The organism is Streptomyces sp. NPDC050997 (genome assembly GCF_040660135.1).
Lineage (GTDB): Bacteria > Actinomycetota > Actinomycetes > Streptomycetales > Streptomycetaceae > Streptomyces.
Map to the genome: position 1 here is coordinate 505469 of NZ_JBFAGK010000001.1, position 57671 is coordinate 563139.

The 57671-nt window shown below is 68.9% G+C and carries 38 protein-coding genes and 1 pseudogene (2 of these 39 running past the window's edge); 12 read left to right on the forward strand and 27 right to left on the reverse strand.

Annotation, left to right across the window (positions count from 1 at the left end; translation table 11 throughout):
- The 5 genes from AB0H86_RS02205 to AB0H86_RS02225 all read left to right on the forward strand — a co-directional run.
- Positions 1–828, forward strand: the 3' portion of a protein-coding gene (locus tag AB0H86_RS02205) for a LacI family DNA-binding transcriptional regulator (RefSeq protein WP_362431850.1). Its footprint begins 210 nt before the window's first position; 828 of the gene's 1038 nt are visible here — the last part of the coding sequence; the start codon falls outside the window, past its left edge; it ends in the stop codon at positions 826–828.
- Positions 829–947: 119 nt separating this feature from the next.
- Positions 948–2174, forward strand: coding sequence for an acetyl-CoA C-acyltransferase (locus AB0H86_RS02210; RefSeq protein WP_362431852.1), 1227 nt, complete (start codon positions 948–950; stop codon positions 2172–2174).
- Entirely contained in the window at positions 2171–4297 is a 2127-nt protein-coding gene (locus AB0H86_RS02215; protein ID WP_362431854.1) for a 3-hydroxyacyl-CoA dehydrogenase NAD-binding domain-containing protein, read from the forward strand. Before AB0H86_RS02210 ends, AB0H86_RS02215 begins: the two co-directional genes overlap by 4 nt.
- A 161-nt stretch (positions 4298–4458) precedes the next feature.
- Positions 4459–5892 (forward strand): cellulose binding domain-containing protein, encoded by a 1434-nt coding sequence (locus tag AB0H86_RS02220; protein ID WP_362431857.1) that lies wholly within the window; start codon positions 4459–4461, stop codon positions 5890–5892.
- Positions 5889–7352 (forward strand): polysaccharide deacetylase family protein, encoded by a 1464-nt coding sequence (locus AB0H86_RS02225; RefSeq protein ID WP_362431860.1) that lies wholly within the window; start codon positions 5889–5891, stop codon positions 7350–7352. The genes AB0H86_RS02220 and AB0H86_RS02225 overlap by 4 nt, the downstream gene beginning before the upstream one ends.
- Before the next feature lie 89 nt (positions 7353–7441).
- Here AB0H86_RS02225 and AB0H86_RS02230 read toward each other — a convergent pair whose 3' ends face one another.
- The 3 genes from AB0H86_RS02230 to AB0H86_RS02240 all read right to left on the reverse strand — a co-directional run bounded on the left by AB0H86_RS02230 (position 7442) and on the right by AB0H86_RS02240 (position 11733).
- A complete protein-coding gene (locus AB0H86_RS02230) occupies positions 7442–9169 on the reverse strand; it encodes a glycosyltransferase (RefSeq protein ID WP_362431863.1) in 1728 nt (575 codons plus the stop codon).
- Complete coding sequence (locus AB0H86_RS02235; protein ID WP_362431865.1) at positions 9166–10437, reverse strand: nucleotide sugar dehydrogenase; 1272 nt, start codon at positions 10435–10437, stop codon at positions 9166–9168. Before AB0H86_RS02235 ends, AB0H86_RS02230 begins: the two co-directional genes overlap by 4 nt.
- Positions 10438–10716: 279 nt before the next feature.
- Positions 10717–11733, reverse strand: coding sequence for a hypothetical protein (locus AB0H86_RS02240; protein WP_362431867.1), 1017 nt, complete (start codon positions 11731–11733; stop codon positions 10717–10719).
- A gap of 138 nt (positions 11734–11871) precedes the next feature.
- Between AB0H86_RS02240 and AB0H86_RS02245 the strand changes: the two genes are divergently transcribed.
- The gene (locus AB0H86_RS02245) at positions 11872–12762 is read left to right on the forward strand and encodes an NAD(P)-dependent oxidoreductase (protein WP_362431869.1); all 891 of its coding nucleotides are present in this window, start codon (positions 11872–11874) and stop codon (positions 12760–12762) included.
- 92 nt (positions 12763–12854) lie between these two features.
- Positions 12855–13229, forward strand: coding sequence for an NTP pyrophosphohydrolase (locus AB0H86_RS02250; RefSeq protein WP_362431871.1), 375 nt, complete (start codon positions 12855–12857; stop codon positions 13227–13229).
- Between the two features lie 60 nt (positions 13230–13289).
- On the opposite strand, the gene AB0H86_RS02255 is transcribed toward AB0H86_RS02250, so the two are convergent.
- From AB0H86_RS02255 to ngcE, 9 genes are all read right to left on the reverse strand, one after another.
- Complete coding sequence (locus AB0H86_RS02255) at positions 13290–14813, reverse strand: amino acid permease (protein WP_362431874.1); 1524 nt, start codon at positions 14811–14813, stop codon at positions 13290–13292.
- 136 nt (positions 14814–14949) lie between these two features.
- On the reverse strand, positions 14950–16914 hold the full coding sequence (gene dxs / locus AB0H86_RS02260) for a 1-deoxy-D-xylulose-5-phosphate synthase (RefSeq protein WP_362431876.1): 1965 nt from the start codon (positions 16912–16914) through the stop codon (positions 14950–14952).
- Positions 16915–17102: 188 nt separating this feature from the next.
- Positions 17103–18398, reverse strand: coding sequence for a sugar ABC transporter permease (locus AB0H86_RS02265; protein ID WP_362431879.1), 1296 nt, complete (start codon positions 18396–18398; stop codon positions 17103–17105).
- On the reverse strand, positions 18395–19195 hold the full coding sequence (locus tag AB0H86_RS02270) for an ATP-binding cassette domain-containing protein (protein WP_362431881.1): 801 nt from the start codon (positions 19193–19195) through the stop codon (positions 18395–18397). The genes AB0H86_RS02265 and AB0H86_RS02270 overlap by 4 nt, the downstream gene beginning before the upstream one ends.
- Positions 19196–19400: 205 nt before the next feature.
- On the reverse strand, positions 19401–20501 hold the full coding sequence (locus AB0H86_RS02275) for a substrate-binding domain-containing protein (protein WP_362432251.1): 1101 nt from the start codon (positions 20499–20501) through the stop codon (positions 19401–19403).
- Positions 20502–20634: 133 nt separating this feature from the next.
- Entirely contained in the window at positions 20635–21834 is a 1200-nt protein-coding gene (locus tag AB0H86_RS02280; protein WP_362432253.1) for an ROK family transcriptional regulator, read from the reverse strand.
- A 183-nt stretch (positions 21835–22017) separates the two neighbouring features.
- On the reverse strand, positions 22018–22941 hold the full coding sequence (locus tag AB0H86_RS02285) for a carbohydrate ABC transporter permease (RefSeq protein WP_362431884.1): 924 nt from the start codon (positions 22939–22941) through the stop codon (positions 22018–22020).
- A gap of 5 nt (positions 22942–22946) precedes the next feature.
- A complete protein-coding gene (locus AB0H86_RS02290) occupies positions 22947–23873 on the reverse strand; it encodes a sugar ABC transporter permease (protein WP_362431887.1) in 927 nt (308 codons plus the stop codon).
- Positions 23874–23889: 16 nt separating this feature from the next.
- Positions 23890–25344 (reverse strand): N-acetylglucosamine/diacetylchitobiose ABC transporter substrate-binding protein, encoded by a 1455-nt coding sequence (ngcE, locus tag AB0H86_RS02295; RefSeq protein ID WP_362431889.1) that lies wholly within the window; start codon positions 25342–25344, stop codon positions 23890–23892.
- A gap of 462 nt (positions 25345–25806) precedes the next feature.
- On the opposite strand from ngcE, the gene AB0H86_RS02300 reads away from it, so the two are divergent.
- Both AB0H86_RS02300 and AB0H86_RS02305 read left to right on the forward strand, forming a co-directional pair.
- Entirely contained in the window at positions 25807–29559 is a 3753-nt protein-coding gene (locus AB0H86_RS02300; protein WP_362432255.1) for a GH92 family glycosyl hydrolase, read from the forward strand.
- A 20-nt stretch (positions 29560–29579) separates the two neighbouring features.
- Positions 29580–31634: an alpha-glucuronidase gene (locus AB0H86_RS02305; RefSeq protein WP_362431891.1), complete on the forward strand. Its 2055-nt coding sequence runs from the start codon at positions 29580–29582 to the stop codon at positions 31632–31634.
- Here AB0H86_RS02305 and AB0H86_RS02310 read toward each other — a convergent pair.
- From AB0H86_RS02310 to AB0H86_RS02330, 5 genes are read right to left on the reverse strand one after another with little or no spacing between them, the layout of a single operon-like run.
- Positions 31628–33646 carry a beta-galactosidase gene (locus AB0H86_RS02310; protein WP_362431893.1) on the reverse strand — a complete coding sequence of 673 codons (2019 nt, stop codon included), beginning with the start codon at positions 33644–33646 and terminating at the stop codon, positions 31628–31630. The genes AB0H86_RS02305 and AB0H86_RS02310 overlap by 7 nt on opposite strands.
- The gene (locus AB0H86_RS02315; protein WP_362431895.1) at positions 33643–34326 is read right to left on the reverse strand and encodes a hypothetical protein; all 684 of its coding nucleotides are present in this window, start codon (positions 34324–34326) and stop codon (positions 33643–33645) included. The genes AB0H86_RS02310 and AB0H86_RS02315 overlap by 4 nt, the downstream gene beginning before the upstream one ends.
- A gap of 40 nt (positions 34327–34366) precedes the next feature.
- Positions 34367–36037: an extracellular solute-binding protein gene (locus AB0H86_RS02320; protein WP_362431898.1), complete on the reverse strand. Its 1671-nt coding sequence runs from the start codon at positions 36035–36037 to the stop codon at positions 34367–34369.
- A 57-nt stretch (positions 36038–36094) separates the two neighbouring features.
- On the reverse strand, positions 36095–36976 hold the full coding sequence (locus AB0H86_RS02325) for a carbohydrate ABC transporter permease (protein WP_362431901.1): 882 nt from the start codon (positions 36974–36976) through the stop codon (positions 36095–36097).
- Complete coding sequence (locus AB0H86_RS02330) at positions 36970–37965, reverse strand: ABC transporter permease subunit (protein WP_362431903.1); 996 nt, start codon at positions 37963–37965, stop codon at positions 36970–36972. Before AB0H86_RS02330 ends, AB0H86_RS02325 begins: the two co-directional genes overlap by 7 nt.
- Before the next feature lie 267 nt (positions 37966–38232).
- On the opposite strand from AB0H86_RS02330, the gene AB0H86_RS02335 reads away from it, so the two are divergent.
- A complete protein-coding gene (locus AB0H86_RS02335; protein ID WP_362431905.1) occupies positions 38233–39321 on the forward strand; it encodes an acetylxylan esterase in 1089 nt (362 codons plus the stop codon).
- Here the strand turns inward: AB0H86_RS02335 and AB0H86_RS02340 are convergent.
- The 3 genes from AB0H86_RS02340 to AB0H86_RS02350 all read right to left on the reverse strand — a co-directional run bounded on the left by AB0H86_RS02340 (position 39302) and on the right by AB0H86_RS02350 (position 46556).
- Positions 39302–42559, reverse strand: a complete 3258-nt coding sequence (locus tag AB0H86_RS02340) for a GH92 family glycosyl hydrolase (RefSeq protein ID WP_362431908.1) — start codon at positions 42557–42559, stop codon at positions 39302–39304. The two genes, AB0H86_RS02335 and AB0H86_RS02340, sit on opposite strands and share 20 nt — an antisense overlap.
- A 372-nt stretch (positions 42560–42931) precedes the next feature.
- Complete coding sequence (locus tag AB0H86_RS02345; RefSeq protein ID WP_362431911.1) at positions 42932–44047, reverse strand: lytic polysaccharide monooxygenase; 1116 nt, start codon at positions 44045–44047, stop codon at positions 42932–42934.
- A 268-nt stretch (positions 44048–44315) separates the two neighbouring features.
- Complete coding sequence (locus AB0H86_RS02350) at positions 44316–46556, reverse strand: PQQ-binding-like beta-propeller repeat protein (RefSeq protein ID WP_362431915.1); 2241 nt, start codon at positions 46554–46556, stop codon at positions 44316–44318.
- 294 nt (positions 46557–46850) lie between these two features.
- Here AB0H86_RS02350 and AB0H86_RS02355 point away from each other — a divergent pair, with 294 nt between their 5' ends.
- A complete protein-coding gene (locus AB0H86_RS02355) occupies positions 46851–47546 on the forward strand; it encodes a hypothetical protein (RefSeq protein ID WP_362431917.1) in 696 nt (231 codons plus the stop codon).
- Here the strand turns inward: AB0H86_RS02355 and AB0H86_RS02360 are convergent.
- The 4 genes and pseudogenes from AB0H86_RS02360 to AB0H86_RS02375 form a co-directional block, all read right to left on the reverse strand.
- A pseudogene (locus AB0H86_RS02360) lies at positions 47476–48180 on the reverse strand (beta-1,3-glucanase family protein); the annotation flags it as partial. The gene AB0H86_RS02355 and the pseudogene AB0H86_RS02360 sit on opposite strands and share 71 nt — an antisense overlap.
- A gap of 108 nt (positions 48181–48288) precedes the next feature.
- On the reverse strand, positions 48289–49887 hold the full coding sequence (locus tag AB0H86_RS02365; protein ID WP_362431919.1) for an FG-GAP-like repeat-containing protein: 1599 nt from the start codon (positions 49885–49887) through the stop codon (positions 48289–48291).
- Between the two features lie 43 nt (positions 49888–49930).
- Positions 49931–51409 carry a glycoside hydrolase family 76 protein gene (locus tag AB0H86_RS02370; protein WP_362431922.1) on the reverse strand — a complete coding sequence of 493 codons (1479 nt, stop codon included), beginning with the start codon at positions 51407–51409 and terminating at the stop codon, positions 49931–49933.
- 20 nt (positions 51410–51429) lie between these two features.
- Positions 51430–53043 (reverse strand): alpha-galactosidase, encoded by a 1614-nt coding sequence (locus AB0H86_RS02375; RefSeq protein ID WP_362431924.1) that lies wholly within the window; start codon positions 53041–53043, stop codon positions 51430–51432.
- A gap of 241 nt (positions 53044–53284) precedes the next feature.
- Here AB0H86_RS02375 and AB0H86_RS02380 point away from each other — a divergent pair, with 241 nt between their 5' ends.
- Positions 53285–54454: a glycoside hydrolase family 76 protein gene (locus AB0H86_RS02380; RefSeq protein ID WP_362431927.1), complete on the forward strand. Its 1170-nt coding sequence runs from the start codon at positions 53285–53287 to the stop codon at positions 54452–54454.
- On the opposite strand, the gene AB0H86_RS02385 is transcribed toward AB0H86_RS02380, so the two are convergent.
- The 3 genes from AB0H86_RS02385 to AB0H86_RS02395 all read right to left on the reverse strand — a co-directional run.
- Positions 54455–55486, reverse strand: a complete 1032-nt coding sequence (locus AB0H86_RS02385) for a LacI family DNA-binding transcriptional regulator (RefSeq protein WP_362431929.1) — start codon at positions 55484–55486, stop codon at positions 54455–54457. It lies immediately after the preceding gene.
- Positions 55487–55578: 92 nt separating this feature from the next.
- Positions 55579–56874: an extracellular solute-binding protein gene (locus AB0H86_RS02390; RefSeq protein ID WP_362431932.1), complete on the reverse strand. Its 1296-nt coding sequence runs from the start codon at positions 56872–56874 to the stop codon at positions 55579–55581.
- A 110-nt stretch (positions 56875–56984) separates the two neighbouring features.
- Positions 56985–57671: the 3' portion of a carbohydrate ABC transporter permease gene (locus tag AB0H86_RS02395; protein ID WP_362431935.1), read on the reverse strand. It continues 225 nt past the right edge of the window; only the last 687 of its 912 coding nucleotides appear in the window; its start codon lies off the right edge, out of view; its stop codon occupies positions 56985–56987.

The following is a 57671-nucleotide window of genomic DNA, read 5'->3' on the forward strand; positions in this document are numbered from 1 at the left end:
CTGGCGATCTGCCGGCCCGCCCGGCTGCTCGGCCTGGAGCCCTTCTACATGGACTTCGTCTCGGGGGTGGAGAGCGTCCTGATCGAGCGTTCCTGCTCGTTGCTGCTGCGGCTGGTGCGCAGCGTGGAGGAGGAGGTCGGGCTCCAGGAGACCTGGTGGCGGGGGCGGCAGATCGGCGGGTCCATCCTCGTCGACTTCCGCGCGGACGATCCACGGGTGGCCGCGGTCGAGCGGCTCGGGATGCCGGCGGTCGCCGTCGGGCACCCCTCGCTGACCGGTGGCCTCACCTCCGTGTGGACCGAGGACGCCACCGCCGTGACGGAGGCGGTGCGCTATCTCGCCGCGCTCGGGCACCGGCGGATCGCCCGGGTCGGGGGCGCGCCTGCCCTCGGGCACACCTCCATGCGTACCGCCGCCTTCGACGAGGCGGCCCGCGCGCTGGCGCTGGCCGGGGCGCGGCAGGTGGCCACGGACTACTCCGGGGAGGCGGGGGCGCGGGCGACACGGTCGCTGCTGACGGCGGCGCCCCCGGACCGGCCGACCGCCATCGTGTACGACAACGACATCATGGCCGTGGCGGGGCTCTCGGTGGCCGCCGAGATGGGGCTGAGCGTGCCGGACGACGTCTCCCTGCTCGCCTGGGACGACTCCCAGCTGTGCCGGCTCACGCATCCGACGCTCTCCGCGATGAGCCATGACGTGCACGGCTTCGGGGCGGAAGCGGCCCGGACGCTGTTCGGGGTGATCACGGGAGAGGGCCCGGGGTCCCATCCCGTGCCCACTCCGGTACTGACTCCGCGGGGCTCGACGGCTCCTCCGAAGGTGTGACCTTCGCCGCTTGGGGCGGGGGGACTGTGCAGCTACGTTACCCATAAGTAGCATGGGTACTGAGCGCGCGCTCAGCGCATCGCAGCAGTGCAGATCCCGCACCCTGGAGGAGAGCCATCGTGCCTCGTACCGTCAAGGACGTCGTCTTCGTCGACGGCGTCCGCACCCCGTTCGGCAAGGCGGGCCCGAAGGGCATCTACCACGAGACCCGGGCCGACGACCTCGTCGTGAAGGCGATCCGGGAGCTGCTGCGCCGCAACCCCGGTCTCGACCCGAAGAAGATCGACGAGGTCGCCATCGCCGCGACCACACAGATCGGCGACCAGGGCCTGACGCTGGGCCGCACGGCCGGCATCCTCGCCGGTCTCCCCCAGTCGGTCCCCGGCTACTCGATCGACCGCATGTGCGCCGGTGCGCTCACGGCCGTCACCAGCACCGCGGGCTCCATCGCCTTCGGCGCCTACGACGCCGTCATCGCCGGTGGTGTCGAGCACATGGGCCGCCACCCCATGGGCGAGGGCGTGGACCCGAACCCGCGCTTCGTGAGCGAGAAGCTGGTCGACGAGTCCGCCCTGTTCATGGGCATGACCGCCGAGAACCTGCACGACCGCTACCCGACGATCACCAAGCAGCGCGCCGACGAGTACGCGGTGCGTTCGCAGGAGAAGGCCGCGAAGGCGTACGCCAACGGCAAGATCCAGGCGGACCTGGTGCCGATCTCGGTGCGCCGCACCAATGCCGAGGCCGGGGAGACGGGCTGGGGCCTGGTCACCGCCGACGAGCCGATGCGGCCGGGCACCACCCTGGAGAACCTCTCCGGTCTCAAGACCCCGTTCCGTGTGCACGGGCGGGTCACCGCCGGTAACGCGGCCGGTCTGAACGACGGCGCCACCGCGTCGATCATCGCGAGCGAGGACTTCGCCCGCGAGCACAACCTGCCGGTCAAGATGCGCCTGGTCTCGTACGCCTTCGTCGGTGTCGAGCCGGAGGTCATGGGCTACGGCCCGATCCCGGCCACCGAGAAGGCCCTCGCCCAGGCCGGTCTGTCGATCGAGGACATCAACCTCTTCGAGATCAACGAGGCCTTCGCGGTCCAGGTCCTGGCCTTCCTGGAGCACTACGGCATCGCCGACGACGACGCCCGCGTCAACCAGTACGGCGGCGCCATCGCGTACGGCCACCCGCTGGCCTCATCCGGCGTCCGTCTGATGACGCAGCTGGCCCGCCAGTTCGAGGAGCAGCCGGAGGTCCGTTACGGCCTCACCACCATGTGCGTCGGCTTCGGCATGGGCGCGACGGTCATCTGGGAGAACCCGCACCACAAGGACGCCGGAGGCGACAAGTGAGCACCACTGAACTCCTGAAGGGCGCGGCCGAGCTGTTCCCCGACGAGGTCGTGACCTCGGCGCACGTACGCCACCTCGACCTTCCCTCCGGCGCCGGGCGCTTCGCGCTCATCACGCTGGACAACGGCTTCGACCACACCAAGCCGACCACCTTCGGCCCGGCGTCGCTGGCGAACCTGAACACCGCCATCGACCAGGTCGAGAAGGAGGCCGCGGCCGACGAGATCGTCGGTGTCGGCATCACCGGCAAGCCGTTCATCTTCGCCGTCGGCGCCGACCTCAAGGGCGTCGAACTGCTGAAGGAGCACAAGGACGCGCTGGCCATCGGCAAGGGCGGCCACGAGGTCTTCAAGCGCCTCGCCGGCATCGCGGTGCCGACCTTCGCGTACTACAACGGCGCGGCGATGGGCGGCGGTGTCGAGGTTGGTCTGCACTGCGAGTACCGGACCGTCTCCAAGGCGCTCCCGGCGTTCTCCCTCCCCGAGGTCTTCCTCGGTCTGGTCCCCGGCTGGGGCGGCTGCACCCTGCTGCCGAACCTGATCGGCGCCGACAAGGCCGTCTCGGTGATCATCGAGAACTCGCTCAACCAGAACAAGCAGCTCAAGGGCCAGCAGGTCTTCGACCTCGGGATCGCCGACGCGATCTTCGAGGGCGCCGACTTCCTGGAGCAGTCGCTGATCTGGACCGCCCAGGTCCTCAAGGGCGACGTCACGGTCGAGCGCCCGGTGATCGACCGCGGTGAGGCCTGGGACCAGGCCGTCGCCAAGGGCCGCTTCATCGCGGACGGCAAGGTGCACGGGGCCGCTCCGGCCGCCTACCGCGCCCTCGACATCATCGCCGCCGCCAAGAACGGCGACCTCCAGCAGGGGTACGACGCCGAGGACCAGGCTCTCGCCGACCTGATCATGGGTGGCGAACTGCGGTCCGGCATCTACGCGTTCAACCTGGTGCAGAAGCGCGGCAAGCGTCCCGCCGGCGCCCCGGACAAGAACCTGGCCCGCCCGGTCACCAAGGTGGGTGTCGTCGGCGCCGGTCTGATGGCCTCGCAGCTCGCGCTGCTGTTCCTGCGTCGCCTCGAGGTGCCGGTCGTGCTGACCGACATCGACCAGGAGCGCGTCGACAAGGGTGTGGGCTACGTCCAGGCCGAGATCGACAAGCTGCTCGGCAAGGGCCGTATCAACCAGGATAAGGCCAACCGCCTCAAGGCCCTGGTCTCCGGTGTGCTGGACAAGGCCGAGGGCTTCGCGGACGCGGACTTCATCATCGAGGCCGTGTTCGAGGAGATCGGCGTCAAGCAGCAGGTGTTCGCGGAGGTCGAGGCGGTCGCCCCGGCGCACGCCATCCTCGCCACCAACACCTCCTCGCTGTCGGTCACCGAGATGGCGTCGAAGCTGAAGAACCCCGAGCGGGTCGTGGGCTTCCACTTCTTCAACCCGGTCGCGATCCTCCCGCTCCTTGAGATCGTCCGCGGCGAGCAGACCGACGACGCCTCGCTGGCCACCGCGTTCGGTGTCGCCAAGAAGCTGAAGAAGACGGCGGTTCTGGTGAAGGACGCCCCGGCGTTCGTCGTCAACCGCATCCTGACCCGCTTCATGGGCGAGATCCAGAACGTCATCGACGAGGGCACCCCGGTCGAGGTCGCCGAGAAGGCCGTCGAGCCGCTCGGTCTGCCGATGTCCCCGCTGGTGCTCCTGGAGCTGGTCGGCCCGGCGATCGGTCTGCATGTGTCCGAGACCCTCAACGGCGCCTTCCCGGACCGCTTCAAGGTCTCCCCGAACCTCGCGGCCGTCGTCAAGGCGGGCAAGCGCGGCTTCTACGTCTACGACAGCGGCAAGCCGGAGCTGGACCCGGAGGTCGCCGCGCTGCTGAAGCAGGGCGACACCGTCCTCACCGAGGAGCAGGTCCGCGAGCGTGTCCTGGACGCGGTGGCGCAGGAGATCGGGCTCATGCTCGACGAGGGCGTCGTCGCCGAGGCCCAGGACATCGACCTCTGTCTGATCACGGGTGCCGGCTGGCCCTTCCACCTGGGCGGCATCACGCCGTACCTGGACCGCGAGGGTGTCTCCGAGCGCGTGAACGGCAAGACCTTCCTGGCCCCTGGCCTGGCGAGCGTCCCGGCGTAACGCGGTACCCCTGAGGGGGGTGGGGCGCGTGGTAACGATCCATGCGTTCCACCCCCTTTGACATGCCCCGACGGATAGGATCCTCACATAATCTGACCATTGTTTACATTGCTCTGACGGTTTAGACCCACGACCGCTCAGTGCCGTGCAAAGGAGTTCTCGTGGCGTCCACCCGCCGCCGCCCACCCCGACGACGGGTCTGGCCCAAGATCAGGCTGCTCCTCCTGGTCTGTGTGGTCGCCGGGGGTGCCACGGCGCTGTATCCCGTGTGGAAGGCGGCGAACCCCGATCCGCCGGAGCTCGTCGTCCGCTACCGCACCGACACCCCGGCCACCGCCGCGGCGGCCAAGCCGTCGCTGGAGGTGTTCAACGACGCGGAGAAGCCGCTGCCGCTCACCGATCTGACGCTGCGGTACTACTTCACCGCGGACGGGGACTCCACGTACGTCTACAACTGCGTCCAGGCCGCCGTCGGCTGTTCGAACATCGCCGGGACCGTGACGAAGCTCGACGACCCCACCGAGGACGCCGACCACTACCTGGAGCTGCGGTTCACCAAGGACGCGGGCACGCTGAAGCCCGGCGCCAACAGCAAGGGCATCGACGTCCAGTTGTTCCGCGCCGACCACAAGAAGCTGACGCAGTCCAACGACCGCTCCTTCGACGCGGAGAAGACCACCTACAAGGAGTCGAAGACGGTCACCGCCTACAAGCGGGGCGTCCTCGCCTGGGGTGACGAGCCGGACGGCGGCGGCGAGAAGGGGGCGTCGGCGAAGGCGTCCGCGCCCGCCCCGGTGCCGGCCGCCCCGGACGGGGTGCTGTTCGACAACTTCCACTACGCCGGCTCCAAGGACCCCGCGCTGTTCAAGCACGGCTGGCTGGTCCGCAGCAGCAAGGGCGGGCCGGGCATCGACGACACCTGGTCGGCGGACGGCGTCACCTTCCCCGCCGAGAAGGACGCGCTGGGCGACGGTCAGGTGCTGAACCTGCGCGCCGCCACCGACGGCACGAAGTCGGGCACCTCACAGGCCAGCCTCGGCACCGCGAGGCGTGAGTTCCGCGACGGCACCTACGCCGCCCGGATCCACTTCAGCGACGACCCGGCCGAGGGCAAGAGCGGCGACCACGTCAACCAGACCTTCTACACCATCGGCGGCAGCGGAAAGACGTACAGCGAACTCGACAACGAGTACATGCCGAACGGCGGTTGGGGCCGGCTCGGTCCGAAGCTCGACACCGTGTCCTGGTACGACCACGAGCAGAACGACCGCGTCTACACCACCACCAACAAGAGCCTGGCCGGCTGGCACACCATGATGATCACGGTCGAGGACGACGTGGTCACATACCGCCTGGACGGCAAGAAGCTCTTCTCCAGCGACGGCAAGTACGCCCCGCGCGCGGGCATGTCGATCAACTTCAATCACTGGTTCGTGGACCTGCCGTTCAAGGGCGACCGCGCCTGGGACATGCAGGTCGACTGGCTGTACTACAACGCCGACGACGTGCTCTCCGCCAAGGAGGTCGACGCGGCGGTCAAGGAGTACAGCGGCAACGGCATGAACTACTTCGACACCGTTCAGGAGAAGCGTTGAGCAAGGACCATTCCCGTACCTCGGCCCGCTCACTGAGCCGGCGCGCCGCGCTGCTCATGGGCGGCACGGGAGGTGTCGCTCTGGCGGGCGGCGGCGGTGCGTGGCTGGGGACCGTGGCGGCCCAGCCCGCGGCCGCCTCGGCCGCCGAGGCGGCCATCGGAGGCCTCACCACACCTCCGGCCTACGCCCCGTCGGGGCGCCGCCCCAAGTTCCGCCGGGCCACCTGGTCCCAGCAGTTCCAGGCCTCCCACGGCTGGACTCCGGCGGGCGTGGGCACCGCGTCGGCCGAGGCGAACGACACGTCCGTCTTCGTGCGCGGTACGCAGTCGGTGCGGGTCACCACCAACGGCACCGGCAAGCAGTCGTACGTCCGCAAGACCGGTATGACGGCTCAGAACCTGACGGGCAAGATGATCAGGCTCGTCTTCCGGGTCGACGACGTGACCAACCTGTCCAAAATCGTCTTCTATCTGGGCAGCGGCTCGCTCGCGAACTACTTCTCCTGGACCCTGCACGCCCATTCGACGACATCGGCCAACTACGTGCAGTCCGGGGAGTGGGTGACCGTCCACCTGCAGTGGGCCGACGTCGCCGGCGCGGCCGGAACGTACTCGGTCTCCGCCTCGGGCACACCGTCCACCAAGACCGGTTTCACCGACATGTCGTTCGCCGTGTACGACAACGCGGGCGGGCCGGTGACCTACCGGCTGCAGGCCGTCGAGCTGATACCGGACACCGTCTCGGTCTTCCCGAAGGGCGTCGTCTCCCTCACCTTCGACGACTCCCACAAGTCGATCCATGACCTGGCCCGGCCGGTGATGGACCAGTACGGCTTCTCGGGCACGGTCTACAACATCGCCGACGCGATCGGTACGGGCAGCTTTCTGACGGTCGATCAGATGCGCTCGATGCAGGACTTCTCGGGCTGGGAGATGGCCGGGCACTCCTACGCGAACGCCACCCACACCGCCAGCTACCCCAAGCTCACCGCGGAAGCGGCGGACGAGGACTTCCGGAAGCTGCGCGAGTGGCTGGTGGGCAACGGCTTCTCCAGTGAGCATTTCGCCTACCCGCACGGGGCGTTCCAGAAGACGACCGACGGTGTTCCGGTGGACCAGATCGCGAGCCGGCACTTCACCACGGCCCGGTCGATCATCTCCGAGACGATCGAGTCCTTCGCCCCGGCCATGCCGTATCGCCTCAAGGCGCTGACGGGCGTCAACGACGGCACGGGCATCGGCGGTACGGCCCTGTCGAAGGTGACAGGGGCGGGCGGCCGGCTCGACCGCTGCGCCAACAACGGTGACTGGCTCATCCTGTGCCTCCACAAGATCGTCGAGGGCACTCCGGCGACCAGCACGGAGATCGGCAAGGCCGGCCTCGCCGAACTGATGAAGGCGATCGCGGACCGGGGCATCCCGGTGCTCACGGTCGAGGAGGCGATGGCCTCCTACACGTAGGGCACGTGAGGCCCGTGAGGGCACGTGAGGCCCGGCAACGACAAGGAGGGGCGGCCATGCGGCCGCCCCTCCTTCTGCTCGTCCGGGGCCTACCAGCCCTGGCCGTGCCCCTGGCCGTTGCCCTGCTGCCAGGACGGGTCCGGATAGCCGCCCTGTTGCTGAGGGTCGTACCCCTGCTGGTACGGGTCGTACTGTCCGCCGCCCTGCCACTGCTGCTGTCCGCCCGGTTCCGGCGTCCCCCAGGTCACGGGCTGCTGGGGGACGTGCGCGTGCTGCTCGTCGTAACCGGGCAGCGGCTGCGGCTGGGTGGGGATGGCGCCGGCCGGGCGGGGCCGGGTGCGCAGGGCCACGCCCTCCAGGCGCATCAACTGGAGCGTCTCGGTGACCTTCTTGTCCGAGTACGGGTCCTCTTCCTCGAAGATCTCCATCACGTCGGCCTCGTGGTCGCCGGCCACGGACACCTCGACGCCGCCCTGGCGGGTGCCCCAACTGCCCTTGTGGAGGGTGAAGAGGGCGTAGAAGCGCAGCGGGGTGAGCAGGGTCAGCTGGATCACGCCGTAGATCGGCGCGAGCAGGAACATGCCGAACCGCTTGATGAAGCCCATGCCGCGGCGCGGGAAGTCGAGGTACCGCACGTTGCGGAGGTACCCCATGAGCACCATGAAGACCAGGTAGTCACCGATGTGGTCGACGAACTGGGCGGGCTTCATGATGGGCAGGATGACCATCGAGTAGAACATCGCCGAGCCGAAGACCAGCCACAGGGCCAGTTCCATACAGGTCAGCCAGAAGGCGGGCCGGTACTTCTTCTGGTGGCGGAAGGCCCACAGGGACTCGCGGAAGAAGGACTTGTTCCAGCGGACCTGCTGGCGCAGGAAGTGCGGCAGCTTCTCGGGGACGGCCGTGTAGCCCACGGCGGTCTCCTGGAAGACGACCTGACCTTCCATCAGGCAGTAGTTGGTCATACGGCGGTCGTCGCCGAAGACCGCCGGCTTGCCCAGGAACTGCTGGTTGAGGAAGTCGTCGAGGTACTTGCGCACCAGCGTGCCGCGGTAGGCGGAGAGCGCGCCGCAGCAGCACAGGACCGACTTCAGGCGCGAGTACGCGGCCCGTTCGAAGAGGAAGGAGTTGCCGTAGCGCAGGTCCTGCAGGCGCGTGAAGATGTTGCTGTCGTGGTTGAGCGCCAGCACCATGCCGGTGGAGGCCATGATCTTCTCGTCGGCCAGCGGCAGCAGCAGCTCACGGACGGTGTCCCGGGACAGGACGGTGTCCGAGTCGACACAGAGGAAGATGTCCGAGTAGGGCGCCGCCTGGAACCCCAGGGCGAGGGCCTCGCGCTTGCCCTTGTTCTCGGGCTGCACGCTGACCGTGTACTTGACGCCCCTGGCCTCGAACTCGCGGCGTATCTTCTTCGCCGTCCGGATCCCGGAGTCGTTGGCGCTGGCGTCGTCGATGATGTGGATCTCGTTGGGCAGCCGGCTCTGCGCGAGGAGGCTGCGCATGCCCTGCTCGAACATCACCGGGTCCTCGTTGTAGATCGGGATGACCGCGGTGACCCAGGCGTCCTCCAGGTACTCCAGCTCCTCCCGCCCGGCCTTGGCCGGACGGTAGAAGAGGGCGCCGAACATCTTCAGGGCGAGCAGGCCCATCGCGCCCATCGAGTACAGGTGCAGGGAGCCCGCGTCCAGCCGGGTCGCGATCAGCGCGGCGAGGCCGAGGAAGACGATGTACGAGACCTTCAGGTGCCGGCGTTTGCGGTGCCCCCGCTCGCCACCGGAGTCGACGGCTCCGGCTATGTACGTGTCTTCGGAGGTCACAGCTTGACCACCCGCGGGTGGTCCGCGGACTTGCCCCGGGTGTCGAAGAGCGCCCGGGCGCGGTCGGCGAGGTCGGCGAGGTCGATCTCGCGGTGCGGCTGGAGCAGGATGGTGAGGTCGGCGGAAGCGGCCTCGGCACGGTAGTCGTCCGTCCGCTCGACGCTCTGGCCCGCGACCTTCCAGTCGTCGACGCGCGGGTCGAAGTAGACGAGTTCGGCGCCGCGCGCGAGGAGGTTCTCCGCCACCGCGAGGGCCGGGCTCTCCCGCTGGTCGGAGATGTCCGGCTTGTAGGTCACTCCGAGCAGCAGCACGCGGGAGCCGCGGACGGCCTTGCCCTGGTCGTTGAGCAGGTCGGCGGCGCGGTTGACCACGTGCACGGGCATGCGCTGGTTGATCTCCTGCGCGAGCTCCACGAACCGGAACGGGATGCCGAGCGAACGCACCTTGTACGACAGGTAGTTGGGGTCGATCGGGATGCAGTGGCCGCCGACGCCCGGGCCCGGGTAGAAGGGGGCGAAGCCGAACGGCTTGGTGGAGGCGCAGCGGATCGCGTCCCACAGGTCGACGCCGATCTCGCGGCAGAACATCGACATCTCGTTGACGAGGGCGATGTTGACGTGCCGGTAGGTGTTCTCCAGCAGCTTGGCCATCTCGGCCTCGCGGGTGCCCTTGGCCTCGACGACCCGGTTCACGAAGCGCTCGTAGAGGGCGCGGGCGGCCTTGGTGCAGTCCGCGGTGATGCCGCCGACGACCTTCGGGGTGTTCTCCAGGCCGAAGGAGGGGTTGCCCGGGTCGATGCGCTCCGGGGAGAAGGCGAGGTGGAAGTCCGTGCCGACCCGCAGGCCGCCGGCCTCCAGGCGCGGGCGGACGACCTCGTCGGTGGTGCCCGGGTACGTCGTCGACTCCAGCACCACGAGCGTGCCGGGCCTGAGGTGGGCGGCGATGTCGTCCACGGCGGCGTGCACCGCGCCGAGGTCGGGGGCACCGTGGTCGGTGAGCGGGGTCGGGACGCACACGACGACGGCGGCGGCATCGGCGATGACCTCGGCCCGGTCGACCGCCTGGAAGCCCTGGTCGAGCATCGCGCCGACCTCGGCGTCGGTGATGTCGTCCACGTGCGAACGGCCGGCGTTCAGTCCGTCGACCACGCGCCGGCTGCGGTCGAGACCGATCACCTTCAGGCCCGCGTCGGCGGCGGAACGGGCCAGCGGCAGCCCCACGTAACCGAGTCCGACAACGACAAGATCCACCGTGGAGGATCTGCTCACAACAACATTCCCAACCCCGTTGTACCGACCTCTCGGTCGGCTGCGGTGATACGTCGGTCTCCCGATAAATTCGAACAAACGCAGGGAGGCTAGCAAGGATTTTCACCCTTTAACCACAGGTTCTTGACGTTGCCCTTGTCACGCGCACATCCATACAACCCTCTGTGCGTTTCATGTGTCTCAGCTCTCTGACGCCTCAGCTCTCGGCGTGACGCGTCTCGGCGTCATGTGTCCCGGAGTCATGTGTCCCGGCGTCATGCCGCCCGGGAACCGGGGACTTCACACCGGCCGCCAGGCCTCCAGAGCCAGGCCGGGCTCGTCCTTGCGGCGGGTCAGCAACAGGTGTCCGGTGGACGGGGAGAGGGTGGCCGCGACCACCCGGTCGTCCTCGTCCACGGCCAGCGACACCTCGGCGTCCAGGGGGAGTTGGGGCCCCGACTCGGTCCACCAGGCGCCGGCCGACTCCTGCTCGGTCGGGTACGCGGCGAAGGCGACCCGGCCGCTCGCGGAGCGCTGGGCGAGCAACGTGCAGTCGTGGCCGTCGAGTTCGCAGCGCACGGCGGCGACCGGGCCGGGACCGACGGAGGCGAGCAGGGTGACCGGCTTGGCGCCCGGACGCCAGGCGCACAGGTCACCGGAGGCGTCGGTGAAGAAGAGCGTGGTGCTGTCCGGGGAGGTGGCGAGGGCGCGCAGGGTACCGGGACGGACCGAGGCCTCGATCTCCTCCTCCAGAACCGGCTGGGCGCCCGCCTCCTCCTGCCGCCAGTGCAGGATCCCGCCGGACGTGGCCGCGTACAGCTCGACGAGTCCGGGCTCCCCCGTCACGGCCGCCAACTCGTCCTGTGTGTCACGCCCCTTGAGGTCGCGCCAGGGGCTCCAGCCGCCCTTCTCCTTCTGCGCGGCCATGCTCACCCCGCCGCCCTTGTTGCGGACGAAGACATGGGCGCGGCCCTGGGCGTCGACCGCGACGGCGGGCGCGCCGGTGCGCTCGCCCGTCTTGTCGGGGTGCCCGACGGGACTCCAGTCGAGTGCCGCCAGCCGGGGCCGGAAGTGGGTGGAGTGCACCAGGGCGGACTCGCCGGACTTGGTGGGCCGCCAGGCGGCCAGATGGGCGTAGCCGTCGCCGCCCTGCCCGACCGCGAGCACGGTCTGCAGTCGCTGGGGGCCGCCCACTCGGCGGGGAGCGTCCCACGGGCCGCCCGGGCCCCGCTCGGCCCGGCACAGGACGGCGTCATCCGTGGGCAGATACACACTGAGCCGGCCGTCGCGGCCGCGTATGAGCCAGTCGCCGTTCACCGGTTCACTCTAAGCGGAGGCGGCTGCCGGGCGCGTTCCGCCCCCTGGCCGGCATCGCCCCCCGTGGGCTGTCCTCGCCCAGAACGGGCAGGCTGGTCCACAACGAGGACCGCCGTACCAGAACAGAAAGCCGACGTCATGACCGACAAGCTCACCGTAAGCGTCCTGGGCACCGGGATCATGGGGGCCGCGATGGCCCGCAACCTGGCCCGCGCGGGACACTCCGTCCGGGCCTGGAACCGCACCCGCGACAAGGCCGAACCGCTCGGCGCCGACGGCATCACGGTCACCGACACCCCGGCCGAGGCCGTCCGGGACGCCGATGTCGTCCTCACCATGCTGTACGACGGTCCCACCGCCGTCGACGTGATGCGCCAGGCGGCGTCCGGCCTGCGTCCGGGGGCCGCCTGGGTCCAGTCGACGACCGCGGGCATCGAGGTGATCGAGGAGCTGGCGGACTTCGCCCGCGGGCACCGGCTGGTCTTCTTCGACGCGCCGGTGCTGGGCACCCGCGGCCCCGCCGAGGCCGGACAGCTGCTCGTCCTGGCCGCCGGGCCCGCCGGGAGCCGCGAGGCGGTGGCTCCCGTCCTGGACGCGGTCGGCGCCCGCACCGTGTGGACCGGCGAGGACGGTGCGCTGGGCAGCGCGACCCGGCTGAAGCTGGTGGCCAACAGCTGGGTCATCGGCGTCACCGCGGCCGCCGGTGAGGTGCTGGCCCTGTCCAAGGCCCTCGGAGTGGACCCGCAGAACTTCTTCGACGCCATCGCCGGCGGCCCGCTCGACATGGGCTATCTGCGGGCCAAGGCCGAGCTCCTGCTCGAGGACCGGCTCACGCCCGCCCAGTTCGCGGTGGCCACGGCCGCCAAGGACGCCCGGCTCATCGTCCGGGCGGGCGAGCTGAGCGGCGTACGGCTCGACGTGGCCGTCGCGAGCGCGGAGCGGCTGGAGCGGGCCGCCGGGCAGGGGCACGCCGACGAGGACATGATCGCCGCCTACTTCGCCAGCTTCGACGAGAAGCCCCGGCCCTGACGAGAGGGACGTGGGGCGGGAGGGGGCGTGGGGCGGGAGGCACCTGGGGCGAGAGGGACGTGGGGCGGGAGGGGGCGTGGCACCCTGGCCGCATGGACGACAACGCCCCGCTGCTGGTGATCGTGGACGCCGCGAACGTCGTCGGGTCGGTGCCCGACGGCTGGTGGCGGGACCGGCGCGGGGCCGCGGAACGGCTGCGGGACCGTCTGGCGGCGGACGGCGTGCCGGGGCGTTCCGGCCCCGTGGAGATCGTTCTGGTGGTCGAGGGCACGGCGCGTGGCGTGGAGCCGGTGCCGGGCGTGCGGGTCGAGTCGGCGCCCGGCAGCGGGGACGACCACATGGTCGAGTTGGTGGCGCGGGCAGCCGGCCGTCCCGTACTGGTCGTCACGGCGGATCGTGAACTCAGGCGCAGGGTGGGTGAGTTGGGGGCGGAGGTGGCCGGGCCGCGGACGGTCAGGCCGTCCTGACCGGGCACGCCGGCACCGCCGCCCCCTTGGGCCGTCGGCTCCTTGGCCGGAGCCGGCCGGTTACTCCGCGGTGCCGCGCGGCGGCTTCGCCGTCTGGCCGGCGGCGGCCCGCTGTTCCACTCCGAGACGGCTGTGGCCGCGGCCGTAGAGGAAGTACACGACGAAGCCGACGGCCATCCAGATGCCGAAGCGCAGCCAGGTCTCGGCCGGCAGGTTGATCATCAGCCACAGCGAGGCGAGCACCGAAAGGATCGGCAGGACGGGCACCAGCGGGGTGCGGAAGGAGCGGGGCAGGTCGGGGCGGGTGTTGCGGAGGATGATCACGCCGACGGCGACGACGATGAACGCGAACAGCGTGCCGATGTTCACCAGCTCGGCGAGCTCACTCAGGCTGGTGAAGCCGGCGAGGATCGCGATGATCACGCCGAGCAGGATGGTCGGCCGGTGCGGGGTCTTGAACCGCGGGTGGACGTGGGAGAAGAAGCGGGGCAGCAGCCCGTCACGGCTCATCGCGAAGAAGACCCGGGTCTGGCCGAGCAGCAGGATCATGCAGACCGTCGTCAGGCCGACGGCGGCGCCGAAGCTGATGAAGCCCGCGAACCAGGGATGCCCGGTGGCCTTGAACGCGTCGGCGAGCGGGGCGTCCACGGACAGCTTGGAGTAGTGCTGCATGCCGGTCACCACGATCGACACCAGGACGTACAGGGTGGTGCAGATGAGGAGCGAGGCGAGGATGCCGCGGGGCATGTCGCGCTGCGGGTTGCGGGTCTCCTCGGCGGCCGTGGCCACGACGTCGAAGCCGATGAAGGCGAAGAAGACGACGGAGGCGGCGGTGAAGATGCCCATCACGCCGAAGTTGGAGGGCGCCCAGCCGAACATCAGCTGGATGAGCGGGGAGTCGAGGCTGCTGCCCGCGTCCACGGTCTGCGCCTTGGGGATGAACGGGTCGTAGTTGTCGCCCTTGATGAAGAAGGCGCCCGCGATGATCACGGTCAGGACGACGGTCACCTTGATGGCGACCACGACGGCGGTGACCCGTGCGGAGAGCTTCGTGCCGACCACGAGGATGGCGGTGAGCACCAGGACGAGGGCGGCGGCGAGGATGTCGAAGCCGAAGCCGTCGGCTCCCTCTCTGCCGCTGAGCGCCGCCGGCAGGTGCCAGCCCGCGTTGTCCAGCAGCGAGGCGATGTAGCCGGACCAGCCGACCGCGACCACCGCGGTGCCGAGCGCGAACTCCAGGACCAGGTCCCAGCCGATGATCCAGGCGGGCAGTTCACCGAGGGAGGCGTACGAGAAGGTGTACGCGGAGCCGGCCACCGGGACGGTGGAGGCGAACTCGGCGTAGCAGAGCGCGGCGAGCGCGCAGACGACACCGGCCACGACGAAGGCCAGGGCCGTGGCGGGACCGGCGTTGTCCTTGGCCACCGTGCCGGTCAGGACGAAGATGCCGGTGCCGATGATGACACCGACACCGAAGACGGTCAGATCCAGCGCGGAGAGGGATTTCTTCAGCGCGTGCTCTGGTTCCTCGGTATCGAGGATGGACTGCTCGACCTTCTTCGTCCGGAAGAGGGTGCTGCTCATGGGTACCTCCCACGCTTTCTCGTCCTCGACATGATCGAGAGGGGGCGTAGTGCGTATGCCCCGGCGCGGGCGTATTCACGCGAACGGGCCGGCCATACCACTGTCAAGAGTGGGATGACCGGCCCGTTCGGGCATGTCAGTCGCGGGCGGACTCCACCGGTTCGGCCTCGGCCGCCGTGCTGCCGATGGGGGTCCCCCCGCTCGGGCGCAGCCGGGAGTGGGGGATGCCGTCCAGCTTCGAGACCAGGCCGGTGACCTGGCGGGCGATGTCGGGCGCGGTCAGCCCGATCTCCGCCAGGACCTCGGCGCGGGAGGCGTGGTCGAGGAAGCGGGGCGGGATGCCGAAGTCGCGCAGCGGTACGTCGACGCCCGCGTCCCGCAGGGCCTGCGCGATCGTCGAGCCGACGCCGCCGACGCGGGAGTTGTCCTCGACGGTGACGACCACACGGTGCCGCTCGGCGAGCGGGGCCATGGCCTCGTCGACGGGTTTGACCCAGCGCGGGTCGACGACGGTGGTGGAGATCCCCTGCTTGTCGAGCAGGTTCGCGATCTCCAGGCACATCGGCGCGAGGGCGCCCACCGAGACGAGAAGCACATCCGGTGTGCCGGTGCCCGGCTCGCGCAGCACGTCCATGCCGCCGACGCGTCCCACGGCCGGTACGGCGGGGCCGACGGCGCCCTTGGAGAAGCGGACCACGGTCGGCGCGTCGTCGACGGCGACGGCCTCACGGAGCTGGGCGCGGACCTGGTCGGCGTCGCGCGGGGCGGCCAGTCTGAGGCCGGGCACGACCTGGAGGATCGACATGTCCCACATGCCGTTGTGGGAGGCGCCGTCGGTGCCGGTGACACCGGCCCGGTCCAGTACGAACGTCACCCCGCACTTGTGGAGGGCGACGTCCATCAGGACCTGGTCGAAGGCACGGTTGAGGAAGGTGGCGTACACCGCGAACACCGGATGCACCCCGCCCGCCGCCAGGCCCGCGGCGGAGACGGCGGCGTGCTGCTCCGCGATGCCGACGTCGTAGATGCGGTTCGGGAAGGTGTCCGCGAACTTCTTCAGGCCGACCGGCTGCAGCATCGCCGCCGTGATCGCGACGATGTCCTCGCGCTCCTTGCCGAGTTCGACCATCTCGTCGCCGAAGACGGAGGTCCAGTCGGCGCCCGAGACCTTGACCGGCAGACCGGTGTCGGGGTGGATGGGCCCGATGCCGTGGAAGCGGTCGGCCTCGTCCTGGAGGGCGGGCTGGTAGCCACGGCCCTTCTCGGTGAGGCAGTGCACGATGACGGGTCCGCCGAAGCGCTTGGCACGGGCCAGCGCCGACTCCAGGGCCTCGATGTCGTGGCCGTCGATCGGGCCGACGTACTTCAGGCCGAGGTCCTCGAACATGCCCTGGGGCGCGATGAAGTCCTTGAGGCCCTTCTTGGCGCCGTGGAGGGTCTCGTAGAGGGGCCTGCCGACGACCGGAGTGCGCTCCAGGAGGTCCTTGCCGCGGGCCAGGAAGCGCTCGTACCCGTCGGTGGTCCGCAGGGTCGCGAGGTGGTTGGCGAGGCCGCCGATGGTCGGCGCGTACGACCGCTCGTTGTCGTTGACGACGATGACCAGCGGGCGGTCCTTGGCGTCGGCGATGTTGTTGAGCGCCTCCCAGGCCATACCGCCGGTGAGAGCGCCGTCGCCGATCACGGCGACCACGTGGTCCTCGCGTTCGAGGATCTGGTTGGCCTTGGCGATGCCGTCGGCCCAGCCGAGGACCGTGGAGGCGTGGCTGTTCTCGATGACGTCGTGCTCGGACTCGGCCTGCGAGGGGTAGCCGGACAGACCGCCCTTCATCTTCAGCCTGGCGAAGTCCTGACGGCCGGTGAGCAGCTTGTGCACGTAGGACTGGTGGCCGGTGTCCCAGAGCACCTTGTCCTTGGGTGATTCGAACACCCGGTGCAGGGCGATGGTGAGCTCGACCACACCGAGGTTGGGGCCGAGGTGGCCGCCGGTCTTGGAGACGGCGTCGACGAGGAAGGTCCGGATCTCCTCGGCCAGCTGGTCCAGCTGCTCCAGGCTGAGCCGGTCCAGATCGCGCGGTCCCCTGATGCGGGTCAGCAGCGGCACCCGTGCCTCCTTGCAGTAGAGCTGATCGAGCTGTTTCCGGGCTCGTCGAGTCTAATTGTCCGCCCATGCGGCCGACGCCGGGGCGGTGCGTGATGCGTCACGCGATCGGCTGTACCCATGATGTGCCGTTCCTACGACATGACTGTGCCCGGCACCACCATGGGTGCCGGGCACAGGGGTTCGTACGGTTAGGCGCGACCCGCGGTCTTCTGTGTCTTACGGGTGACCGAGTCGATCACGACCGTCGTCAGCAGAACCGCCGCGGTGATCATGTACTTGACCGGCTCGGCGATGGACTCCAGCTGGAGACCGTACTGGATCGAGACGATGACCAGCACACCGAGGAGCGCGTTCCAGGTCCGGCCACGGCCACCGAACAGCGAGGTGCCGCCGATGACGGCCGCGGCGATCGCGTTCATCAGCAGGTCACCGGTGCCGGCGCTCTGGTTGGCCGACGCGATCTTCGACGCCAGGAACAGACCGCCGACCGCCGCGAGACCGCCCGAGATCGCGAAGACCGAGACCCGGACCGCGGTGACGTTGATACCCGCACGCCGGGACGCCTCAACGCTGCCGCCGAGCGCGAAGATCTTGCGACCGTAGGCGGTGCGACGCAGCACGAAGTCGGTCGCGATCAGGAACGCCAGGAAGATCACCGTGGCCAACGGCAGGCCCTTGTACTGGTTGTACATGTACCCCGCCGCGAAGGCGACCACGGCCAGCAGGACCGTCCGCATGAGGGTGTCGCTGAGCGGCCGGGACGGGATGCCCGCGGCCTCCCGGCGCCGGTTGCCCAGGAACGAGGTGAGGAAGAACACCACGACCACGACCGCTGCCAGCACGTACGCGGCGGCCACGTCCGTGAAGAAGTACGTGGTCAGCTTGCCGATCAGCCCTTCGCTGTCGAGGTTGATCGTGCCGTTCTCGCCCAGGATCTTGAGCATGAAGCCCAGCCAGAACAGCAGGCCGGCCAGGGTCACGGCGAAGGCGGGAGCGCCGAGCACCGCGAAGAAGAAACCGTGTGCCGCGCCGATGGCCGCACCCGCGGCGACGGCGGCGAGCACCGCCAACCACTCGGGCCAGCCCTGGTTGACCGCCAGGACGGCCGCGATGGCGCTGGCCGCGCCACTGACCGAGCCGACCGACAGGTCGATCTCGCCGAGCAGCAGCACGAAGACGATGCCGACGGAGATCATGCCCGTGCCGACCATGGTGACGGTGATGTCACTCAGGTTCTGCGCGGACAGGAAGTTGGAGTTCAGGCTCTGGAAGACGACGCAGATGACGATCAGGCCGATGACGACCGGGATCGAGCCGAGCTCGCCGGTCCTCATCTTGCGCTTGAACTCACCGACGTAGCCCTTGAGTCCCTGCTCGCGTACGAGGAGCCGGGGATCGACCGCGGTCACCGCGGCAGCGGCGGCCTCTTGGGTGTCGACGGCGACGCCGCCCTGCGAGGTCGCGGAGGTCTTGTCGAAGCTCACTTGGAAACCTCCCCGTTCGTGCTGGTCGTGCGGGCCGCACGACGGGTCACGGCATTTTCGGTGGCACCGGTGATGGCGGAGATGATCTCCTCCTGCGAGGTCGTCTTGACCTCGAAGACACCGTTGTTGCGGCCCAGACGCAGCACGGCGACCTTGTCGGCCACCGCCTTGACGTCGGCCATGTTGTGGCTGATGAGGATCACCGCGTGGCCGCGCTCGCGCAGCCTCTCGACGAGGTCGAGGACCTGCGCGGTCTGCTCGACACCGAGGGCGGCGGTGGGCTCGTCCAGGATGACCAGCTTGGGCTCGCCGAGCATGGAGCGGGCGATGGCCACCGTCTGGCGTTGACCGCCGGAGAGCGAGGCGATCGGGATACGGACGCTCGGGATACGGATGGACAGCGTCCGCAGCAACTCCTGCGAACGTCGCTCCATCTCGACCTCGTCCAGCACGCCCCACTTCCTCACCTCGCGGCCGAGGAAGAGGTTGCCGACGACATCGATGTTGTCGCACAGCGCGAGGTCCTGGTAGACCGTCGCGATGCCCAGGGCCTGGGCGTCGTGCGGTCGGTTGATCTGGACGGACTTGCCGTCCCACTCGATGACGCCCTCATCGATGGGGTGCACGCCGGCGATCGTCTTGACCAGCGTGGACTTTCCGGCGCCGTTGTCGCCCACCAGGGCGACCACTTCACCGGCATGGACCTCAAGCTCTACGTCGGTGAGCGCCTGAACGGCACCGAACCGCTTGGAGACCCCGCGCAACGCCAGCACGGGCGTAGCGGACACGTTAACCATCTCCTTCGCCGCCTGACCCGGCGGGAGGTTGTGCAGAAAGAAAGTCTGGGGGATGTTCCGTCCGGCGCCCCGCGACGAGCTTGCGGGGCTGTCTGATGTACGGGGCGCCGGCGGAGACTGGGGAGCAGTCATGTCCCTACGGGAGCTTCCGGGTACGGGGATTCACGGTCGAACTCCCGTACCCGGACAGGGGACTTGAGGCTGCTTACTTGATGCCGAGCTCGTCGCAGGCGGCCTTGTACTTGCCGGTGCAGATCTCGGCGGGCGTGTAGTAGCCCTCCTTGATGACCGTGTCGTTGATGTTGTCCTTGGTCAGCGAGACGACCGGGACCAGCACGGACGGGACGTCCTTCGCACTGCCGCTGGAGACCTTGTCCTTGGCGATGGAGCCCAGGCTCTCGCCCTTGGCCAGCGCGACGGCCATCTCGCCGGCGACGCTCGCCTCCGACGGGTAGGACTTGAACACGCTCATGTACTGGTCGCCGACGATGACCCGCTGCACGGCGGAGAGTTCGGCGTCCTGGCCGGTGACGGGGACCTTGAGACCGGCGGCCTTGAGGGCGGTGATGATACCGCCGGCCATGCCGTCGTTCGCGGAGTAGACACCCGCGATGTTCTTCCCGCCGACCGCGGAGATCGCCGCCTCCATCTCGGAGTTGGCGTTGTCCGGCGACCACTCCTTGGTGTCGTACTCCTTGGCGACGGTGACCTTGCCGTCCAGCGCGGAGTGCGCGCCCGCCTTGAACTGGGCGGCGTTCGGGTCGGTGACCGAACCGTTGATCATGACGATCTTGGAGGACTTGGTGGCCTTGGAACCCAGGGCCTTCAGCAGGGCGGCGCCCTGGGTCTTGCCGACCTCCTCGTTGTCGAACGAGGTGTAGGCGCTGATCGGGCCCTCGGCGAGGCGGTCGTAGGCGACGACCTTGATGCCCTGGTCCACGGCCTTCTGGACCGAGTTCTTGATGGCCTTCGCGTCCACGGCGTCCACGATGAGGACGTCCACCTTGTTGGTGATCATCGTGTCGACCTGCTGGGACTGCAGGCTCGCGTCCTGCCGCGCGTTGTTGTACAGGACTTCGGCCTTGTTGTCCGTGAGCTCCTTGATCTTCTTCTCGATCAGGGGCTTGTCGAACTTCTCGTACCGGGCGGTCTTGTTCTCCGGAAGGAGCAGACCGACCTTGATGTTGTCGCTCTTCGATGCGGAGCCCGAGGCCTCGGCCTTGTCTCCGGACTCCTTGGCGCTGCCACAGGCGGCCAGCGAAACCGCCATGGCACTGGCGGCGACGGCAACAGCGGCACGACGCATACGCGTATTCACTTCAGAAACCTCCCTGACGAGGCCGCGTCGTTGCGGCCGAGGTGGCTGGAAGTCAACTCGGCCACACGTGCGACGTCAAGAAGTAAATCCTTAACGGGTTGGCAACGGTGCCATCCGTTCTCTAAGTGAAGGCGGGTGTCGCCGCATGCAGCGTGCCGTCCAAAAGGGTTGAATCACCCATCTCGCTGAGCGCGAGAGCGAGCGCTCCAAGCACTTCCGCACGGCCACCAAGGGCCCCCGGGAGAACGGAGAGCTGGCGTGCCGCACTGGGGATCGCATAGCGGCCCACGGACTCCCTGATCGGCCCGAGCACCAGCTCACCGGCCTCGGCGAGATCACCGCCCAGGACCACCCGGCTCGGGTTCAGCAGATTGCAGAGATTGGCGACTCCACTGCCGATATGGCGGCCGACGTCGGCGATCACCCGACGACAGCCAGGGTCTCCGTCCCGCGCCAGTCGCACCACGCCTTCCATCGTCAGATCGGTGCCGTGACTGGACTGGAGCAGCGGAAGCACATAGCGCGCGGCCGCGAAGGTCTCCAGGCAGCCCCGGTTTCCGCAACGGCAGACCGGGCCGGACTCATCAAGTGTAATATGTCCTATTTCTCCCGCGGTGCCACCTGGGCCGCGGTAGATCTTCCCGCTGATCACCAGGCCCGCTCCGACCCCGCTCGCCACCTTGATGTAGGCCAGGTCGCGCACCCCCCGGCCACTCCCCCAGACCAGCTCGCCCAGGGCGCCGAGATTGGCGTCGTTGTCCACGTGAACAGGCACGCCGAGCCGGCCGTGCAGCTCCTCGGCGGGCCTGGTGCCGGCCCAGCCGGGAAGGATGGCGCTCGAGCCGAGGGTGCCGGACTCCACGTCGATCGGGCCGGGGACGCCGAGCCCCACGCCGGCGATCTTGGAGCGATCCACTCCGGTGGCCTCGATCAACCGGGTGACCAGCTGTTCCGCCCGATCGAAGCCCTGCGCCGCGGAGGCGTCCACATCCAGCGGCTCGGACTCCTCGGCCAGCACCTGATGGGCCAGGTTCCCGACCGCCACCCGCAGATGGGTGTGCCCGAAATCGACCCCTATGACGATGCCGGCGTCGCCGCTCAGGGAGACGCTGCGGGCCCTTCGGCCGCCCGCCGAGGTGGGCGTGACCTCGACGGTTCCGCTGCCCTTGAGCTCGCGCACGATGTTGGAGACGGTCGCCGCGGACAGGCCCGTCGTCCGCGCGATCTCCGCCTGCGTGAGGGACCCGGCCAGCCGCACGGCTCGTACGACACGTTCCAGGTTGGCTCGGTGCAGCGACGACTGCGAACCCGGAGTCTCCACGACGACCTCCTGCGCGCGGGACCGCTTCAATGAGGCCCCGTCTATGTCCAACTAGTGAACTCTAAGCTGAGCCGTTCGGGTTGCCTCCCGTCAAGAGGTTGAGCCGCATCCGGGTGCGCGGACACACGCGCGAACGCCGCCCCCGAGAAACCGGGAGCGGCGCCGCGCACCGTGGTCGAGCGGTTACTTCAGGGCACCGGCGGTCAGCCCCTGCACCACCTGACGCTGGAAGACGATGTACGCCGCGAGCACCGGCAGCATCGCCATGACCAGGCCCGCGAACAGACCTGACCAGTCGCCCTTGTACCCCTGGCTCACCGCCAGCTGGACCAGACCCTGGGTGAGGACGCGTTTGTCCGGGTCGGTGTTCAGCACGGTCGGCAGCATGTACTGGTTCCACTGCCCCAGGAAGTTGAAGATCCCCACGCTGATCAGGCCGGGCTTGGCCATCGGCAGCATGATCTGGAAGAACGTCCTGGAGTGCGAGGCCCCGTCCACGAACGCCGCCTCCGCGATGGAGGTCGGCAGGGTGCGGAAGAACGCGGTCAGGAAGAACACCGTGAACGGCAGCGAGTAGGCGATGTAGACCAGGATCAGCCCGTGGATCGTGTTCAGCAGACCCATGTTGTTCACGACGTAGAACAGCGGGACCAGCGCCAGCATGATCGGGAAGCTCATGCCGCCGATGAACAGGAAGTAGATGAACCGGTTGCCCGGGAAGTCGAAGCGGGCCAGCACGTACGCCGCCATCGAGCCGAGCACCAGGGTGCCGATGAGCGAACCCCCCACCACCAGGATGGTGTTGAGGAAGTAGTCGCTCATGTTGGCCTCGGTCCAGGCCCGCGACCAGTTGTCGAAGTGCAGCTTGTCCGGCAGCGACCAGGGCGAGCCGAAAATGGCGCTGTCGCTCTTGAAGGACGTCATGAACGCCCACACCAGCGGCAGCACGACCATGATCGCCCAGAGGACCAGGATCCCGTGCGAGAAGGCGTTGAGGACGCCGCCCTCCTTCTTCTCCTTCCGGGAGGGGCCGGCCGGGACGTCGACCTTGGCGACGGGCACACCGGACTCGGCCGGCAGGGGGGCGGGGGGCTCGGTCGTCTTCATTCTGATCAGTACTCCAGCCGCTCGCGCCGTCCGAGCCGCATCACGAGGGCGGCGAAGGCCAGCGTGACGACGAGCAGGGCGACGCCGATGGTGGTGGCATAGGCGGCCTGCCCGTCGCGGAACGCCTTCTGGTACACGTACAGGACCATGACGGTGGTCGAGTAGTCGGGACCGCCCGGCCCGGTCGTCATGATCTGTACGACCGCGAACGACTCGGCGCCCAGGGCGAGGATGCCCATGTAGACCCAGCCGGACTGCACGGTGTCCCACAGCAGCGGCAGGGTGATCCGGAAGAACGTGGCGGCACGGCCGGCCCCGTCGAGCAGCGCGGCCTCGTAGAGGTCCGCCGGGATGGAGGCCATCCCGGCGGAGAAGAGGACCACGAAGAAGCCGACCGTGGACCAGACGAGCACCGCCATCACGCACCACAGGGCCAGGCTCGGGTCGCCCAGCCAGAGCGGCTGGACGCTGTCGAGGCCGATCCCGCGCAGCAGTGAGTTGATGGCGCCACTGTCCGGGTTGTACGCGAAAGCGAACAGCAGAGCGACGATCGCGATCGAGAGCACCTGCGGGAAGAAGTAGACGATCTTGTAGAAGGAAGAGCCCCGGACACCGGAAATGACCGGCCCGCCCCTCCTTCTGCGCCCACCGACATTGATCATGAAGGCGAAGAACAGCGCCAGGCTGATCGTCACGATGGGCAGCACGACCGCGAACATCAAGCTGTGCTGCAAGGACTTCCAGAAGATCTCGTCGTCCAGCATCCTCCGGTAATTGTCCAGGCCGACCATCTTGAATTCGGGGCTCAGGCCGGTCCAGTCCGTGAACGAGTAGTAGATGGACTGGATGAACGGCCAGACCACGAAGAGCGCGTACAGTCCGAGGGGCAGCGCCAGAAACCCCACGATGAACCGGTACTTGCCGTGCTGCATCGATTCTCCGGTTCGTCTACTGGTGCTTGTAGTGCTTGATCGAGCTGTCCTTGGCGGTCTCGTCGGCGTAAGCCTGGATCTTCTTGATGGCCTCGGCCGGAGTAAGGCGGCCGGCCATCATCTCGCCGAGGCCGGAGACCCCGATCTTCTCCTTCTGGAGTTGCACGTACCAGTCCTGCATCCGCGGATTCACCACATTGCTGCCGGCCTTCTCCAGCGCCGCGACGCCGGACTTGAGGCCCGGGGTGAGGGTGATGCCCTCGGTGCCGCCGTTGAACGCGGTCAGCGACTTGACCTTGCTGGTGAAGTTCTTCGAGGACGCCTCGCTGAGCATGATGCGCAGCTGCTCCATGCCGCCCGCGCCGTTCTTCGCCTTGGCGGGGACGATGAAGGGCTCGCCGCCGGAGGCCCAGATGGTGCCGAAGGGCAGCTTGTCGGAGGAGTCGATACCGGTGGGCGCGGAGACCGCCAGGTCGAAGTCCTTCGGGATGACGTTCGCCGACTCGTTCTCCACCCAGGAGCCGTTCGGGATGAACAGCGCCTTGCCCTTGGCCCACGCGGTCTGCGACTGGATGTGGTCCAGACCGGGCGTGCCCTTGAGGATGTAGCCCTTCTTGTAGAGCTCGTAGTAGGCGTCGAAACACGCCTTGACCGCCGGGTGCTTCCAGGCGTTCGGCTCCAGGTTGTCGATGGCGTCGAGCACCTCGACACCGCCCACCTTGCCGATCATCGCGTAGAGCGAGAAGGGGAGGTAGTACGGGTACTTGCCCGCGTACGTCCAGCCGGCCATGCCCTTCTTCTTGGCCTTCTCGCACACCGCGAGCATCTGGTCCCAGGTCTCGGGATATGTGGCGTCGAGGGAGTCCAGCGCCTTCTGCGAGTACCAGACGCCGTACACCGTGTAGGCGTAGTACATGATCCAGACCGGGTCGCCGTCGAGCTGGCCCATCTCCACGATGCCGGGACGCAGCGTGTCACGGACCTTCTTGTTCGGGTCGTCGTAGGACGCGGCGTCCAGCAGCGGGGTGAGGTCGGCGAGCTGGTTCTTTCCGGCCAGGACGCCCATGTCCATCTGCTCTGCGCCGGAGTTGTCGATGAGGTCCGGCGGGGTGCCCTGGTTGAAGCGGGGCTGGAGGGTGGACTGGATCTTCTGGGTGGCGGCGAACTTCACCTTGGCCTTGGGGAAGTCCTTCTGGTAGATCTTCACGGCGTCCTGGGCGTACTCCTTGCCGAAGCCGCCGTCGAACAGGACGAATTCCATTCCCGCGGTCTCGTTCACGGCCAGCGGGTTCTTCGCGGTCTTCTTGCCGGCCTTGGCCTTGTCGCCACTGTCGTCGCCGCCACTGCTGGCGCACGCCGAAAGGAAGCTCATCGTGGGGACTGCGATCAGGCCCAATGCGGCGGACCGCTTGATCAGATCGCGGCGGCCGACGCCACCGGTGCCGTTGTTCTCGGCGGAAGTGGATCCCATGCTCAAGTCCTCGCCTTCTCCAGGACTCAGGCGGTGAACCGGATCCTCCCGGGCACCGCGGTCAGGTCAAGCAGGGTCGTGCGGGAAGTGCGGATCGTGCGAGTTCGATCATGCCGTGCGGATCGTGTGAATCGCCGACAGGTATAGTCCACTTCCTGCCAACGGAGCAAGATCGTACGCAAGGTTGACCATCGGTCTTTTCCGAGTTGAGACCTCGCGGAAATATGAGCGCCCTGTGCGCCGCTTGCCGGAAAAATCCCTGACATAGGCCTCGAATGCCACAGTCAACACCCTTGACAACACTGCCCACTTGAGCAACTACTGGTCCTTGCGCAGAGAAGTTGACAACGTTGTCCGCAGCGCAGGAGGGGTTGCTCGCGTATGCAGCAGCACAGGGTTCGGCACAGACGTGTTTCAACGGGTGGGCGGGGTTCGGCGGTCGCGTTGACGGCCGCCTTCGCATTGGCGGTGGGGTCCCAGGGGGCGGCGGTCGCCTTTCCGCAGGCGCCCGCGGCCGCCGACCGGGGGTTCGCGTCCTCCTTCGAGGCGGACGATCCGGCACCCGACTGGCTCAACACCGTCGACACGGCACCGGACGGCGGCAAACGCGCCTCCGGCGTCGACGGCGGCTACAGCACCGGCATCCCCGGCAATGTGACCGACCACGTCACCGACGTCCGGGCGAGCGCCGAGAACACCGGCGGCGGCGAGGTGAAGGACAACCTCGTCGACGGCGAACCCGGCACCAAGTGGCTGGCCTTCGAGTCCACCGGCTGGGCCGAGTTCGACCTGGACAAACCGGTGAAGGTGGTCCGGTACGCGCTGACCTCGGCGAACGACGCCGAGGAGCGCGACCCGAAGGACTGGACCCTCAAGGGCTCCACCGACGGCAAGGACTGGAAGACCCTCGACACCCGCTCGGACCAATCCTTCTCCGAGCGATTCCAGACGAAGACGTACGACATCCCGGAGGCGGCCGCCGCCGAGTACCAGCACTTCCGGCTGGACATCACCCGCAACAACGGCGCCGACGGCATCCTGCAACTCGCCGACGTGCAGTTCTCCACCGGCGGCGACGACGGCCCGGTTCCGCAGGACATGCTGTCGCTGGTCGACCGCGGCCCGAGCGGATCGCCCACCGCGAAGTCGGGCGCCGGCTTCACCGGAAAGAGGGCCCTGCGTTACGCCGGACGGCATACGGCGGACGGGCGGGCCTACTCGTACAACAAGGTCTTCGACGTGAACGTGCCGGTCGGCCGGGACACCCGGCTCTCCTACCGGATCTTCCCGTCGATGGCGGACGGGGACCGGGACTACGACGCCACGAACGTGTCCGTGGACCTGGCCTTCACCGACGGCACCTATCTGAGCGGCCTCAAAGCCACCGACCAGCACGGATTCGCACTCTCACCGCAGGGGCAGGGCGCCTCCAAGGTGCTCTACGTCAACCAGTGGAACAACGTCGCCTCACGGATCGGGTCGGTCGCGGCCGGTAAGACCGTCGACCGGATCCTGCTGGCGTACGACTCCCCGAAGGGTCCGGCGAAGTTCCGGGGCTGGCTGGACGACGTGACGATCGAGCGGGCCGCTCCCGAGAAGCCGAAGGCCCATCTGTCGGACTACGCGCTGACCACCCGGGGCACCAACTCCAGCGGCGGTTTCTCGCGGGGCAACAACTTCCCGGCGACGGCGGTGCCGCATGGCTTCAACTTCTGGACGCCGGTGACCAACGCGTCATCGCTGAGCTGGCTGTACGACTACGCACGGGCCAACAACGCGGACAACCTACCGACCGTCCAGGCGTTCAGCGCGAGCCATGAGCCGAGCCCCTGGATGGGCGACCGGCAGACCTTCCAGGTGATGCCGTCGGCCGCGTCCGGCACCCCGGACACCGGGCGTGAGGCGCGCGAGCTGGCCTTCCGGCACGAGAACGAGACCGCGCGGCCGTACTACTACGGGGTGCGGTTCGAGAACGGGCTGAAGGCGGAGATGACGCCGACCGACCACGCGGCGGCGCTCCGGTTCACCTACCCCGGTGACGACGCGAGCGTGCTCTTCGACAACGTGACCGACCAGGCGGGGCTGACACTCGACAAGGAGAACGGGACCGTCACCGGGTACTCGGACGTGAAGTCCGGGCTGTCGACCGGTGCCACCCGGCTCTTCGTGTACGGCGTGTTCGACAAGCCCGTGAGCGACGGGTCCGCCGCCGGGGTCAAGGGGTATCTGCGCTTCGACGCCGGTGCCGACCGGACCGTCACCCTGCGCCTGGCGACCTCGCTCATCAGCCTCGACCAGGCGAAGGACAACCTGCGTCAGGAGATCCCGGACGGCACCTCCTTCGAGAAGGTGAAGTCGCGCGCCCAGCAGCAGTGGGACAGGATCCTCGGCAAGGTCGAGGTGGAGGGGGCGACGCCGGACCAGCTGACCACGCTGTACTCCAGCCTGTACCGGCTCTATCTGTACCCCAACTCCGGTTTCGAGAAGGTGGGTTCGAAGTACCAGTACGCCTCCCCGTTCTCGCCGATGCCCGGCCCGGACACTCCGACGCACACCGGCGCGAAGATCGTGGACGGCAAGGTGTACGTCAACAACGGCTTCTGGGACACCTACCGGACCACCTGGCCGGCCTACTCACTCCTGACGCCCGGTCAGGCCGGGGAGATGGTCGACGGGTTCGTCCAGCAGTACAAGGACGGCGGCTGGACCTCGCGCTGGTCCTCACCCGGGTACGCGGACCTGATGACCGGCACCTCGTCGGACGTGGCCTTCGCGGACGCGTACGTCAAGGGCGTCGACTTCGACGCGAAGTCGGCGTACGACGCGGCCCTGAAGAACGCGACCGTCGTACCCCCCTCCCCCGGTGTCGGCCGCAAGGGCATGGCGACCTCGCCCTTCCTCGGCTACACGAGCAGCGACACGCACGAGGGCCTGTCGTGGGCGCTCGAGGGCTACCTCAACGACTACGGCATAGCGAGGATGGGCCAGGCCCTGTACAAGAAGACCGGCGAGAAGCGCTACAAGGAGGAGTCGGACTACTTCCTCAACCGGGCCCAGGACTATGTGAACCTCTTCGACTCCAAGGCCGGCTTCTTCCAGGGCCGGGACACGAAGGGCGACTGGCGCGTCGAGTCCTCTACGTACGACCCGCGGGTGTGGGGCTACGACTACACCGAGACCAACGGCTGGGGGTACGCCTTCACCGCGCCGCAGGACAGCCGGGGCCTCGCCAATCTCTACGGCGGCCGCGGCGGCCTCGCCGAGAAGCTCGACGAGTACTTCGCCACCCCGGAGACCGCCTCACCGGACTTCGTCGGCTCCTACGGCGGCGTCATCCACGAGATGACGGAGGCGCGGGACGTCCGGATGGGCATGTACGGCCACTCCAACCAGGTCGCGCACCACGTCAACTACATGTACGACGCGGCCGGGCAGCCCTGGAAGGCCCAGCGGAACGTGCGTGAGGTGCTGTCGCGGCTGTACACCGGCAGCGAGATCGGGCAGGGCTATCACGGTGACGAGGACAACGGCGAGCAGTCGGCCTGGTTCCTGTTCTCCGCGCTCGGCTTCTACCCGCTGGTGATGGGCAGCGGCGAATACGCCGTCGGCTCCCCGCTGTTCACCAAGGCGACGGTCCATCTGGAGAACGGCCGGGACCTGGTCGTCAGGGCGCCGAAGAACAGCGCGAAGAACGTGTACGTGCAGGGGCTGAAGGTCAACGGCCGTTCATGGACGTCGACTTCACTGCCGCACTCGCTGCTGGCGAAGGGCGGGGTCCTCGACTTCGACATGGGATCGAAGCCGTCGTCGTGGGGCACCGGCAAGAACGCGGCTCCGGTGTCGATCACCCAGGACGACAAGGCGCCCGCCCCGCGTGCGGACGTACTGAAGGGTGAGGGCGCCCTGTTCGACAACACGTCGGCGACGGACGCGAGTGTGACGTCGGCCGTGGACCTGCCGGTCTCCGCGCGGGTCAAGGCGCTCCAGTACACGCTGACCTCGTCGGCGGACCACACGAAGGCACCGGCCGGCTGGACGCTCCAGGGCTCCGCCGACGGGACCACGTGGAAGACCCTGGACAAGCGCTCCGGGCAGTCCTTCGCGTGGGACAGACAGACACGTGCGTTCTCGGTGGGAACCCCGGGTAGCTACGAGAAGTACCGTCTGGTCGTCGATGGCGAGGCGGTGGTGTCGGAGGTGGAACTGCTCGTCTGAGCAGTCGAGTTGGGGGTCCCGTGCCGTTTTCCGTGCCCGTCCTGCCCGAGGGTGTCGACCCGGCCTGGCTGCCACCGGAGGCCTTTCGGCCGCTCGGTGGCAGGCGGACCCTGATCCGCGGATCGGGGCCGCTGGTGGAGACGGTGCACGGGGAGGTGGCCGAGGCCTGCGCCCGGTTCGGTGGTCGTGTCGTACGCGACGTCGAGCCGGGCGCTCCCGGGTACGACCTGGTGCTGGAACTGACCGGTGCCGAGGACTCCGAGGACCCCGAGGACTCTGAAAACTCTGAGGACTCCGAGGCCTTCACGTTCGTGCGTGAGCGCGGCCGGACGACCGTGACCGCGTCCGGGCCGGCCGGGCTGCTGTACGGCCTGTTCCACGTCGTCCGGCTCGGCGAGGACGCCTTCGCCGGGGAGCCGGCTCGACAGACCCACCGTCCGGCGGTGGCGCTGCGGATGGTGGACCACTGGGACAACGTGGCCGTGCACCCGGTCATGGGCCAGGTGGAGCGCGGCTACGCGGGCGGGTCGCTGTTCTGGGCGGACGGCCGGGCGCGCGGGGAGCAGGCCCGGGTGCGGGCCTACGGCCGGCTGCTGGCCGCCTGCGGGATCAACGCTGTGGCGGTGAACAACGTCAACGTGCACGAGACCGAGGCACACCTGCTCACGGACCGGATCGGTGAAGTCGCCGACATCGCGGGCGCGTTGCGGCCGTACGGGATCAGGACCCATCTCTCGGTCGGCTTCGCCGCGCCCATGGTGCTCGGCGGACTCCCGACGGCGGACCCGCTGGACGAGGCGGTGCGCGGCTGGTGGGCCGAGGCGACCGAGCGGGTGTACGAGGCGATACCGGACTTCGGCGGATACGTGGTGAAGGCCGACTCGGAGGGGCAGCCGGGTCCCTTCGCGTACGGGCGCAGCCACGCGGACGGCGCGAACATGCTGGCCGCCGCGCTCGCCGCAGCTGACAGCGGCTCCGCCGCGGGGTACGGCGGGACCGTGCACTGGCGGGCCTTCGTCTACGACCACCGGCAGGACTGGCGGGACCGGACGACGGACCGGGCGCGGGCCGCGTACGACCATTTCACGCCGCTGGACGGGGAGTTCGCCGCCAACGCGGTCCTCCAGGTGAAGCACGGCCCGCTGGACTTCCAGGTACGCGAACCGGTGTCACCGCTGATCGGCGCGATGCCGCGGACCCGGCTGGCAGTGGAGGTGCAGGCCACCCAGGAGTACACCGGGCAGCAGCGGCACGTGTGCTGGCTCGGGCCGATGTGGAGCGAGGTGCTGCGGTTCCGGCCGGACGGCCAGGACCCGGTCGGGGCGCTGGCGCGGGGCGGGCTGGTGGCGGTGTCCAATGTCGGCGACGACCCGTTCTGGACCGGGCATCCCCTCGCCCAGGCGAACCTGTACACCTTCGGACGGCTGGCCTGGCGGCCGGACGCGGATCCCGGTGCCGTCCTCGACGAGTGGATCCGGCTCACCTTCACGCCCGGCGCGACCTCCGACCCCGCCCGGTTGGAGGCAGGGCTCCACGCGGTTCTCGACGGTTCGTGGCGGACGTACGAGAAGTACACCGCGCCGCTCGGGGTGGGCTTCATGGTGCAGCCCGGCCATCACTACGGCCCGAGCGTCGACGGCTACGAGTACAGCCCCTGGGGGACCTACCACTTCGCCGACCGGGACGGCATCGGTGTCGACCGGAGTGCGGCGACCGGGACGGGCTACGCGGGGCAGTACGCCAAGCCCTGGGCCGAGGTGTACGAGTCGCCGGACACCTGCCCCGACGAACTGCTGCTGTTCTTCCACCACATGGCGTACGAGCAGATGTTGAAGAGCGGGAAGACAGTGATCCAGCACATCTACGACACGCACTTCGAGGGCGTGGAGGAGGTGGCGGAGGCGCGGGAGGTGTGGGCCTCGCTGGCGGGTCTGGTCGATCCGGCACGCCACGCGCGGGTCGCGGAGCGGTACGAGGAGCAGCTCCGGAGTGCCCGCGAGTGGCGCGATCAGATCAACAGTTACTTCTTCCGCAAGTCGCATGTGCCCGACGCACATGGGCGTCGCATCTACTGAAACCGCAGGATCACTGTGCCGAGCGGGTCGAGGGTGAGTGGCTCGCCCTGGTCGACCCGTTTGCCGGTGAGCAGGTCGGTGGCGGTGGCGTGGGCGGTCAGGCGGGCCGGTTCGGGGGCGTGGTTGAGGAGGAAGAGGAGGCGGGTCCCGTCGGGGGCGACACGGGTCGCGGACTCGACGGTCGGGTGGTCGGAGTACGGGCCGATCAGGTCGTGGCGGGCGAGGATCTCCCGGACGACCTGGTCGACGCCCGGCTGGTCGAGGGCGGTGGCGACGTACCAGCCCTCGCCCTCGCCGAACCGGTTCCGGGTCACGGCGGGGGTGCCCGCGTAGAAGTCGGCGCCGTAGGTGCCGACCGGCTCGGCGCCGCGCGGCTGCACGATCTCGAAGACCAGCCGCGCCGAGTAGCTCGACTCCCCCAGCTCGACGGGCTGTACGACGTCCTGGGGGCGGGAGTCCCATTCGTCGACGCGGATACCCATCAGGGGGGCGAGCGGACCGGGGACATCGGTGAGGAAGGCCAGGTCGTGTTCGTCGACGCGGCCGGAGAGGAAGGTCGACAGGACCGTGCCGCCGCGTGCGGCGACCGTTTCGAGGCGGGCGGCCAGATCGCCCTTGACCATGTGCAGGACGGGCGCGAGCACCACGTCGTACGGGGTGAGGTCGGCGGTCTGCGGGATCACGTCCACGTCGGCGCCGGCCTCGCGGGCGGCCCGGTAGTAGGCGTGGACGGTGTCCTGGTAGCGGACCGGTCGGGACGGGCCGTCGGAGATCTCCAGGGCCCACCAGCTGTCCCAGTCGAAGAGCAGGGCGGTGCGGGCGGGGGTGCGGGCGCCCAGGGTCGCGCTGCCCAGCAGCTCCAACTCCCGCCCCAGGTCCGTCACTTCACGGAAGACTCGGGTGTCGTCGCGGCCCGCGTGGCCGATCACCGCCCCGATGTACTTCTCGCAGGCGCCGCGCGAGGCGCGCATCTGGAAGTAGAGGGCCGCGTCGGCGCCGTGGGCGACGGCCTGGAAGGTGGCGAGACGGAGTTCGCCCGGTCGCCGCAGCGGGTTGACGTCCCGGCAGGCGGTGGTGGAGGGGGTCTGTTCCATCAGCCAGAAGGGGGCGCCGTCCTTGAGGCCGCGCATCAGGTCGTGGGCGAGGGCGGGCCAGGTGGGCGGCGCGTCGAGGGGCGGGTAGCTGTCCCAGGACGCGAAGTCGAGGTGGGGCGCCCAGCGGTGGTAGTCGAGGGGGCGAAACATGCCCATGAAGTTGGTGGTGACGGGGGTGTCCTGGTCATGGGCGCGGATCACCTCCTTCTCGGCGAGGAAGCAGCCGAGCAGGGCGTCGGTGGTGAAGCGGAAGTAGTCGAGGGTGGTGCCCTGGAAGGCGGTGTGGTCGGGGCCGCGCCAGTGTTCGGTGAGGGCGTTCGGGGGCTCGATCTCGTCCCAGTCGGTGTAGCGGTGCGACCAGAAGGTCGTGTACCAGGCGTCGTTGAGGGCGTCGAGGGTCGCGTACCTCTCGCGGAGCCAACTCCTGAACGCGTCGGCGCACAGCTCGCAGTAACAGGTGCCGCCGTACTCGTTGTTGATGTGCCAGGCCAGCAACGCCGGGTGGTCCGCGTACCGTTCGGCCAGCCGTGCGGCCAGCGAGGTGGACAGTCGGCGGTACGCCGGTGAGCTGGGGCAGAAGTTGTGGCGCTGGCCGTAGCGGTGCCGACGGCCCTCGAAGTCGGTGCGGTTGACCTCCGGGTACTTCTTGGCGAGCCACGGCGGGAGGGCCGCCGTGCCGGTGGCCAGGCAGACCTGCCGTCCCTCAGCGGCCGCCCGGTCGAGGACCCGGTCGAGGACCGTGAAGTCGTAGGTGTCCTCGGCCGGTTGGGTCAGCGACCAGGAGAAGACGCCGACGGTGAGGGTGTCGATGCCGGCCCGGGTGAACAGGCGGTGGTCCTCGTCCCACACCTCCTGTGGCCACTGCTCGGGGTTGTAGTCGCCGCCGTAGGGGATCTTCGGGGTGCGGGGCGGGGTCATACGGTGAAGTCCTCCTGGGTCTCGGCGATCACCGGCCTGCCGCTGTGCAGCAGGGACAGCAGCAGCGGGGCGGCCAGCAGGGCGGGCAGGGCCTCGGTCAGCAGGGCGGTCATGGCGCCCGTGAGGACGAGCAGCGAGGCGGCGCGGAGGGTGACACCGCCGCGGCGGATCAGGAAGTACCCGGCGAGGCGGGCGGTGTCCCGGGCGCGGAACGCGAACAGCGAGGTGAGCACGAGCGCGTGCGCGCCCCACAGGAGCGAGCCGAAGCCGATGACCGCGAGCAGGACGGCCCACCAGCCGGGCAGTGCGGTGGCGGAGAAGTGGGTCAGGGTGAAGGCGATCACGGTGAGCCAGGCGAGCAGCGGCGTCCACAGCTTCAGGGCCGGGAGCGCGTTGAGGCGCCAGCCGCGCCAGTAGGTGCGGGCCGGGTGGAGGTCGGTGAGGTCGCGGTCGCGGTGGTGGAGTGCGTACAGGGCGGCGGACAGGGCCGGGCCGAGGGGCAGCAGGCATACGGCGGCCAGCGGCAGGTTGGCCGGGTCGGTGCCCACGACCAGCAGCCCGGCCAGGCCCGGTGCGGCCGCGCCGAGCAGCAGGGCCTCGACGGTGACCAGGGTGTGGATCAGCGCGGCGGCGCGGGAGAGGGGGCCGTCACCGAAGGCGGTGGCCTGAGGTGTGCTCACCGCGTGTGATCCCTTCCGCTCGGCTCGGCGGGCACGCGGATCACCCGTTGTCCTTCTGGAAGCGGTCGTACGCCTTGTTGTGCGTGTCGACGAGCTGCTGCATGTTCTTGGCCTTCAACTCGGCGACGTACGCGTCCCATTCGGACAGCGGGCGCTTGCCGAGGACGAACTTGAGGGTGTTCTGGATGGCGTGGTCCTTGAGAGGCGTCTCCCAGAGCGTCGCCTGTTCCTGCTCCACGGACTGCAGCGGGTGGGCCGGATCGATCGGCAGCTCCTTGCGCTGGGCCATGGCGTCCTGGAACTTCTTCTCGTCCGGGCTGAACGAGGAGGAGACCAGGTCCCAGCTGCCGCCGTAGGTGAAGACGCCGTTGAAGAAGCCGTAGTCCTTCTGCAGGTCCTTCGGGGCGTCCGGGTCGGAGCCCATGAGGGAGATGCCGGGCTCCAGCTTGTACTGACCGCCGGACTCGGTGTAAGTGGTGCCCTTGACACCCCACTTGCACAGCTTCTGTCCTTCGTCCGAGTACCAGAGCCAGTCGACGAACTGCATCATCGCGACGAAGGTGTCGCTCTTGAGGGCCTTGCTGGAGATCATGACGCCGTTCTCCAGGCGGTTGCCGCCGATCACCACCGGGCCCGCCGGACCGAGCGGCACCGGCACCATCTCGATCTTCGCGCCCTCGACCTGCTTCTCCAGGTTGTAGCGGTAGTTCTGCACCAGTTCCTGCGGGTTGGCGCTGATCACGTAGGACTTCTCGGCCAGCAGCTTCTGTACCGCCTGGTCGTCCTGCTGGGTGAAGCTCTCCGGGTCGAGAAGCTTCTCGGCGACGATCTTTCTCAGGTACTCGACCATCTGGCGCCAGGTGTCCGTCGCCGCGGTGAAGACGAACTTCTTCGCCTCGGTGTCGAAGCCGATGTTGTCGTACGACCAGCCCGCCTTGACCCCGTACGCCTGGCCGAGGTAGCTGAACAACGCGCCGCACGGGAAGGGGGTGTTGGTGCTCCAGCGGTCGGTCCAGGGGTACTTGTCGGGATACTCCGCCTTGAGCGCCTTGAGAACCTCGTACACCTCGTCCCAGGTGGTGGGCAGGGTCAGGCCATGCTTGTCGAGGACGTCCGTGCGGAAGGACAGCGAGTAGCCGGACTTGACTTTCTCGTGCAGTCCGGGCAACAGGTAGTACTTCCCGTCGGACTGGCGTATGGAGTCGAGCTCGGGTTCGAGCTTCCACTTCCGCACCTTGTCCTGGAAGTTGGGCATCAGGTGGACGTAGTCGCTGACCGGGAGGATCGCGCCCGAGGACACGAACGCGGCCTCGGAGGGGTGGTACGTCTTGGGGATCAGGAAGGGGGCGTCGCCCGCGCCGATGAGGACGCTGCGCTTCTTCTCGTAGTCCGCCAGCGGGACGTCGAGGGGCTTCAGGGTGATCCCGGTGCGCTGGGTGACCTCCTTCCAGAACAGCCAGCCGCTCTTCAACGGGTAGACCGGGTTGTTGTTGTGCAGGAGCGAGAAGGACAGCGGCTTGGCCGCCTTGAACTGCTGGCCGGCGCGGTAGTTCTTCATCGCGCCGTTCTGCTTCTTGGACAGGTCCTTGCTGTCCCCGCCGTCGTCGCCGCTGCCGCAGCCGGTGAGGGCGGCGAGGCCGACGAAGCCCGCGGCGGAGAGGATCTGCCGACGGGACAGTTGGCCGGTGTTCTTCTGCCCTGCGTTCTTCACGGAGATACTCCCTTGTACCGTAAGTGAATTGACGTAGCGTCAGATCTGTCTTGGCCCTCAGCCCTTGACCGCGCCGAGCATCACGCCCGAGACGAAGTAGCGCTGGACGAACGGATACACGCAGAGGATCGGCAGCGCGGTGAGCACGATGGTGACCGCCTGGATGTTCGCCCCGACCTGACTGAGCTGCTCCGTGCCGGCACCGGCGTTGCCGCCGCCGGTGGCACCCTGGATGAGATTGCGCAGATAGACGGTGACCGGCATCAGGTCCGTCTGGTCCATGTAGAGGAACGCGCTGAACCAGGAGTTCCAGAAGGAGACCGTGTAGAAGAGCAGCATCGTCGCGACGACCGCCTTGGACAGCGGCAGCACGATCCTGAGCAGGATGCCGTAGGTGCTCAGACCGTCGAGCTGCGCGGCCTCCTCCAGGTCGGTCGGCAGGTTCTCGAAGAAGGCCTTCATCACCAGCAGGTTGAAGACGCTGATCGCGTTGGGCAGCGCGATGGCCCAGACGCCGTTCTTCAGGCCGAGGGTGGTGACCAGGACATAGTTGGGGATCAGTCCGCCGGTGAAGAACATGGTGAACACGGCGACGCCGACGAGCGCGGTGCGGCCCTTGAGGTGCTTCTTCGACAGGACGTAGGCGTAACAGGTCGTCAGCACCATGGCGACGGCGGTCGACACGACCGTGTAGAGCACGGTGTTGCCGTAGTTCCGCCAGAACATCGTGTCCTGGAACACGATCTTGTACGTGGTGAGGTTGAACCCCTTGGGCCACAAGGTGACTTCACCGGCCCGGATCTGACGCTCCCCGCTGAAGGACCTCGCGACGATGTTGACGAAGGGGTACAGGGTCACGACCACCACGAGAGTGAGGATCACCCCGTTGACGCCCTGGAAGACGCGATAGCCGCGCGTGGGCCGGTTGACACTCACCACAGGCTGGTCCCCACTGTGCGGCGCGAGAGCGTGTTGGCGGACGTGATCAGGACCAGGCCGATGACCGCCTCGAACAGACCGATGGCGGCGGCGTAGCTGAAGCTGTTGGACTCGACACCGGTCCGGTAGACGTACGTGGAGATCACGTCGGAGGTCTGGTAGGTCAGCGGGTTGTACAGCAGCAGGACCTTCTCGAAGCCGACCGCCATGAACGTGCCGATGTTGAGGATCAGCAGCGTGACCATGGTGGGGCGGATGCCGGGCAGGGTGACGTGCCAGATCTGCTGCCAGCGGTTGGCGCCATCGATGCGCGCGGCCTCGTACAGGTCCTCGTCGATCGTGGTGAGCGCGGCGAGGTAGAGGATCGTGCCCCAGCCGGCGGTCTGCCAGATCTCCGAGCCGACGTAGATCGTGCGGAACCACTCCGGTTCCTGGATGAACCGGATCGGGTCGTGGCCGAACCAGCCGAGGACGAGGTTGACCGGGCCGTCCGTGGCGAGCATCTGCATCGTGACGCCCGCGACGATCACGATCGACAGAAAGTGCGGAAGGTACGACACCGACTGCACGAACCGCTTCAGCGACCGTCTGCGCACCTCGTTGAGCAGCAGCGCCAGCACGATCGGGATCGGGAAGCAGAAGACGAGCGTCAGCCCGCCGAGCCACAGGGTGTTGCGGAAGACCTGCCAGAAGGTGGGATCGCTGAGGAACATCTCGACATAACGCAGACCCACCCACTGCTCGCCGAACATCGAACCGCCCGGCTCGAAGCGCCGGAAGGCGATCACGTTGCCGATCATCGGCAGATAGCGGAAGACGAGGAAGAACAGCAGGGGCAGTACGGCGAGCGAGTACAGCTGCCAGTCCCGGCGCAGTGCCCGCCGCCAGCCGGGGCGCGCGGGTGTCCGTGCGCGGCGACGGGGTGCTGCTCTGGCCGGTGGCGGGTCCTGGGTGCCCGGCGGTGGGGCCGATGTGGTGGACGTGCTCATGCTCGGGCCTCCCGTGGCATGGGACGCGGAACCGAAACTTTCGAGCTCTTACCGGTAACTTCGCGGCAACTTAGGGGCAGCAGAAAGCGCTGTCAATGGGGGCTGCAGAAGGGAAGGTTGGGCGGTGAGACGGTTGTGCCGCCCTGGATTCACCACGGGGCGAGGGTGGAAGGGATGAAGGGATCGGCGTGGTGACGTCGGAACTTTCTGACTTCTGACCGCAACGATCGGACCGAGCCGTCCTGTTGACGCCTGTGAGGTGCCGCTGTGCCAGCGTTCGACCTGCCGCTGACGGAACTCGAGCACTACCGACCGGAGCCCGAGGAGCCCGCCGACTTCGACGAGTTCTGGCTGAGCACGCTCAAGGAGGCCGGGCAGACTGACCCGGTGGTCTCGGCGCGGCGGGTGGCGACCGGTCTACGGCTGACGGAGACCTGGGACGTGACCTTCCGCGGCTTCGCCGGCGAGTCGGTGCGGGCCTGGTTCAGCAGACCGGCCAACGTGCCCCAGCCGCTGCCGGCCGTCGTCGAGTACGCCGGCTACGGCCGTGGTCGAGGCCTCCCCCACGAGCGGCTGACCTGGGTGAACGCCGGGTACGCGCATCTGCTGATGGACAACCGGGGCCAGGGTGACCAGTACGGCTGCGGCGGCGACACCCCGGACCCGTACGCGGGCGCGCCGGGCGGCCCGGGCCCGGCGGTACGCGGTCTGCTCGCCCCCCGGGACCACCACTACCGCCGCCTGATCACGGACGCGGTCCGCGCGGTGGCCGCGGTCCGGGCGCTGCCGGGGGTGGACGCGTCCCGGACCGTCGCCGTCGGCAACAGCCAGGGCGGCGGACTCGCCCTCGCCGTCGCCGGACTGGTCCCGGATCTCGCGGCGGTCCTGGTCACCGCGCCCTTCCTGTGCGGGATCCGGCGGGCACTGGACCTCACCGACGCGGCCCCCTACGGCGAGATCACCGCGTACCTGTCCGTGCACCGGGGCGCCGAGCGGGCCGCGTACCGCACGCTCTCCTACCTGGAGGGCATCTCCTTCGCCCGGCGCGCGCAGGCCCCGGCCCACTTCGGGGTGGGCCTGCGCGACACGGTGTGCCCGCCGAGCGGGGCGTACGCCGCGTTCAACCGATACGGGGAGTCGAGGGGCGTGGATCCCCGCGAGGAGGCCCCCGGCGAGAGGACGGTCCGCACGGAGCCCGGCCGCGAGGGGACTGGCAGCCGGAAGACCGTCCGCAAGGAGATCCACGCCTATCCGTACAACGGTCACGAAGGCGGCGACGCCGTGCACGTCCGCCGCCAACTCGACTGGCTGGCGGACGTGTCGGGAGTCCCCGGGGTCAGCCCAGAGCCAGCGTGAACACGTGCAGGTCCGCGTTCTTCGGCAGTCGCACGCTCGCGATCCGCTTGCCGTCCGGTGCCGTGAACGGCCGGGTGGCGAAGACATACGTGGCCACCGGGTCGCGGTCCGCGCCCGCCACGTTCCGGTAGGCGGCCCGGGCGACCACCTCGTTGCCGAACTGGACGGTGCCGCCGCCTCCGCCGACGGTCCAGTCGGTGAAGGAGAGGTCCGCGGTGCCGGTGCTCCCGTCGGTGTAGGTGACGGTGGCCTCGGTCTGCTGGTTGCCGTTGACCGCGCTGCCGACGAAGGACAACGTGGCCGCCGGTTCCGGGAGTTGGATGGTCTGGCCGGCCGCCGAGGCGTTGTCGGGCCGTCCGCCGGGTGAGTTCGGCCAGGTGAAGGCCAGCCCGGCGACGGTGCCCCGCTGCCCGGGGGTCAGTCCGGCCGCTGCGAGCGCCTGCCGGGAGTAGCTCCAGCCGCCGCCGTCGAAGTCGGCCTCGTCGTGGTCGCCGGAGTCGTCCGAGACGCCGGTGTTGTCGTACGCGGCCAGGAGGGTGCCGGGGGCGGCGACGGTGAGGGACACCGGCTGTTCGTACGAGGTGCCGTCCGAGGTGACGGTGACCTTGACGTCGTGGAAGCCCTGCACGGTGTCCTCGGACGTGCTCAGCGTGATCTCCTGGAACCCGTCGGCCACCGTTCCCTCGGCGGGGACGGCGGTGACGCCCTCGGGAGTCTCGACCGCGAAGCGGACCTCGGGCCCCGCTCCCCCGCTCATCGACAGGGCGCGGACACCGACCTTCGCGCTGCCGCCCGGCGCGAGGGTGGCCGTGGTCGGGCCGACGCCGACCTGGTACGGCTGCTCGCCCTCACGGAAGGACGGCGGAGCCGCCGAGCTGCCCCAGTCCTTGTCCGGCGTTCCGGAGAGCGTGTAGTCGAGGCGCCCGCCGTCCCGCACGAACGAGGCCGGCAGCCAAGGGCGCTCGCTGGTACGGCCGTTGACCTTCAGGGAGCTGATGTACGGGGCCCGCTCCGCCGCCCCCGCCGCGTGCACGGAGATGTCGTCGCCGCCCGGCCGGTCGATCTCGATCCGCGGGAACAGCGGTGAGCCGAGGACGAGTTCGGCACGGGAGGGCACCTGCGGGTACATACCGAGCGCGGAGAACACGTACCAGGCCGACATCGCGCCGAGGTCGTCGTTGCCGGGGATACCGCCGGGCTGTGTGGACCACAGGGCGCTCATCGCGGCCCGGACCGTCTCCTGTGTCTTGTAGGGCGCGCCCGCGTAGGCGTACAGGTAGGGCACGTTGATGGACGGTTCGTTGTCCAGTTCGGACTTGGCGCCGCCGCTGCCGGTGAAGGCCCAGCCGCCGTCGGCGTCGTGGAAGAAGGTGTCGAGGCGTTCCAGGGCCTTGTCCCTGCCGCCCATCGCCGCGAACAGACCGGCCGGGTTGTGCTGGACCATCCAGGTGTACTGGGCAGCCGAGCCCTCGACGAAGCCGTTGCCGGTGGCGGGGGTGAATCCGGTGACCCAGCTGCCGTCGGCCTTGCGGTTGGCGATGTAGCCGCCACTCGGATCGGCCGCGATGTTGAAGTTGTTCTGCCACCACTGGGCGCGGGCGGCGAAGCTGTCGGCGGTGCCCTTCTGCCCTGCCTCGCGGGCCAGTTGGGAGAGGGCGAAGTCGGCGCCGGACATCTCCAGTGTCTCGGCGGCGCCGCCCCAGGCGTTGGAGACGGACGGCATGTAGTGGAGCCTCAGGTACTTGTCGAGGGACGGGCGCTGGCCGACGGACAGCACCGGCTTCCCGGCCGCCGACAGGTCCTGCTCGGTGGGCACGGTCGCCGCCCTGACCAGTGAGGCGAGGCTTCCCCGCAGGTCGAAGTCGGTGCCGCCGAAGGCGCGGATGCCGGCCAGGGCGATGGGCGAGGGGTCGCCGTTCATGACGTGGGTCCCGCTCGCGCCGTGCAGCCAGCGGTCCCAGACTCCGCCGTTCTGCTCGGCCAGTTCGTACAGCGACTGCGCGATGTCCGAGCCGGTGCGCGGGTTGAGCAGGGTCAGCAGCTGCACCTGGTCGCGGTAGACGTCCCAGCCGGAGAAGGTACCGTACTGGGCCTGGTGGCCCCGGGTGACGGTGTGGAGCTTGCCGTCGCCGCCCCGGTATCTGCGGTCGGCGTCGCTGATGACGTTCGGATGCAGGAGGGCGTGGTACAGCGCGGTGTAGAAGGTGGTGCGCTCGTCGTCGGTGCCGCCGCCCACCCTGATCGCATCCAGCCGGTCGCGCCAGGCGCGGCGGGCCGCGTCCCTCACCGAGTCGAAGGAGCGCCGGGGCGGGTTCTCGGCGGCGAGGTTGGCCTCGGCGCCGGCCGCGCTGACGTACGAGATGCCGACCTTGACGCCCACCGGGCCGGTGCCGGGCTCGAACTCGACGTACCCGCCCGCGCCCTTGCCCGCGACCGGCCGCCCGCCGTTCCCGAACCCGCCGGTGCCGCCGCTCGCGGAGGTCGAACCCGGGCTCAGTGTGTCGTCCTGCCAGGTGCCGGTCGCCTTGAAGGGACGGTCGAAGTGGGCGGTGAAGTGGACGGTGTAGTAGGAGCGTTGGCCCTCGGGGTCGAGGTAGCCGCAGAAGTTGCCGGAGGTGACGGAGCCGGAGACCGTACGGGCGGCCGGGTCGATCTCGATCGACGAGTCGGCGGAGCCCACCTCGGAGTTGGCGGTCCGGATGAGGAGGGAGGCGGGCTTGTCGGCCGGGAAGGTGAAGCGGCCCGAGCCCGTGCGGGCGGTCGCCGTGAGGTCGGCGGTGACGCCGGACGCGAGGCCCACCTTGTAGTGGCCGGGCTCGGCCGTCTCGTCGGCGTGGCTGAAGTCGGCGGCGTACACCGCGTCGTCGGTGTCGCTCGCCGGGGATGTGGTGACCTCGCCGGCGTACGGGAAGAACGGGATGTCCCCGCTGCCGCCCGCGCAGCCGGTGCCGGACATATGGGTGAGGGAGAAGCCGCGGACGCGGGTGGCGTCGTACTGGTAGCCGCCGGGTGCGGCCGTTCTGGTGGCGTCGCCGCGGGTGTTCTCGGGGCTGAAGGAGAGCATGCCGAACGGGACGACGGCGCCCGGGAAGACATTGCCTCCGTTCCTGGTGCCGATGAGCGGGTCGACGTACGCGGTGGGGTCGTCCACCAGGCCGGTGGGCGCCGCGAGGGCGGGGGTGGCGCCGGCGACCGCGAGAACGGCCGCCAGCAGCAAGGACGTAGGACGGAAGCGCATGACGCGGCCCCTCCTCCTTCGGACGGGTCGCGCACCACGGGTCGCACAAGCCGCAGGGACAGTAGCGTGCCTCACCGGTACCACGGAAGAGGGCCTGCGGTCCTGGAGCCGCGCGGCAGGGGCCACCCGGACGGCTCAGCTCGTCAACTGGGTTGACATCGTTGTCTGTTGTCGCGATAGAGTCATGCACACACCATTTCGACAACGTTGTCGCACCACGGTCTCGCCACAAGCCACGCCCCACCGGATCGGCCCACCCCACCCCTTCGCCGACCCGGCTCGCGGACCCGGTGGCACTCTTCACCCACCGGGTCCGCCCTGAGCGACGGTTCGGAACGACGGACAGCCGACGGCGGTTCAGGCGGTGGTGGTTCAGCCGACCCGGCAGGGAAGTGTCGTCGTCGCGTCACCGCCGGACCCGGAGACGACGTAGCCGAACGTCGTACTCTTCCCCGGATCCAGTGAGCCGTTCCAGTTGGCGTTGTGCACCATCACGTTCTGTCCGCTGTAGGTGGCGTTGCCGCTCCACAGGCTCTCGACCTTCTGGCCGGCCGGCAGCGTCCAGTCGACCATCCAGCCCAGCATCGGGACGTCGCCGGAGTTGGTGACGGTCACCTCGGACTGGTATCCGCCGCTCCAACTGCCCGTCGTCCTACGGGTGGCCGTGCAGGTGCCCGGCACCGGCTCGCTCGGGTTGCCCGGCTCGTGGATACCGGTGACCTCGCCGTTGCCGCCGTCGAAGACGACGTCGGAGCAGGAGTAGAAGGTCTCCGCGCTGTCCGAACGCTGCCACACCATGTAGATGATGTGCCGCCCCGACTTGTTGGCCGGGAGCTGGCCGGTCCAGGAGTAGTTGGCCTCGACCGTGCCCGGACTGCCGTTGAGCGGCGGGTGGTCGACGCTCAGGAAGGGCTGCGACTCCATGACGTCCCAGGTGAGCGTCTTCTTGGGGTCGAAGCCGTCCTTGGTGACGTAGACGTAGAACCAACCAGGGTGCGCGGCCCAGGCGTTGTAGGAGAAGTCGACCGTCTTGCCCGAGGTGAGATGGGTGAGCGGCCAGTCGTCGCGGGCCGCGTTGAAGCCCGTGAAGTTGGTGTTGCCGCCGCTGCACAGCTCACCGTCCGGCACGAAGCCGCGGGTGCGACCGGCGCCGTCCGAGCGCAGCACCGAGAACCAGTTGTAGAACGGCGTGGTTCCGCTGACCTGTTGCGCGTTCTTGCAGGCGGGGTTGATCGGTTTGATCTCACCGGTGTCGGTCAGCCCGTCCTGCCAGCACAGGAAGGTGCGGCTGGCGGGCTTCATCGGGGTGCCGTGCGCCTCCGCCTCACCGCCGGCCGTGACGACCAGGCTGAGCGCCGGGATCGTGGCCAGCAGGGAGACCAGCACGAGGAAGAGGGCGCGGGCGCGGGTGGGGAGCGGGAAGCGGGGGGCGGGCAGTGATCGGCGTGGGGAGTCCGGAGACTCCCCTCCTAATCTTGTCGTGATCATGACAGATCAGTCCGTTCCTTGAGGTACGGGCCGTGGATGCGTGTGCGCGAATGCGTGTGCGCGAATGCGCGTGCGCGGATGCGCGTATGTGGATGCGCGTATGTGGATGCGCGTGCGGATGCGGGGGGTGGGAGCGACCTCGGGGCGGGTTCCGGTCCACCACGTGGGAGCGCTCCCACCCACCTGTCTGGGAAGCTAGCGCCGAGCGGCCGACTTGTAAACGGCTGGCGCACGGGGGTTGTTGGGCGCTGCGCTCGTCAGGAGCCGCCTACGTGGAAGATGGGGCCGCCGACGAGGCGTACTCGCTCGGGGAGTCTGTCGGCCGGTCCGGGCGTACCGAGAACGCCGTGTCGCCCGCCACGGCCACGATCGCGTCCTTGACGAGCAGCAGACTCGGGATCGTGTTCTGCGCCGAGACTCCCGGGTCGTCGAGCTTGTCGCTGCTCCATTGCGCCGTCCCGGTGTCCCGGTCGAGCGCGAGGAGGCGGCCGTAGCGGTTGGCGAAGTAGAGGGCGTCGTACGTCGTGGACAGTACCGGCGCGGACAGGTTCTCGACCTGTGTGCCCTGCTGCCACAGGCGCGCCCCGTCGGTCGCCCTGATCGCGGTGACGGTTCCGTCGGGGCGGACGAAGTACACAGTGCCGTCGACGAGGCCGGCCTCGCCGCGCGGGATGTCCGGCAGGGGAGTCCGGACGGCCTTGCCTTCGACCGGGTTCACCTGCAGCAGGGCCGCATACGGCTCGTCCCGCCCGTCGTTCGACTCGGACTCGGTGCTCTTCCGCTCCGCGAACAGCGGCTGCCCGTCGACGGCGCCGAGCGGCGTCGCTGTCAGGGGCAGCGAGGCGATCTCCTGTGCCGTGCCGTCGGCCGGGGCGAGCCGCAGGAGACCGGCCGGGCCCGTGGTGGGGTCGACGGCGTCGGTGCACACACCGTAGGGGGCGCCGCCCAGGACCATCGGGGCGCAGCTGGTGCCGGCCGTCGACTTCGCCGGGGTTCGCCACAGGTCCTTGCCCGTCCGGGCGTCGAGCGCGACGAGCTCCGACCTCTTGTCCGACATCGTCAGGACGCCGCCGTCGAAGAGGGCGGCGGGGTGGCCCGTGTCGACGGTGCGGATCCAGACCCGCTTCCCGGTGTCCGCGTCGATGGCGATCACCTGCTGGTCCGCGTTCACCTCGTCCGGCTGCTCGTACGCGTACACGATCCCGTCGCGTACGCCGAGGGGCCGGTCGGCCGCCTGTGCGCTGCTGCCGTAGCGCCACTCGACGCGGCCGGTGGCGGCCGCTATCCGGGCGACGGTGAAGCCGGTCCCCGCGCAGTACAGGGAGGCTCCGGCGGACACGCAGCCGGCATCCACGGCGCTCACGTCGATGGCCGTGGGCTCCCCCTTCACGGGGCTCGTGAGCTTCGCCTGCCAGGGCCGCCAGCCGGCCGGGAGCTCCGGGCCGGCATCGGCGGCGGCGGCATCGTCGGTGGTGTCCGGGCTCGTCGCCAGGTGGTACGCCGACACCCCCGCCGCGGTGACGGCCAGAGCGGCGGCGAGGACGACGAAGCGGCGCACCCGGCGTCCGCGGCGTCCCTGGCCGCCGGCCCGGGTGGCGGCGCCGGCGGCGGTGGTGTTCGGCGTCACCGTCGTGCCGCTGGGGCCTCGGGAGGTCCCCCGGAACGCCGGGACGGTCGGCGGCGCCCCCGTCGCGGTGTCGGGAAGGGTCATGAACATCCGGTGCAGTTCGGCCAGTTGGGGTCTGGCGGCCGCATCCTTGTCCAGGCAGCGCTCGACCATGGTCCGCAGCGGCTCCGGTACACCGTCCAGGGAGGGCTGCTCGTGCACCACCTGATAGCCCGTCATATACGGGCTGCCGCCGTCGAAGGGACGGTTGCCGGTGGACGCGTACACCAGCAGCGAGCCCAGCGAGAACACGTCCGAGGCCGCGGTGACGTCCCGGGGCGAGGCGAACTGTTCCGGGGACATGAAGGGCGGGGTGCCGATCAGGTGGCCGGTCATCGTGAGGGCCTCGTTGTCGGCGGCGCGGGAGATGCCGAAGTCGATGACGCGCGGGCCGTCCTCGGCCATCAGGACGTTGCTCGGCTTCAGGTCCCGGTGCACGACACCGGCCTGGTGGATGTCCCGCAGCGCCTCGACGAGGCCGAGGGCGAGGGTGCGCAGAGCGCGGCCGCCCAGCCTGCCCTCCTTGGCAACGATGTCCTCCAGTGTGCGGCCGGGCACGTACAGCGTTGCCATCCACGGCAGTTCGGCGTCGGGGTCGGCGTCCACCACGGGGGCGGTGAAGGCCCCGCTGACCCGTCGGGCCGCCGCGATCTCCTGCCGGAAGCGGGTCCGGAACTCCTCGTCCTGGGCGTACTGCGTGTGGACGACCTTGACCGCGACCTGGCGGCCCGAGGCCGAGCGTGCGAGGTAGACCACTCCCATGCCGCCGCTGCCGAGCCGGTCGACGAGGGTGTAGCCGCCTATGGACCCGATGGACTCCGGCTCCCCCGTGCTCAGCGACATGTGCCGGGCGCCCTTCCTGAATCCCCTGTACCTCACGGCTGTTCGGACGCATCACCCTAGTGCCTCACCCTGAGGGCCGCGACGCGGAGGCTCCCGTACCGACGCCTCCGGCTCCGCATTTCGACCCCACCTTCAAGACCTACGGCACCGCCGATTCCCGTGACCGAAGGGGGCGTTGGCACTCCTCGGCCACAGGATTCCCTTGAGTCGCCTTCCGCGCAGCGCCCACTCTGATCACTGGCTTCCGCTCACCAGGCCGGAAGCGACGTCAGCGTTCAGGGGAGGACGCCACCCATGCGAAGACTCAACGCCCTCTGGGCTGTGGCAGGAGCGGCCGGACTACTCACGGGCGCGGTCACGCCCGCCGCGGCCGGTTCCGGATCGCAGATCACCGCGCCGGACGCCACGCCCGTGCGGAGCGGCGCCGGGACCGGTGCCACGAACACGCAGACCGTCACCCTCATCACCGGCGACACCGTGTCGCTGAGCGTGGGCCCGGACGGCAAGTACGCCATCGACGTCCAGCGCGGCAAGGGCCGCGAGGCCGCCACCTTCGTGTCGAGCGAGAAGGACGGCGAGGTCAGTGTCCTGCCGGCGGACGCGATCCCGCTGGTGAACGCGGGCCGTCTCGACCCGGCCCTGTTCAACGTCACCCAGCTCGTGAAGCAGGGTTACGCGGACGCGAAGACCGGCGCCACCCCGGTGATCGCGACGTACGCGAAGGGCAGCGCGACCCCTGACGGTGCGCGCCGGACGCTCCCGCTGCCCACGATCGACGGGGCCGCGCTCAGCGCGAGGAAGTCGACCGCCTTCTCGGCGGACATCGCGCCCACGCTCGAATGGCCGCCGCCCCGTGAAGGACGACGGCCAGGACCCTGGGCACTCAGCCCGAGGGGCACATCACTTGCGGATCAGGCTGCGCGCCCGCCTCGATGCCGTGCCCCGGTGCCAGGGCTCGCAGGACCGTGCCGTCGGAACGGGTCTGGATGAGGTTCGCCCAGCCGCCCGGCTGGCCGCGCAGCGCACTGAAGAAGGCGTTGTAGCCGCCGGGCTTCAGGTGGCCGGTGTTCTTCACAGTGCCGTCGGCGGCCTTCACGCCGACCGCGTACGGCGCGGAGAACATGTCGACCTGGGTGCTGTTGATCCACAGGCCGGAGTCGTTGAGGGTGTACTCGGTCCAGTTGAACAGGATGTTCCTGTTGGGGTCGGACGGGTTCTGCACCGCGGGCTGTACGAGTCCGCCGGTGGTCAGCTTGAAGACGAGCTTCCGACCGTAGGAGAAGTAGACCCGGCCAGAGAACTTCGGCATCTGGAGCGTCATGGTCTGGCCGCTCGCCGGTCCCGCGATCGACGCGTCGGGCGCGTCGGTCGGCGGGTTGCCGCCGGCGGGCCAGGCGTGGAACGTGCCGTTCGCGTCGGCCCAGCCCTGCTGGCCCGTGCTGAGCAGGGTGCCGATGTTGTAGACGTAGACCTGGTCACCGCGCCCCGAGTTGTTGCTGATCGTCAACGGGATGGTGGTGGACACGGCGGCCTGGGCCTGACTGCCGGTACCCGTCCAGGTGACACCCAGGCAGATGGCCAGGGCTGTCAGCACGGCGGCCAGCGTCCTTCGCGTCACGGGGATGGACACGTTGTTCTCCTTGTCGGACCTTGATGCGGGGTTGTGGGGGGAGAGGGGGAGGGGGAGGGGGGAGGGCGGACCGGCGGCGTGGCCGGACGAGTGAGCGCGCGGTCAGCCGATGGTGACGCCGCCGGCGACGCGTCCGAGGTCGTTCCAGGCGCCGTGCCCGTCCCCGCCCTGCCAGGCGTAGACGGTGGCGGCGTTGGTCGTGTTGTCCCCGAGGACGTAGTCGGCGTTGCCGTCGCCGGTGAAGTCGGCCGTGGACACGCGGGTGGCGTCAGCGGTCAGCCCGGAGGCGACCTGCCCCAGCCCCAGCCAGCCGCCGCGGCCGTCGCCGCCCCGGTTGAGGTAGGCCGAGAGGGCGCCGGTGGAACTCAGCCACGTGTAGTCGGCGCGGTCGTCCCCGTCGAGGTCCGCGAAGCGCACCTTGGAGGCGTCGGCCGTCAGGCCCGAGGCGATCTGGCCCAGGGGCGACCAGCCGCCATGGCCGTCACCGCCCCGGTTGAGCCACGCCGACACCGCGCCGGTGGAGCCGAGCAGGACGTAGTCGGTCCGGCCGTCGCCGTCGATGTCGGCGAACTTCACCTGGGCGGGGTCGGTGGTCTGGCCGGTGGTGACCTGGCCGAGGACGGACCAGCCGCCGTGGCCGTCACCACCTCGGTTGAGGTAGACCGTCACCGCGCCGGTGGAGCCGAGGTCGATGTAGTCGGCTCGTCCGTCGCCGTCGAAGTCGGCGAAGCGGACGCGGCCCGCGTCGGCCGTCAGGCCCGAGGCGACCTGATCCAGTGGCGACCAGCCGCCGCGCCCGTCACCACCTCGGTTGAGCCACACCGACACCGCGCCGGTGGAGCTGAGCAGGACGTAGTCGCTCCGGCCGTCGCCGTCGAAGTCCGCCCACCGGACGTTGCCGGTGGTGCCGGACTCGGTGCTCGCGTCCAACTGCCGCCTTCCGGCGGCCCATCCGGCGTCGAACACGTTGGTGAGGGCCGGGGAGAGGGCCTGTGCCATGCGCTGGTAACCGGCGTCGTTCGGGTGCAGGTCGTCGACAAACTCGGCGGAGGTCAGGGCGGGTGGGTCGACGTAGAGGAACTTCTTCCCGGCGGCCTGCTCGGTGCTCTGCAACTGCTTGGCCGCGGCGTTGTACACCGCTACCTGTGAGCCCAGGTGCGGCGTGGTCGGGATGAGGCCCAGCATGATGACGCTGGTGCCCGGCCGGTCGGCGTAGATGCGGCTCACCAGGTCGGTCAGCCGGGCGGGAGCGTTCGCGACGTCGACGTCCCGGTGGAGGTCGTTGATGCCGATGTGCAGGATCACCACGTCGGGGCGGGCCGCGGACATCCAGCCGTCGATGCCGTCGCGTATCTGGGAGATGACGTATCCGCTGTGGCCCTCGTTGGACTGGTCGGCCAGCGTGCCGGAGTTCTGCGAACCGACGAACTGCACGGTGTACGCGGACTGGCCGGCCACCAGACTCGCGAGGGGCGCCCGGTACGACGACGTGGTGGCACTTCCGACGCCCCAGGTGATCGAGTCGCCCAGGGGCATGACCCGTAGCTGAGGGACGGATGTCTGGGCGGAGACCGGTCCTGCCGGCACGAGCGCCAGGAGAACCGCGCCGACGGCGGCGAGGACTGCGGCGGATGCCCTCCGCTTCACGCGCCGGGTTCGCGTGTCGGGGTGCGCGGGTGAGCGTCTGCGGCGAACGGCCATGGAGCTTCTCCTCTGCTGGCGGCGCGGGCGGCTGGGCGGGGGGTCAGGAGGCGGCGTTCATCAGATCGAGGGCACTCTGCTGGCGGGCGGCGTCGGTCTTGTCCAGGGGGCCGTACCAGTGCAGCCCGTACTGGTCGAGCGCGTTGCGGTCGGAGGCGTAGGCCTGTGCGGCCTGCTGGCCGAGGTACGCCGTGTAGGGGCGGTCGGACAGGACCGCGTTGAGCTTCGCCAGGCCGCGTACGTCGGCGCCCTTGAAGGAGGGTCCGTCGGCGCCGCAGTCACCGCTCTCGCAGGGGTCCTCGAGGATGCCGGCCGAGGTGTTGAGCCTGCTGGAGGTGGTGTTGGCGTCGGCGATCCGACGGGCGGCGGTGAGTACGGAGGAGTCGCTGGTGGCCCTGTACAGCTCGGTCAGTCCGCCCACCAGCTGGCCCTGGTTGTACGACCACACGGTGGCGTTGCCGTTCTTGCAGGTGCTCAGGCTGATGCCGTCGCCCACCGTCTGGTCGGAGTTGACCATGCCGGTGCCCTGGAACCAGGTCCAGTCCGCCTTCGCGCGCGCAAGGTACGTCGTGTCGCCCGGGATGCGGTTGTGCAGGGCGGCGTTGAGCTCGATGTAGAGGGAGTTGGGGATGGCGTTCTTCACCGTCTTCGCGGTGCTCCACCACACCCCGCCGCCGCAGGTGCCGTCCCAGTAGGAGGCCATGTAGTCGGCGTCGGCCCGGGCCGTGGCCAGGTAGCGGCTGTCGCCGGTCAGGTCGTAGGCCGCGATCCAGGTCAGGCCCCACCAGCCGGTGTCGTCGATGTAGTCGTTGCGGAACTGCCCGCCCTGGGCGTTGAGCTGCAGGTCGTAGGTGCGGCCGATGGCGTAGGTGTAGCTCTGCATGCCGGTCACCCGGACGTTGTCGATGACGGCGTGCAGCGCGTTGGCGGAGTTCCACCAGCCGGTGGTGCTGAACAGGCCGGTGCCGTAGTCGTAGAACTGCATCTGCGCGGTGGCCGCCGCGGTGCGCCGGTCGGCGGCGTTCCAGGTGGAGCGGGCCCAGGGTGTGCAGACGATGTCGGTGCGGTCGGCGGCCTTGCCGCAGGCGCGCAGGGCGCCGACGCCGTGGTTCGCCCAGTCGTCGACGTTGTACATCATGGTCCGCCAGCCGGTCTGGCCCGCCGGGATCGTGGTGCCGCCGATCCTGCTGCCCGAGGACCAGGTGCGGCCGCCGTCGAACGAGCGGTCCATCCACACCTCGTCCGCCGGGCTGCCGTTGCCTATGGAAGCCCAGCCCATGGCGTCGGCGTCGTCGAAGTGCAGCACGAACGTGCGGGAGAAGAGCGTGGCGGTGACGGGTTTGCGGTCCTGGCTGCTGAGGGCCGGGTCCCGCGCGTCGCAGTACTTGTTGCAGACGGTCGCCTGGACTGCAGTGGTCGCTGCTACGGCGTTTTTGGATGCCGGGATCAGGACTGCCAGGGACACCGCGGTCGCGAGCAGGACGGTCCCAAGCGTGCGTGTTCTTCTTGCCTTTGACTGCATGTCAGCTCCGTCGAGGTCGGTCAGCCCAGGCGCCACTGCTGGTTGGCGCCGCCGTTGCAGGTCCACAGTTCGAGCGCGGTGCCGTTGACGTTGCCGGAGGCCTGGTCGCCGCCGGTGACGTCGAGGCAGAGGCCCGACTGGGTGCCGGTGATGGTGCCGTTGCCGTTGAAGCGCCACTGCTGGTTGGCGCCACCGGTGCAGGTCCAGAGCTGCACTTTCGTGCCGGCGGTGGTCCCGCTGCCGTTGACGTCCAGGCACTGGGTGCCGCCGTAGAGGCGCAGTTCACCGGCGGCGGTCAGGGTCACGGCCTGGTTGGCGCCGCCCCCGCAGTCCCAGATCTCGATCTTGGTGCCGGGCGTGGTCTGGCCGTCGTACGCGTCGAGGCAGCGGTTGGAGGAGGCGCCGATCAGCCGGTGCGTCGTCCCGACGCTGGTTCCGCTGCCGACGGACACCCGGTACATGACCGAGCCGTGCCCCGGGACGTTGGCCGCGATGCTGCCGCTCGTACTGCTGATCACGTGCGTCCAGAGGTTGTCGATCCGGTACGACGAGGCGGCCGGGAGGCCCACCGCGGAGGCCGAGGTGGTGATCGTGGCCGCGCTCGCGTTCTCGTTGAACAGGACCACCGACACGTCACCGTTCGCGAGGGGTTTGGTCATCACGTGCAGACCGCCCGACGAGGAGATCTCGGTGCCCTGCCTGCCCAGGGAGTCCTGGTCCACGGCGATGACGTCCTTGTTGCCGTAGAGGGAGAGGGTGGCGGCGGAGGCTGTGCGCATGTCGTTCCCGGCGATCAGCGGCGCGGCCATCTCCGACCAGAGGCTGAAGTGGGAACGGTCCTCGTTGAACGACATGCCTCTGCCGACTTCCAGCATGTCCGGGTCGTTCCAGGCGCCGGGCTTGGCGTACGGGGCCAGCTTGACGTTGGCCTTGTAGATCGACACCACCGTGGAGAAGTTGAGGTTGATGTCGTCGGTGGTGCGCCAGCTGTTGCCGACCCCCGCGCCCCACGTCCACACGCTGGCCAGGCCCCAGTTGCACAGGCTGTAGACGATCGGGCGGCCGGTGTTGGCGAGGGCGTCGCGCATGGCGGTGTAGCGCTGCTGGTCGGGCACGTTCTGGTGGTTGCAGTTGTCGTACTTGAGGTAGTCCACGCCCCAGGCGGCGAAGCTGTTGGCGTCCGTCTGCTCGTGGCCGAGGCTTCCTGGGTAGCCCTGGCAGGTGGCGGTGCCGGCGCTCTCGTAGATGCCGAGCTTGAGGCCCTTGCCGTGGACGTAGGCGGCGGTTCCGCTGATGCCGTCGGGGAACTTGACCGGGTCGGGCACCAGTTGGCCCGCGGAGTTGCGGGCCGAGGTCATCCAGCAGTCGTCGATGTTGACGTACTGGTACCCGGCGTCTTTCAGACCGGAGGAGACGAGGTAGTCGGCGGTCTGCTTGACCAGCTGCTCGGTGACGTTGCAGCCGAAGGCGTTCCAGTCGTTCCAGCCCATCGGGGGCGTCCTGGCCAGGCCGTTTTCGAGGGCTTGCGCGGGCGGTGCGGCGCGGAGCACCAGCAGAGCCGGGGCGAGGGCCAGCAGAAGCACCATCGTGAGGGCGGCGCTCAGGCGTCTCATGCGGGGGGACGGGACAGTCATACCGATGTCTCCTGTTTCGCCGTGCGGGGCCGGACGAACTCACATGCTGGACAACGTTGTCCAGTCGGGGGGCGGAGCATCTTGGAAACGTAACCATCGAGAACATCCCATCAGCCAGGTTCAGGCGTCAATGGTCCGTACCAGATTGCCCTCGGGCTTAACTACTCATGCCTGCAGGAGCGTTGACGACCCCACGGCTCAGTGGGAACGTTTCCATAACCCCATCCCTGGAGGCCCTCCCATGCCCATGTATCCCTCTCGGCGAGTGATGGTCGGTTCCGGCCTGGCCGCGATGACAACGATGGCCGCCACACCGGCGGCCGCAGCGGAACGCTCCAGCCCGGCCCAGGCGTTGTCGCGCGCCGTCGCCGCGTACGCCGCGCTCGAGAGACACTTCGACACGAACGACGGTTCCGGGCTGGTCCGCGAGCAGGTTCCGGCGGCCGCCGACGACAAGCCGTACTCGTACGAATGGCCCTTCTCGCAGGTGCACATCGCCGCACTCGACCTCACGGCCGTGGACGCGACGTACGAGTCGGCGCTGGCCGAACGGGCAACGGCGCAGGAGCACTTCTGGAACGCCGCCAGAGGCACGACCGGGCTTCCCGGATATGACTCCTACCCCGTCGCCCCGTACGGCTCGGGCGGCGACATGTTCTACGACGACAACGAATGGGTCGGCCTGGCGAAGGTCCAGCGCCATCTGCAGACCGGGGACACCGCCGCCCTGGCACGCGCGAAGGAGATCTTCGTCCTGGTCAGGTCCGGCTGGGACACCGACACGAGCCACGCAGCCCCCGGCGGCGTCTTCTGGACCCAGGCCGGCTGGAGCCGGGACCGCAACACCGTCTCGAACATGCCGGGCGCCCAACTGGCCCTGCGCCTCCACCAGATCACCGGCGAGGCCGACTATCTGGACTGGGCGAGACGTTTCTACGACTGGACGAACACGCATCTGCAGAGCCCCGGCGGCCTGTTCTGGGACCACCTCGACCTGCAGGGCACCGTCGAGAAGACCTTCTGGTCCTACAACCAGGGCGTGCCGGTCGGTGTCAACGTTCTCCTCTACGAGGTCACCCGCGACCGTGCCTATCTGCGCCGGGCCGAGCGGATTGCCGAGGCCGCGTACGCCTACTACGTCACACAGGGGCGGCTGTTCACGCAGCCCGTGCACTTCAACTCGATCTTCTTCAAGAACCTGCTGCTCCTGGAGTCCGCGACCAAGAAGGACAAGTACCACCAGGCGATGGCCGACTACGCCGACCAGGTGTGGTCCACCATGCGCGATCCCGCAACCGGCCTCGTGCACTTCAATGCGGCCGGCGGTACGGAAGCGATCCAGCAGGCGGCATTCGCGCAGGTCTACGCCGTGCTCGCGTGGCCCCGCGCCAAGTGGCGGACGCTCTACTGACTACGGGTTACTGATCTCTCCCGTGCCGCGCGTGATCAGATGGACCGGGAGGACGGTGCGGCGGGAGGGCGCGTCGTCGCCATTGATGCGGTCCAGCAGAAGGTGGGCGGCATGGCGGCCCAGTTCCTCGGTGTCGGAGGTGACCACGGTGACCGGGGTGGGGAGCATGTCGGCGAGCTTGAAGTCGTCGAAGCCGACGACCGCGATAGGGGCCTGGAGCTGCCGGCAGGCCCGTAGGACGCCCTCGGTGAGGAAGCCCGTGGTGGAGAAGACCGCGGTGGGCGGCCGGTCGGAGGTGAGCAGGGTGTGGGTAGCGGCGGAGGCCTCCTCGGTGGTGCCTCGGCGCAGAGTGACGATCAGGTCGTTGTCGGGGGTGATGCCGTTGCGGCGGAGGGCCTTGCGGTAGCCACGCAGCCGTCGGCCGGTGCTGTAGTAGGAGGGGGCGACGAGGATGGCGATCCGGCGGTGGCCCTGGTCGATGAGGTGTTGGGTGGCCTTGCGTCCGCCGTCCTCGTTGTCGACGAGGACGACGTCGGCCTCGACGCCGGTGGCCGGCCGGTCGACGAAGACGATGGGTACGTGGTCATGGCCGTTTATCTCGTTGAGGAAGGCGTGGTCACCCTGGTCGGGGACGATGATGAGCCCGGCCACGCGTCGTCCGATGAGCTCGCCCACGGCGCGGCGTTCGACCTCCGGGTCCTCGTCGGCCGTGCTGAGGAGGACTGCGTAGCCGGCCCGGTTGGCCACTTCGACGGCGGCCTTGGCGAGGGACGCGTAGAAGGGGTTGGTCAGGTCGCCGAGCAGCAGCCCGATGGTCATGGAGTTCTGCCCGGGGCGGAGCGAGCGCGCGATCTCGTTGCGCTGGTACCCGATGGCGTTGATCGCCGCGATCACACGGTCGGCCGTCTCCTCGCGGACCGTTCCGATGCCGTTGACGACGCGGGAGACGGTGACGACGGCGACTTGGGCCCGCTCCGCGACATCGCGCATCGTGGGCCTGGCGTTCTGGCGGTGCGGGGGACGACTGCTCACGTGAGGCGAAGACCAACTTTCCATCGCGTACCGGGGCCGGGGCCGCCCTCAGGATACGTTTCCGGCCCCGGCCAACTGCCCGGCCCGGGTGGCTAACTGTTGTTCTTGATCACTTCGTTGATCTTGTCGGTCATCGTCTGGAGTTCGGAGAGCGGCTTCTTGCCCTGGATGATGTCCGGCCAGTAGGCGGTGATCAGGTCGTTCGACTGGCCGGCCCACTGGGTGGTGAATCGCACGCCGATGCTGGACGACGTGTCCAGTCCCGCCTTGACGGTGGACGCGACGGTCGTCAGGCCGGCCTTGTCGAGGGCGCCGAAGTAGGCGTCCTGGGCCGGGACGTAGGCCGGGACCGCCACCGGGGAGTCGGCCAGCACCTTGGTCCACACGGTGGAGTCGAGGTACTTGAGGACCTTGAAGGTGGCGTCCGCGTTCTGGGTGTACGACGGGGTGCAGATGCCCACGGCGTCGTACAGGGTGGCCGGCTTGTCCACCTGGGGGATGGGCGCGAACCCGTACTTGATCTTCGGTTTGTTCGTGAGGAAGCCGGCGGCCAGCCACTGGCCGCTCCACAGCATGGGGATCTCTCCGGCGGCGAACGGCGCCTGCTGGTTGCTGACGTCGTATCCGGGAGGTGCGATGGCACCGCTCTTGATGCCTGCCACGAGCTTGCTGACACCCTCGCTGTACTTCGCGTCGATGGTGGTCCTGGTGGGCTGGTGAACGGAGTCGGTGAAGGGCGCGCCACCGGCGGACATGGAGTACGTACTGAGGGTGAAGGGGCCGTCCAGGGCGGTCATGGCGTCGGCGACCAGGCCGTACTTGGCACCGTTCGCGTGCAGCTTGGCGGCGGCGTCGAACATCTGGTCCCAGGTCCACCCGGCGGCGGGCAACGCTATTCCAGCGGCCTTGAAGGCACCTATGTCGTACCAGATGCCGTAGGTGTTCATCAGCGAGGGGACGCCGCCGATCTTTCCGTCGGCGGTCTTCCAGTTCTTCATGGTGGAGGAGACGAAGCTGTCGGTCCCGAAATCACCGGAGCCGGAGAGCCTGGAGGACCAGTCGGTGAGCAGGCCTTGCTCGGTGTACTGCCGCTCGGTGTCGTTGCCGCACCAGAACAGGTCGGGCAGTTTCTTGGCCTGAGTCAGCGCGGCGAGCTTGTCGCTGAAGTTGCCGTTGGGTGTGTCGATCCGCTTGACCGTGATGTTCGGGTCGTGGAAGCCGGTCAGGGCCTTGTCGATGGCCTTGTTGGTCGCGTTCGACTCCCAGGTCATGATGGTGACCGTCGCCTTGCCGTCCGACTGCTTTCCGGAGGAGCCGCCGCAGGCCGCCGTTGCGAGCAGTCCCCCCGCCGCCAGCAACGCTCCGGCGACATGGATCGATCGTTTCATCATGGCCTCCTGGTACATGGCTCGTGCGTGGCTCGAATGCGGGTCGTATGTGGGTCGTATGTGGCTCGTATGTGGGTCGTCTGCGGGTCGTATGCGGGTCGTGGTGCGGATCAGCGCTGGTTGACGGTGCCCAGAGCGCTCAGGCCTTGGATGAAGTAGCGCTGCGCGACGAAGAACACGGCCAGTGGGGGGAGCATGTAGAGCAGGTTGGTGGCCATGTAGAGGTTCCAGTCCGGAGTCTGGCCGGCGAACGGGGCGACGAAGGAGGCCATGCCGACGCTCAGCGGCCACTTCTGCGACGAGTACAGATAGATGAGCGGGTTGAGGTAGTCGTTCCAGGACATCTGGAAGGCCAGGATGGACATCGTGATCCAGGCCGGCCTGGTGATCGGAAGCATGACGCTGACGAAGATCCGGAGGTGTCCCGCGCCGTCGACCTTGGCCGCCTCGTCGATGGAATGGGGAATCGACAGGAAGTACTGGCGGGCGAGGAAGATGAACAGCGGATTGCCGCCCAGAAAGGCCGGCACGATCAGCGGCAGCCACGTGTCGTACCAGCCGATGTCCTTGAACAGCTGGAACAACGGGATGATGCCGACCACCGGCGGCAGCAGCATGCTGCCGACGAAGACGTAGAACCAGACCTTCCGGCCGGGGAAGCGGAGCCGGGCCAGGGCGTATCCGGCCATCATCGAGGTCATGACGCCGCCGACCACCGACAGACCGGTGATGACGAGGGAGTTCAGCAGCAGCCGCGGGAAGTGGATCGCCTTCGGCCCGTCGATGAAGTTCTTGAA

What these genes read in the sequence shown, in the direction of transcription:
- AB0H86_RS02245 (WP_362431869.1), top strand. Translation starts at nt 11,872, where the DNA reads ATGACCGACAAGCTCACCGTAAGCGTCCTGGGCACCGGGATCATGGGG.
- AB0H86_RS02250 (WP_362431871.1), top strand. Translation starts at nt 12,855, where the DNA reads ATGGACGACAACGCCCCGCTGCTGGTGATCGTGGACGCCGCGAACGTC.
- AB0H86_RS02255 (WP_362431874.1), bottom strand. Translation starts at nt 14,813, where the DNA reads ATGAGCAGCACCCTCTTCCGGACGAAGAAGGTCGAGCAGTCCATCCTC.
- AB0H86_RS02270 (WP_362431881.1), bottom strand. Translation starts at nt 19,195, where the DNA reads ATGGTTAACGTGTCCGCTACGCCCGTGCTGGCGTTGCGCGGGGTCTCC.
- AB0H86_RS02275 (WP_362432251.1), bottom strand. Translation starts at nt 20,501, where the DNA reads ATGCGTCGTGCCGCTGTTGCCGTCGCCGCCAGTGCCATGGCGGTTTCG.
- AB0H86_RS02285 (WP_362431884.1), bottom strand. Translation starts at nt 22,941, where the DNA reads ATGAAGACGACCGAGCCCCCCGCCCCCCTGCCGGCCGAGTCCGGTGTG.
- AB0H86_RS02290 (WP_362431887.1), bottom strand. Translation starts at nt 23,873, where the DNA reads ATGCAGCACGGCAAGTACCGGTTCATCGTGGGGTTTCTGGCGCTGCCC.
- ngcE (WP_362431889.1), bottom strand. Translation starts at nt 25,344, where the DNA reads ATGGGATCCACTTCCGCCGAGAACAACGGCACCGGTGGCGTCGGCCGC.
- AB0H86_RS02310 (WP_362431893.1), bottom strand. Translation starts at nt 33,646, where the DNA reads ATGACCCCGCCCCGCACCCCGAAGATCCCCTACGGCGGCGACTACAAC.
- AB0H86_RS02330 (WP_362431903.1), bottom strand. Translation starts at nt 37,965, where the DNA reads ATGAGCACGTCCACCACATCGGCCCCACCGCCGGGCACCCAGGACCCG.
- AB0H86_RS02340 (WP_362431908.1), bottom strand. Translation starts at nt 42,559, where the DNA reads ATGCGCTTCCGTCCTACGTCCTTGCTGCTGGCGGCCGTTCTCGCGGTC.
- AB0H86_RS02345 (WP_362431911.1), bottom strand. Translation starts at nt 44,047, where the DNA reads ATGATCACGACAAGATTAGGAGGGGAGTCTCCGGACTCCCCACGCCGA.
- AB0H86_RS02350 (WP_362431915.1), bottom strand. Translation starts at nt 46,556, where the DNA reads ATGTCGCTGAGCACGGGGGAGCCGGAGTCCATCGGGTCCATAGGCGGC.
- AB0H86_RS02355 (WP_362431917.1), top strand. Translation starts at nt 46,851, where the DNA reads ATGCGAAGACTCAACGCCCTCTGGGCTGTGGCAGGAGCGGCCGGACTA.
- AB0H86_RS02365 (WP_362431919.1), bottom strand. Translation starts at nt 49,887, where the DNA reads ATGGCCGTTCGCCGCAGACGCTCACCCGCGCACCCCGACACGCGAACC.
- AB0H86_RS02370 (WP_362431922.1), bottom strand. Translation starts at nt 51,409, where the DNA reads ATGCAGTCAAAGGCAAGAAGAACACGCACGCTTGGGACCGTCCTGCTC.
- AB0H86_RS02375 (WP_362431924.1), bottom strand. Translation starts at nt 53,043, where the DNA reads ATGACTGTCCCGTCCCCCCGCATGAGACGCCTGAGCGCCGCCCTCACG.
- AB0H86_RS02380 (WP_362431927.1), top strand. Translation starts at nt 53,285, where the DNA reads ATGCCCATGTATCCCTCTCGGCGAGTGATGGTCGGTTCCGGCCTGGCC.
- AB0H86_RS02390 (WP_362431932.1), bottom strand. Translation starts at nt 56,874, where the DNA reads ATGAAACGATCGATCCATGTCGCCGGAGCGTTGCTGGCGGCGGGGGGA.